The organism is Vagococcus sp. (genome assembly GCF_052102835.1).
Lineage (GTDB): Bacteria > Bacillota > Bacilli > Lactobacillales > Vagococcaceae > Vagococcus.
In genome coordinates, this window is record NZ_JBQEIL010000004.1 from 174,973 (window position 1) to 216,787 (window position 41,815).

Genomic DNA, 41,815 nt, shown 5'->3' on the forward strand with positions numbered 1-41,815 from the left:
GCAGAAGATAAAGTGAAAGAATTAAAGCAGAAGCGAAAGACAGCTCAACCTTTTTCAAGGTCCTTTGAAAAAATGAATTTAGAGAATTTAAAAGTTAAAGATTTTGCAGAAATGAAACAATTAGCCCATTTAATTGTAACGATGATGTTTTTAACAATTAATGAAGGGTATCGTTTAGAAAAAGAAACAGGGGAAATTGATATTGACCAAGTAAAAAAAAGTTTTGAAACAAAACTAACTTGGTTAAAATATGGTGTTATGAAAGGAAAGGAGTAAAAAGATGACAAAAATAATTAAAAGAATATCGCTATCTGCCATGCTTATGGCTGTTTTATTTATGTGTATTCAGGTAGGAGCAGATCTTTATTTACCAACGCTAACTTCTAATATTATCGATAAAGGAGTAAGTAATGGTAATATCTCTTATATTTGGGATGTAGGAAAAATAATGTTAGGCGTTTCTTTAGTTGGGATATCAGCTTCTTTGCTAAATACTTTTATAGCCACACGAGAAGCTCAGAGAGTTGGAAAAAATCTTCGTTCGGCTATTTATAAAAAAGTGGAATATGCTTCTAATTCTGAATTTGATTCGATTGGGACCGCTTCTTTAATTACAAGAACGACCAATGATGTCAATCAAGTTCAAATGTTAGTTCAGTTGATGATGAGAATGTTGATTAATGCGCCAATTATGTTAATTGGTGCAAGTATTTTAGCTTTTCAACGTGATCGTGAACTAACTAAAATTTTTATTGTCATTGTGCCGATTCTTTTGGTTGTTATTGGGGTAACGATGTTCTTTGCAATCCCATTATTTAAAAGCTTGCAAAAGAAAACAGATAATTTAAATTTAATTTTTAGAGAAGGATTGACAGGTGTTCGTGTGATTCGTGCGTTTAACAAAACTCAAGTTGAGGAAGTTCGTTTCGATGAAGCTAATCATGACTACACTAAAACGGCGATTAAGGTTAATACAATTTTAGCCATTCTGAGTCCGATTATCACTTTAATTATTAGTTTGACAAATGTAGGAATTATTTGGTTTGGTGGGCATGCCGTTGCTAATGGAACTTTACAAGTCGGAAATATGATGGCTTTTACAACTTATGCGATGCAAATTCTAATGAGTTTTATGATGTTAACAATGATTCTTATATTTGTCCCTCGAGCTCAGGTTTCTGCACGTCGAATTAATGATGTTTTAAATATGAAGAATGAGATTAAAGATCCTGAAATGTCAGAAGAAATGGGCAACCAAAGAAATTTATCTTTTTCTAATGTTAAATTTCGTTACCAAGGAGCAGAAAATTTAGCTTTATGCGGAGTTGATTTTGCCATGCAAGCTGGAGAAACAGTTGCTATCATCGGAGGAACAGGAGCAGGTAAAACAACCTTAATTAATTTGATTCCACGGTTTTTTGATATTGAATCTGGGGTAATTAAAGTCAATAATGTTGATGTTACAAAAACAGAACAAAAAATGCTACGTGAAACGATTGGCTTTATTCCTCAAAAGGCGGTTTTATTTACAGGGACAATTCGGTCGAATATGTTGTATGGTAAGCCAGATGCAACTGATATGGAAATTTGGCATGCATTGGAAATAGCACAGGCAAAAGAATTTGTTGAAACTTTACCAGAGGGATTGGAAAGTGAAGTGGAACAAGGTGGCGGTAACTTTTCTGGAGGGCAAAGACAAAGATTGTGTATTGCTCGCGCATTGATAAAACCAGCAAGTATCTACATCTTTGACGATTCTTTTTCCGCACTCGATTTCAAAACGGATGCCCTTCTCCGTCAAGCTATCAAAGAAAATATCACAGATGCTGTGATTGTGATTGTTGCACAACGTATTAGTACTGTTATTGAGGCTGATACTATTTTAGTACTGGATGAAGGAGTAATGGTTGGTAAAGGGACGCATCAAGAGTTGAAAGAAACCAATGAAACCTATCAAGAGATTCTTGCATCACAATTGAGAGAGGAGGAAATTGCATGAGAGGACGACCAGGACCTGGAGGAATGAAAGGTAAAGTAGATAAACCTAAAAACATGTCAAAAACGTTAAAAAGATTATTAAATTATATGTCAGATAAACTTTATCTTGTTGGAATAGTAGTAATCTTAGCAATTACTGCAACAATCTTTCAAATTAGGACACCTAAAATATTAGGTCAAGCAACGACTGAAATTTTTAACGGTTTAATGAAAGCTAAAGGGATGATGGAACAGGGAGAAGCCGTCACTAAAATTCCAATTAATTTTGAAAAAATAGCGCATATCTTGTTGCTCGTTTTAGCGTTATACGCAGCTTCCGCTCTTTTTGGTTTTTTTCAACAGTTTATTATGACACGAGTGACGCAACGGACGGTTTATCAGTTAAGAAAAGAATTTAATGAAAAGATGAATCGGTTACCCATTTCTTACTTTGATACACACTCAAATGGGGATATTATGTCACGAGCAATTAATGATATGGATAATATTGCCAGTACACTCCAACAAAGCTTGACGCAATTTTTAACGAGTATTGTAATGCTGGTTGGAATTTTAATCATGATGTTTTCCATTAGTTGGAAATTGACACTCGTTGCTCTTCTTACTGTGCCACTTAGTTTGATTGTGACACTAATTGTTGCACCAAAATCTCAAGTCTTTTTTGGTAAACAACAACGTAGTTTGGGATTATTGAACAATCAAATTGAAGAAACATATGGAGCACATACTGTTGCTAAAAGCTTTAATCATGAAGATCGTGATATTGAAAAATTTGAGGAAGAAAATGAAACACTCTACCAAGCCAGTTGGAAAGCTCAATTTATTTCAACTGTTATTATGCCATTGATGGATTTCATTAAAAATATTGGTTATATTTTTGTTGCTGTCTTAGGGGGGATTCAAGTTGCCCATGGACAATTACCATTAGGGGATGTACAAGCCTTTATGCAATATACTAATCAGTTTTCTCAACCAATCGGGCAGTTAGCAAGTATCGTTAATACAATTCAAGCAACACTTGCTTCAGCAGAGCGGATTTTTGAAGTTTTAGATGAATTGGAAATGGTAGACGATATTGTTGAGGCACCAATTGTCACAAGTGATTCTAAAATTATTTTTAAAGAAGTTGCTTTTGGTTATACTCCAGAAAAACGGTTGATGAAACAAGTTAATTTCGAGGTTAAATCAGGTGAGAAAATAGCGATTGTTGGTCCAACTGGTGCAGGTAAGACCACTATGATTAATCTGTTAGAACGATTTTATGATATTGATGGCGGTAATATTTATTATGAAGGGCAAGACATTCGTAACATGACTCGTGAAAAATTACGTTCGAATTTTTCAATGGTTCTTCAAGATACATGGTTATTTACTGGAACGATTTATGACAATATTCGTTATGGTAATTTAGAGGCATCGGAAGAAGATATCTATCGAGCAGCTAAGGCAGCTCACGTGGATGAATTTGTTCGTCGCCTTCCAGAAGGTTATCAAACAATTTTAAATGAAGAAGCCTCAAATATTTCGCAAGGGCAGCGTCAATTAATTACAATTGCGCGGGCTTTCTTAGTAAATCCAGATGTGTTAATTTTAGATGAAGCTACTTCAAGTGTTGATACTCGAACTGAAATTTTAATTCAAAAAGCGATGGAAAATTTACTTCAAAATCGAACGAGTTTTGTGGTTGCACATCGTCTATCCACCATACGTGATGCGGATCAAATCCTTGTGATGGATCAAGGTGATATTTTAGAAACTGGAAATCATGATGAATTAATGGAACAAAAAGGTTTCTATGCGGATCTTTATAATAGTCAGTTTTCAAATTCAGCTCCAATTTAATTATTTTTTTATAGAATTAGGTTAAAGTCCTTAATTTTCGTTAGTTTGTTCTCAGGAAAAATGGTACAATATGTCGAGATGTTGTAATCATGAATTTTATTAGGAGGAAGTAACTATATGGAGAACTTTTCGTTAGATCCTAAAATACAGTTGTCATCTATAGCAATTAAAGTTAAAGATATAGATAAAATGGTTGGATTTTACCATCGTGTGATTGGTCTTGATCTGATTAACGAAGAGAATGACATGGCTATTATGGGAGTTGGATGTCAAAAACGAAAATTATTAGGTTTAATTTATGTTTCAGATGGGCAAGAAGGTGGCAATGACCGTATTGGTCTAAATCATATTGCTTATGTATTTCCTGAAAGAAAACAGTTATCAAGCTTTATTCGCCATTTATTAGAAATTAATTATCCGATTGATGGTAAAAGTGATCACGGTTATTGTGAAGCGATTTATATTACTGATCCAGAAGGTAATCGCCTATCTTTCACGTGGGATCGTCCGAAAGAAGAGTGGCCATTATTGGATGGTCGAATTGATGGTGTGACAAAAGAATTAGATGTTTATCGCATGATGGATGAAGAATTTGAAGAATACCATCAGATACCTAAAGAAACTAAATTGGGTAGTATTCACTTGTCCGTTGCTAATTTGGATAGAAGTTATGATTTCTATACTAAGATGCTGGGCTTTAAATTAAAGGATGATGATTTTGCAAGTGCTCATTATTTAACTTTAAATGAGTACCATCATCAAATTGCGTTGAATGCTTGGTCTCCAACAGGAACGACCCATTTGATTGAAGATAATGATTTGGGAGTCGATCATATTACTTTTAAAGTTCCGACTTTCGAAAGTCTTTTGAAAATTAAAGAGCATTTGGAAGAATTATCAATGGAGATGTATTTCAATAAAGGAAAGAAAATTATTGGTCTAATGGATCCTAACGGTATTCAAATTTGGTTTATGGTTTTTAAAAATAATCCTTGCTAGATAGATGATAACATGTATTTTTTATTTAACGAGAAGATTGAGTTATTAAAAGAGTTATTTATAGAATTATTTATAGAATTATTTATAGAATAAAAGAGTAGTAAAAAAGCTTTTAAAAGCTTTTTTACTACTCTTTTTTTGTTTATTTAGCAAAAAAATGATTTAAAAAAGAGCACAAACGAAAAAAAACATCAATATTTCACTATTTTTTAAAAATTGTTCTGATGAACCGACAAAATTTAAAAAGTGAAAGATGTCTTTTTTTATATACTAAGAGTGTAGTTGAGATAACAAAGAAATAAAAGAAACTAAAAGATATCAAGCCGTTGTTTTTACTTTAATTTGTTGTGTTAAATGGCTGTAATTATGGAAAACGTGATAATTTTAGTTAGTTTCGGTTAGTTGTTAATGAAGACTACTTTAAAAATAGTCAGATTTAAAAGGTCATCGAAACAGGAACTTACTAAAAAATAAAAGTAAGAGATGGCTAAGAAAGGAAAGATTTTAGGATGGATAAGAAAAAAATGTCACGTTTCAGTTTCTTTGCAATGACGGCGTCACTTTTTATAACCGTTTATGAATACCCAACGTTTGCCGAGTCAGGGAAGACACTGATCTTCTTTTTACTACTCTGTGGGCTAGCTTGGTTTTTACCCGTCGCTCTTTGTTCTGCTGAAATGGCAACAGTTGAAAAATATAAAGAAGGAGGTATTTTTGGCTGGGTTGGTAAAAGTTTAGGTGAAAAATATGGTTTTGCTGCTTTATTTTTTCAATGGTTTCAAATTACGGTTGGCTTTGTCACGATGATTTATTTCATTATCGGTTCACTAGCTTACGCACTAGATATGAAAGCACTAAATGAAAATCCAATGTTTAAATTTATTGCGGTGGTTGTCATTTTTTGGTTAATTACCTTAATGCAACTTCGAGGGACAAATGTGACGGCCAAAATTGCAAAAGCCGGTTTTATATTAGGAATTGTCGTTCCTGTTTTTATTTTATTATTTCTAACATTAAAATTTAAATTCTCAGGTCATGAATTTGCTTCATCCTTTACAGATAAAACCTTTTTACCAACAGCGGCAGATTTTCCTGCTCTGGTGACGTTCATGTTAGCTTATATGGGGGTTGAAGCTTCAGCACCCCATATCACTGAGTTAGAAAACCCTAAAAAAAATTATCCGCTGATTATGATAGCTCTGGTTATAGTAGGCATTGTTCTTAGTACAATAGGTGGGGCAGCAGTTTCAATGGTTGTTCCTGGTAAAGAACTATCTTTAAATAGTGGTGTTGTTCAAGCATTTGAAACGTTACTTTTAGAAAACAATCATCATTTAGTATGGTTGGTTAAAATAATGGCTCTTCTTTTAGCATTTGGAGTAACGGCGCAAGTTAGTTCGTGGACAGTGAGTCCTACGGAAGGGTTAAGATTTGTTGCTGAAAAAGGTTTATTACCAGCAAGGTTTAAAAAAGTAAATCGGGCAGGGGTTCCAGTTCCATTACTTATTGTTCAAGGAATATTAGTAACGATTTGGGCAGCTATTCTTACTTTAGGTGGTGGTGGAAATAATGTTTCCTTCCTAACTGCAATTTCGTTGACCGTTATTATCTATCTGAGTGCTTATGTGCTTCTTTTTATTGGTTACTTTGCCTTGATTTTGAAAAAGAAAAACCAAACATTAGAGAGAGCGTATCAAGTTCCAGGAGGTAATAAAGTAAAAATAATATTGGCAGGTGCTGGATTATTATTGTCTCTCTTGGCGATTATCTCTTCATTCTGTGCACCTAAAGAGTTACAGACAAGTCAAGCCCATCATTATATTTTGACTCTTGGCGTTAGTTATGTCATTACATTACTTGTTCCTTTTGTTTTTTATCATTTCTATTGTGAGAAAAAAATACCAAAACTACAAGATAAAATAGTAAGGAGTGACTGCGATGAAAATGATTAAACAAGAATTTATTCATATTTTTAAAAATAAAATTCTTTTGATATCCGTCGTTGCGATCACGTTTATTCCAATTTTATATGCTGGTTTCTTTGATAAATCAGTATGGGATCCTTATGGTCGTGCAAAAGATTTACCAGTAGCGATTGTGAATGAAGATTTACCGACAGAGATGTTGGGACAAAAAATAGATGTAGGCGATCAAATTGTTTCACAATTAAAAACCAACAAACAGTTAAAATGGGAATTTGTTTCAAAAGAGAAAGCTGAAAAAGGGATGAAAGACCTTTATTATTACATGATTGTTGATATTCCTAAAGATTTCTCTAAAAATTCGGCGACGCTTTTGGATAAAGAACCTAAAAAGATGGAAATTATCTATACAACAAATGGCTCATTAAATTATATTGGCGAAGAAGTTGCGGGTATGGGAGCAACGCAGTTAGAATCTCAAGTCCGTGATAATGTCATAGAAGCCTATGTGACAGCTTTGAGTGAGGTTGGTAAAGAAGCTGTTAAAGGAATTAATGAAGCAGCAGATGGTTCAAATCAGCTAGCAACTGGAACAGAACAGTTGGGACAAGGATTAACCAAGTATACCTCGGGCGTCGGCAGTGCTTATTCAGGCTCGAATCAGTTGGCGCAAGGAACGTCACAGCTTGCAAATAATATTGGTCCATTGAACGATGGTGTGTCCCAATTAACAACAGGAGCGAATCAATTAAGTACAGGATTAGGTACAGTGAATCAAAAAATTCAACCCTTGAGTGTTCAAATAGCTCAATTAAAAATTGGTTTAGATGAGTTAAATCAGGGAAGTCAAGAGTTAGAAACAGTTTTAAAGGATGTCGATCAGGCAATGGATGTTAATTCCAAAGCAACGATTGAAGCAAATATAAAAAAAATGAATCAAGATTTAGAACAATTAGTGACGCATGCTAATGAATTAGAAAAAGTTTCGGTTGATGCTTCTCAAGTAGCCAATGACTTGCAACAAGTTAGTCAGCGATTAACGCAACTGGAAACAACGTTACAAGTTGATTCTTCAACGGTTCAGAATAATATTTCATCCTTGATTAATGCACAAGATTCAATGGATGCGACGTTAAAAAATGAATTAATTCATTCGATTAATCAAGAAGTAGTTCAATTTGAGCAAGAAGTGAATCAAAAAATTGCTACTGAAACAGGAAAAATGACGCAAGAAATAAATCAAGCTATGGCTTCTTCAAATCAGTTGGTTGAGCAATCGACAGCATTAAGTGAACTAACTGGAGCATTAGCAAGCCAAAGTAAACAGCTCTCTGAATCTGTAAGTGAGATAGAGAAAGGAACTAATCAAGTGCTTGATACCTTTGATTTAGTTCCCAATCCAGCGAATGCAACACAATTAGTTACAGGATTAAATGAAGCAACGAATCAAGCAGAGCAAATGCTTCAAGCAGCACCGATGGCCTTTAGTGGAGCAAATCAATTGGCAGGAGGAAGTGCGCAACTCAGTCAGGGATTAAATGAACTGTCTGGTCAACTGCCGACATTGTCAAATGGCGTGAATCAACTTAATTCCGGTGCTGGGCAATTAACAAGCGGTTTGAATGAGCTTACACAAAATTCACCCCAGCTTATGTCAGGACAAGGACAGTTACAGACAGGAGCAGAACAATTGGCAACCGCTCTTGATAGTGCGAGTGAAATGGGTTCTAAAATTAAAATTAATGAAAAAAATATAGAGATGTTTTCTGATGCGACGAAACTTAAAAATAAAAAGTATAGTAGTGTTGCCAATTATGGAGAAGCTTTAGCACCTTACATTATGTCTTTAGCCTTGTTTGTCGGTTGTTTAGTCTTTAACTTTGTCTTTCCTATCCGACGAGTGTCTATAAAGGGACAAAGTAGTCGAGATTGGTGGTTGAGTAAAGTGGTTCTTGGGTTTGTTGTTTCAACAGCCATGGCTATCATCGAAGCGACCATCATGCTAGGTATCGGTTTACACGTCGATCATCTCGGTCAATTTTATCTCATGACCCTTGTTAGTGCTTGGTGTTATATGTTTATTGTCATGTTCCTTGCAATGACGTTTGATAATCCGGGGCGTTTTATCGCGATGGTTTTACTTGTTTTACAACTTGGTGGGGCAGGTGGAACCTTCCCAATGCCTTTAACGAATAATTTCTTTAATTTTATTCATCCTTACCTTCCAATGTCGTACTCGATTTATGGATTGAGAGAAGCCATTTCTGGTGGGATTGGTCAACCAATGTTTAATAAAAGCTTAGTTGTTTTATGTGTTTCTTGGATAGTCTTTGTTGCTCTATTAAGACTATCAATGGGATTTCTTCAAAAACATCATGAGGAAGGTATTTCAGAATTAGATGATAATCAAATGCTACAGGAATTAGAAAAATAAAAGAAAGAAGTGAATAAAAATGTGTACAAGTATTTATTTAAAAACAAAGGATCATCATCACTTGCTGTCACGAACAATGGATTTTGCTTTTCCATTAGAGGCAAAACCAACTTATTTACCGAGAAACTATCAATGGAAATCATGTTTAGATGCTAGAAGTCATCAAAATAAATATGGTTTCATTGGAGCTGGTCGCCTATTAGGTGAAAGTTATTTTGTAGCTGATGGTGTCAATGAAAAAGGATTAGCTGTTGCTGAATTATATTTACCCGGTGAAGTAAATTACCGTAAAAATAAAAAAGAGGAAGCACTAAATTTAGCACCCCATGAATTTATTTTATGGTTGCTAGGTCATTGTGCTTCAATAGAGGAGGTGGAAGACCAACTTAAAAATATTCATTTAGTAAGTGCTAAAGCGCCAATACTAGATATTGTAACACCACTACATTGGATTATTACTGATACAACAGGTCGTTGCGTCATCATCGAACCAACCGAAATAAAATTAATGGTTAAAGAAAATCCTATCGGTGTTTTAACCAATACGCCTTATTTTGAGTGGCATCTTGATAATCTACGTAATTATTTACATGTTCAACCAGAGCAATACAAAGAAAAACGTTTTGGTAATTATATTGCGAGACCCTTCTCACAAGGAACAGGAACATTGGGACTACCGGGTGGCTACACACCGCCGGAACGTTTTGTCAGAGCTGCTTTTTTTAGAGAACACATTGAGGAAGCACCAACTGAAGAAGCCGGTGTGCGAAATGCTTATCATGTATTAGCGACGGTTCGTATCCCAAAAGGAATTGTTATTGATCAAGACGGGCATTCTGATTACTCACAGTATGTTGGGACGATGTGTAATGAAACACAAAGTTATTATTTTACAGATTATGATCATCCAACGATTGTCAAAGTATGCTTAGATAAAAAATTATTGGCTAAAAATAACCCCTGCCAGTTTGATATCGAACCAGGTGGAGCCATTAAAACGATTAATTAAGGAGAATGAATAAAAATGACGAAAAAAGTAGAAGAAAACGAACCCATTTTTGGAACACTAGCCTCAAGTGAGGATATTATTATGAAACGTTTACATAAAGATCCGGTAGAACCAGAGGTGGCCTATCGTCTCATTAAGGATGAGTTAATTGATGAGGGGAATGCTCGCCAAAATTTAGCAACTTTTTGTCAAACCTATATGGATCCAGAAGCTACAAAACTCATGTCAGAAACGATGGAAAAAAATGCAATTGATAAATCTGAATATCCAGAAACAGCTGAGTTAGAAACAAGTTGTGTCAATATAATAGCTGATTTATGGAATGCCCCAGATCAAGAAAAGGCCATTGGAACGTCAACAGTTGGTTCGAGTGAAGCTTGTATGTTAGGCGGGATGGCAATGAAGTTCCGTTGGCGTGAACATGCTAAGAAGAAAGGATTGGATACTAACGCTAAGCAACCAAACTTAGTTATTTCTTCAGGCTATCAAGTGTGTTGGGAAAAATTCTGTGTTTATTGGGATATCGAACTTCGTGAAGTTCCTGTGGATGAAAAACACTTAAGAATGAATACAGAAGTTGTGATGGATTATGTGGATGACTATACGATTGGAATTGTAGGGATTTTAGGAATAACCTATACAGGTAAATTTGATGATATTGAAAAGTTAGACGAGCTGGTTTCTCAATATAATCAAAAACATGATCAAGAAGTTGTTATTCACGTTGATGGTGCTAGTGGTGCGATGTTTGTTCCCTTTATTGATCCAGAATTACGCTGGGATTTCCGTTTGAAAAATGTCGTATCCATTAATACTTCAGGTCATAAATATGGCTTAGTTTATCCGGGAGTTGGTTGGATTTTATGGCGAGATAAAGAGTATTTACCTGAAGAGTTGATTTTTGAAGTGAGTTATTTAGGTGGAAATATGCCAACAATTGCGATTAATTTCTCTCGAAGTGCTAGTCAAATTATTGGTCAATATTATAATTTTTATCGTTACGGATTCAACGGTTACAAGGAAATTCATCAACGTACGAAAGAAGCAGCAATGACAATAGCTAAAGCAGTTGAAGCAACAGGTCTTTTCGAGATGTACAATGATGGTGAAAATTTACCTATAGTTTGTTACAAATTGAAAGATGAAACAGCGGTTGAATGGACATTATATGATTTGGCTGATCGTTTACAAATGAAGGGGTGGCAAGTGCCAGCGTATCCATTGCCTAAAAATCTTCAAGAAACGATTGTTCAACGATTTGTTTGTCGAGCAGATTTAGGTCAGAATTTAGCAGATGCTTTAATTCGAGATTTTAATCAGTCGATCGAAGAGTTAAATCAAGCACGTATTTTATATCATAATCAAGAAACACGTAAAACACATGGGTTTACTCATTAATAAAAACAATTAGAAAGGAAGAGATCAAATGACAACGATTGAAAAAACAGAAAAGAAAGAGGAGCGTGTGATTGCAAGAATCGTGAATACCATAAATCAGTTAGATGAAAGTTTACGCTCATTGGATAAAATTGAAGAGAGCAGTAAAACACAAGCGATAAAAAAATGGTACGAAGAGAAAAAAGCAATGCATGAAATCAAAAAGATCTTACATGAAGTTGGCCGTTATGAGCAATATGATGAAAAAGAATTAGAGCAGTGGAATACTGAATTAACTAAAATAATAGAAACAAAATAATAAACTAGAGAGTAGAGGGAAAAACAATGAAAAAAATCAAATTAGTAGGGACAACAGTAGGATTAGCCGTTTTAATTTTAGGATTAGGGGCTTGTTCTAAACAAGAAGTCAAAGGAAAAGTAGAAGAAGGTAAAATTAGTGAATCATCAACGATAGATGATGGTGATGAAATTGATACGGGAGAACTAACTTTAAAAGATGATGGCGATTTTAAAGAAATCGTCACTGGTAAAAATAATCCTAAAGTCAAATTTGAAGCGAGCTATAAAACAAATTGGTCAGATAACGAATGGGAAAATATTGATTTCAAAATTGATCGTGTGAAAGTCGTGGAAGTTGACAAATTTAAAGATGATGCTCAAGATGAAATTTTTCATGGTCTAATGTCAATGCACTATACAATAAAAAATGCAAGTGATGAAGAGGTAAGTATTCATCCAGATGAAGCAACGATTGTATTAAAGGATGGTAAAGAAATTAAAGGCGAACATTTTACTGATTATTGGGAAGATATTTTTGCTAAAGATAAAGAGAAAGACGGTCATGTTTATTTTAAATTTGATCAAATAGATCAAATGGATCAAATTAAAGAAATTAAATTAGATTTTAATGGGCATAAAAAAGGAAATGAAGAAGCCAAAGTAGAACATACCTACAATGTTGAATTACCTTTAGAATTACAAGAATAAAAAATCGCAAAACAAGATAATTAAAGGAAAAAAGAATTACCACTTCAGTTTGACGTCATTTATGATTTTGAACTGTGGTGGTTTTTTATATTTTTATACATAAAAAAGACATAAGTTGATAATACATTGTAAAAAAACGTAAAATAGTACATAATATAAACATATATATGTTTCTTGGAAAGGTGAGTCTGACATTTGGAAAAACAGCGATTAACATTACTCGAAAATACAAATCAAACCGCGATTAGAATCATTGAATTATTGGCCAATGAAGAACGTTGGTATTCAATTATCGAAATAAGCGAAACGCTAAATGTCGGTGAAAGAACGGTTCAACGTTATATTCATCAAATACTCGAAATGGTAGAAGAATTTAATCAAGAGACACAAATGCCAATGGAATTAGAATATGAAAAGTATCATGGCCTTTTTTTAAGATTTGAAAAAGGGGTTAACTTGACCGAATTTAAACGGTTTATTATCAATCAAGATGACACTATGCAAATTTTTCAAGCCATTATTTATGAAGAGTTTATCTCTGTCACTCATTATGCGATGGAATATTATTTAAGTGAAAGTTTGATTAGGAAGAGTTTGAAAAAAATAAAGGACTTTTTAGAAAGCTATAATTTGTCTTTATCTCGTAAAAACTTTCAAATTGTAGGAGAAGAAAAACAAATTCGACTTGTGATTTATGTATTAACTTGGATTACTTATAAGGGGACGATTTGGCCTTTTGAACCATTGGATGAAGAAAAAGTTTATCGGACTGTGGATGAGGTAACCGGAGCTTTAGAGGTTAATTTTTCAGAAGTTCAACGACGCCAAATGGCTTATTTATTAGCCGTTAATTTAATTCGTTTACGAAAGCATCACTTAGTCGAGATGGAAGACGCTTGGAAAGATTATATCTATGTTGAAAAATTAATTGAAACGGTTGATATTTTAAAAGAATTTATCCTTCAATATAATGTTCATGTGAAAGGAGAAATTTCATTTTATCTTTTATTGATTCAAGTGAAAATGAAAATGTATGAATCAACGCAACTCAAAGAAAGAATTTTAAGTTTTCATAAAAAGAAAAATTCTGATATTTATCAGGCAACGGTTCAATTAATGACAAAATTTAACGAGGAAATAGTAAGGATACCGTCGGAACTTTATGATCGTTTTTTTGTGGCAGCTTTTTGTGCCCATCTTTTTTGTAAACTTTTCAAAAATATATCAGTTGATATTGATGGACATAATATTTTAGAACATCTCGACTATCTTAATTTAGAGAGTAAATTACGTGATTTGCTAGAAAATCTTTATTTAGAAACAGGCAATCTCATTTTTTTAGAGACCGAATTTTTAGTTCAAAAATATTTTTTAAATTTTACAGCGATTAAAAAAATGTCACATTTTGAACCTGAAATAAAAATACTTTTAGAGAGTGACTTGCCTTTTTATTTAAAAAAAGTCATTAGTGATCGAATTTCAGACTATTATCGTCATACATTTAACTTATCTTTTATTAATGAAAATGAACGAGAAAAGGCTGATATCATTATGACGAATATCCCTTATCTTTTGAACAGTAAACTAGAACAATCCCCCTCTTTTTATTTCTTTGATACTCCATTAAAAACGAGAGATATTGTTTCTTTAAAAGATAAATTCTTTGAAATAGAAAATTTAAAATATGATAGGGCGAGTTAATTTTTTAGTTTAATGTGAGTAGTTAGGAGGAAAACAGGTGAAAAATAAACTTATTTTTTTAGTTGTCTTGCTTGTCTGTATCCCAATATCGATTGGAATCCAGACAGAAAGAGTCGAAGGGCAGCAAGAAACAAATACAAGTGGAACATTTAAAGCAGGAGAAAGGCCAATGCCGGATTTTCCTGAAGAAGGACCTGTTGGGGTAATCGAAACCTTAGATCAAGATGAAACAACAGCTTCTTTAAATCATCTTTATTTGACTCATGCACCGAGGATCTCTTTTGGCCAGCTGAGAATTGATCCTAAGAATAAAGAATATCCAGCTTTGCTAGAGAAAAGAACACAGCAAAATAAAACTTATTATTTACCACATACAGTGGGGGTCGCAGATTTATCAGGAAAAGATACCGGAGCATGGAAAGTGACGGTGAAGCAATTAGCACCATTTTATCAGGCTGAAAAGGCAACTTATTTAACAGATACGCGGTTACGGATTTATGGTAATACTGTAACTAATAATCGTTTATCATCTGTTGAATTAAAGAATAAAATCACAGGATTGAAGCAAGAAAATGGTCAATCCTTTGCAATGATCCCTGTTGAAAATCCAAGTGTTTCTTCGGTAAAAGAGAGTGAAGGTGAATTGGAAGTTCTTAAAAGTAATTCTTCCAGTCATAGTAGTAAAACGTACAGTAATTCTGTTTTTGAATCTCAGTATAAAAAAGAAAATTATACGAGTTCAGTTGGAGAAAGTAAGCAGACCTATGATGGTATAAAATTATTTATCCCAACGAGCGATAACCGTTTATTGGGAGCTTATGAAGCAGACTTAGTTTGGACGTTAACAGCGGAACCCTAATTTGTATTAAGGAGAATGATTATGAAAAAATGGAAACAAAGATTTTCTTACTTTCTTTTATTTCAACTTGTGGTTACTTCGTCGCTGGTCGTTTCGGCTGCGCCTTCTGCAGTCCCACCTAAGCAAGTAATAACAGAAGTTGAATTTAATCACTATTCCGGTGAGATCCCCGTTATTAAACCTGGAACAGTAGAAGAGAAAATCATTTTACCCGATGGAAAATCACCAGTGACTGTTGGTGGTGTTCAGTTAACTCATGTTCCTCATTTTAATTTTGGAATGGATAATACAATTGAAATAAAAGAAATGGCGTATCAAACGATGTTAGAACGATTTAAAAAAGTTGATGATGGAAGTGGAATGACAGGGTATATTCCACCGTTTGTTCAAGTTGGAGATACGAGCCAAAATACGAGTCACTGGAGTGTTCAAGTGGTACAAGATAACCTTTTTAATAATACTAAAAAAACACATGAATTAGCGAATACTCGATTAAAAATACACGAAGAAACGTTAACAAATAATGTGAAAAATAATCAAGTTAGCTCTATTTTATCGGGTGGCGATTATAGGACAGCAAAAGCAATTCCTGTAAGGACAGTTGATGGAAACGATAATAGTTTAACTGTCTTATCTTCACCAACTAGAAAAACTCAAAATAGCATTTCTTCGGTGGTTTTTAAACAAGACTATAAAGAAAATGACTATCAACCCAATTCAACTCAAAATGATAAAGTTAAAAATGGTGGGGTACGTCTTCATGTTCCGCAAAATGAGAAGATTTACTCACAAGAGTATCAAGCCAATTTAATCTGGACACTTACCGTTGGTCCATAAAATAAAAGTCACACTAAAGAGGAAAAAAATGAAACTAAAGATAAATCAATTTTTTTTAACCCTGATATTAATTTTTGGAATACTCGTTTTATTACCACTATCAGTTCAAGCGGGGGCAATTCCAGTTTCTGTTAGAGCAATACTACCTGAAAATCAATTAGGAGATGTCGATACTTTTTATCAATTAAAAGTTAAACCAGGACAGAAACAAGAATTAGAATTAGAAGTAACGAATACTAGCGATCAAAAAGTTAAGGTTGATTTGTCGATTAATTCTGCATCAACGGGGATGACAGGCAATTTAATTTATAATTTACCAAGTAAAAATCGTGATTCCTCTTTAAAAGTTGCACTGACAGATATTGCAAGTGTTGACGAAAGAGTTGAAATACCAGCAAAAGAAAAGAAAACAGTGAAAATTAAATTAAACGTTCCTGCTGAAGCTTTTGAAGGTGTTATATTGGGAGCTGTTAGAGTCGATGGTATTAATAGCTTAGCGGAAAATGAAAAGAATAAAGAGGAACAAACAGGTTTTACAATTAATAATAAATATGCCTATGCTATTGCTATTCAACTTCAAGAAACGGATGAACTAAACGTAACGCCCGAAATTAAATTAACAAAGGCTTTGTTTTCCCAAATTGCAGGACGAAATACGATTAAGGTTTATTTACAAAATCCAACCCCTATGATTATCAATGATTTAACTTATGAAGCGAAAGTTACAAGGAAAAATAAAGAAGAAATCCTTTATGAAAATAAAGTAAAAGATTATCGTTTTGCTCCGAACTCAACAATGGTATTTCCGATTGAAATGGGAGCAGAACGAGTAAAACCAGGCGATTATTCTTTAAAGTTACTAGCAAAATCAGGCGAAACCGATAAAGAGTGGCGTTTGGACTATTCTTTCACTCTTTCTAAAGAACAGGCAAAAAAACTAAATGAAACAGCAGTTGATATTGATCAAAGCTTACCAACGTGGTTAGTTATTTGTTTAACCTTAATAATCAGTTTATTGATTGTTTTAATCATTGGAATGTTTGTGTGGTTTATTAAAAAGAAAAAAAGAAGTCAAGAAAAAAAAATAAAAAAGAAAAAGAAGAAAAAAAATAAATAAAGAGGTTGACCAAAAAAAATTGCATCAAATCAATTTGCTAACTTATTGATTTGATGCGATTTCTATTTTGGGGGGATTAATAGTTTAAGATAAAAATTATTTACAGAACAACTTATTTTTAGTTAGTCAATGAGGTGATTTGTTTTTAATAGTTGATAGAGATTGGTGTCTTTTATTTTTTTTTGTTCTTTTTTTTCTAAATATTTGATGAAAAATGGAGAGTGAAGCTCTGAAATTTTTTTATCATCTAAAAGTAAGGAAGTTGCCTGAAGTAATATTCTTAGATCAAAAGCTGAATCAAAGACTTCTGGTACACTGCGATCGACCCCTAAAAGCGTATAAACGGCTTCCATTGCGGTTCTAACGGAGTACTCACTAGTTGAAGTAGCATCAATGGGTGTTTCAACGAAATTACCTAGGAAGGCTAAGTTTTGATAATCTTTTGGAACGACTTTTGGGCGGTCTTCTATTGCTCGAGGAAGAAATGCAGCTGTTGCAAATGGTAGCATAACCGGAATGGTGCGTGCTGAATTTTTAGCGATGTCTTTAATTTCATCTTCAGGGACACCAATATGATATAACCATTCTTGGGTAATTTCTTCACCGGTACATGCTCTCATTGGTTTCGGAATAAAATTACCAGGCTTGTCCGTTAAAAGTCCGTAAAGCCAAATCGTCGATTGCTGGTCGGCTTGTTGTTTAAAATGGGGTTGTCGACTAATGCTGTAACTCATTAACCAAGCGGAGTCTTTGATAGTTACCAAACCACCTGTAACAGCACTACCTGACAAAACTTTACGATGACTGATGTCTTCAAGATAAGGTGGAATCAAATCATCAAGGGTTGTTAGTGTCGCAGAAACAAAATGAGATTCATTAATATGGTTATAAAACTTTTCGGGATTGCCAAATGCTTGGTCTTGTTCAGCCATATTTTTCCATAGGCTGAAACTAGGTCCAATTGAATCATTCAAGATGGCAAATTCATGATGTGTTCCCATTGTTGAACTTTCGACGATACTACCGTTGGTGACAAAAACTAAGTCATTTTTAGAAAGTTGAATTTGTTTAGTTTTATCTTTTTCTAAAAGAATCATTTCTTTTGCTAGTTTTTCAGTTCCTGTTGATTCAACGATGATGTTTTTGACCGTTGTTTGATAAGAAAATTGTACCCCTTGATTTTTTAAGTAAGCAACAATCGGTAGGATAAGCGATTCGTATTGATTATATTTTGTAGATTTTAACTGAGTCATATCAGTTAGTTGACCAATATCCTGAATAAATCGACGCAAATACCGACGCATTTCAAGGGCACTGTGCCATTTTTCAAAAGTAAATTGAGATTTCCATAGTAACCAAAAATTAGAATGAAAGAAGTCTTTTGAAAAAACATCATAAATAGCTTTATCTTGTAGTGAGACTTCAGTTGCAATAAAGAGGTCATAAATTTCTTTTGAAGCTTGTTGTGTCAAAATTAACTGAGTTTCAGGATGTGCATTCAGTCCAGAATTTTCAATCACTCGTGTTAAAGAGACATTAGGCTCTTTTTTATTAAGCCAATAAATCTCATCTAAAACAGAGGCATCTTTGATTTCTAAAGATGGAATGGAACGATATAGATCCCAAAGACATTCAGAACGGGGATTGAGTTGTTGTTCAAAACGGATAATATATCCATGGTTATGAATATCGCGACCATCTAAACTTCCACCAGAAACATCTGTATTTTCAAAGATATGAATGTTTTTACCTTTCATCTTACCATCACGGATCAAAAAAGTTGCAGCCGCTAAAGAAGCTAAACTCGCTCCGACAAGATAGGCTTTTTTTTGCTTATTTTTTTCAGAAATAGTAGGTCGCGCAAAAGCTTCATAATTGCCATTTGAATATTCCATAGTTATTTCCTCCTAATAGGCTAAAAGTTAGTGGCAGTTCGTTTATACCACCTTTAACAAAAGGATACGCTAAAAAAAAATAAATGTAAAATAATAGCTAGTAGGAAAGCATTTCTAGAAAGAAAGTTTTATTAATAGTACGTCTCTTTCTTTTAAAATTAAGATTTTGTAAAAAAAAGTTTTCTAAACTGGTTCGGTGTGTAGGAAACTTTTTCTTTGAAAATATGAATAAATTGGCTAACAGAAACAAAACCAACACGCCAAGCAATCTCTTGAATCTCTAATTGCTGCTCGTTAACTAACAGTTCTTTGGCACGATTAATACGATAATCTATTAAATATTGATAGGGACTTTGATTTAAAAAACGCTTAAATAATCGGTTAAGATATTGAGTTGAAATAAATGCCTCTTGTGCTAATCTTTTAATCGTTAATTCTTCAGAATACCTTGTTTCTATTTCATTGATTATTGGAGCGATAAATTGGATAAATAAAGGGTGTTGTAGATTAGACTGTTGTTGATCTATTTTTCTAAATTGGAGTAAAAAATGATAACAACGTGTCGATAAATCATGATCTGCTAGTTCTTTATTTAAATAATCAGTAATCATTTTTTCAATCCAAAGAGAAAAATTAAAATCTTTAGTATTTTTCATTTGGTAGTAACTCTCTACTTGTGTCACTTCAGAAAAATGATGAGAAAATTCACCATTAAAAGTGGCGAAATTGGTTTGCCAATGCTCTAACGAAAAATAAGTATGAGGTGTAAAGGGAGCAATAAGGAGACCCTCTCCTTGATGTAAGATAATTTTTTGTTTTTCAATCCAGATTTCACCGCGTCCACTTTCAGTTTGGATCCAATGATAGAACGGATAACCTTCAGGACGGTTAATATAGACTTGTGGCCAATGATGACCGATACTCTCAAGATTAAAAGGTAAAGGTTGGTGTGTTAATTGAAAATAGATGGGCATATTCTTAGCTCCTCATTATTGTTTCTTATTCTTATATAATCTAGTTAGCTATATTATATCTCTTTTTGAGTTAAGTCGCTAGAATGAAGGTAGTAAAGTAAAACAAGGAGGTAATAGGAATGGTTAAAGAATTTAAATCTTTTTTGTATGGTGGCGACTATAACCCAAATCAATGGCCGGAAGAAGTCTGGCAAGAAGATATGACAGCTTTTAAACAAGCCCACCTTAACAGCGCCACGATTAATGTTTTTTCATGGGCACGACTACAACCGAATGAGGTTGATTACTCTTTTACAGAATTAGATGCTATTTTTAGGTTGTTAGAAAAAGAAAACAAGGAAATTGTCTTGGGGACAGCAACCGCTGCATTACCAGCCTGGCTTTTTAAAAAATATCCAGAGGTTGGTAGGACTGATTTTTATGGTCGACAACACGTATTTGGTCAACGCCATAATGCTTGTCCAAATAGCTTAATCTATCAAAAACAGGTAAAGCAATTGGTATCAAAATTGGCAGAACGCTATGGAAATCATCCGAATTTAAGTTGTTGGCACATCAATAATGAGTATGGTGGTGAGTGTTTTTGTGATAATTGCCAAAAAGAGTTTCGAGTATGGTTACAAAAGAAATATAAAACCCTAGAAAAATTAAATGAAGCTTGGAATTTAGCCTTTTGGGGTCACAATGTTTATGAGTGGGATGAAGTCGTTGTTCCAAACTATTTAAGTGAAGGATTGGATGAAGATAACACAGCATTTACAGGCATTTCATTAGATTATCGTCGCTTTATGTCAGATAGTCTTCTTGAAAATTTTAAACTTGAGCGTGATCTAATTCGTCAATATGATCAAGAAACGCCAATAACAACAAATTTAATGGGGACTTATAAAGGGTTAGATTATTTTAAGTGGGCTAAAGAAATGGATATTGTTTCTTGGGATAGTTATCCGGCGTATGATACACCTTGGAGTGAAGTTGCCTTAAGACATGATTTGATGCGTGGCTTGAAGCAAAAACCATTCATGTTAATGGAACAAACGCCTAGTCAGCAAAATTGGCAACCTTATAATTCGTTAAAAAAACCGGGTCAAATGCGCGCTCAAAGTTATCAATCAATTGCTCATGGTGCAGATACCATCCAGTTTTTCCAACTTCGGCGAAGTAAAGGCGCTTGCGAAAAATTTCATGGGGGTGTGATTGAACATGTGGGTTCGACAGAAACGCGTGTTTTTAGAGAAGTTCAAAGTTTAGGAAAAGAGTTAGCAACGGTTGGGGCTGAACTATTAAACACACACACCCAAAATAAAGTGGCACTACTTTTTGATTGGGATATCTATTGGTCACTTGAATATACAAGTGGTCCTAATCAAGATTTAAAATATGTAGATCAAATTCATCACTATTACGAATTTTTCTATCAACAAAATATTGGAATTGATTTAGTAAATCCTTCCTCTGATTTATCTGATTATACTTTAGTGGTTGCTCCTGTACTCTATATGATTAAAGAAGGGATTGCTGAAAATTTAAAATCATATGTTCGTTGTGGAGGCAATTTTATGACAAGTTTTATGAGTGGTATTGTCGATCAATCTGATAATGTTCATCTTGGCGGATATCCAGGTCCATTGAGAGATTTATTAGGAATATGGGTTGAGGAAACCGATGCTTTAGCACCTGAACAAAGGAATAAAATTTTATTTAATGATGGAACTTCTGGAACAGCTCGGTTGTTAAGTGATATTATCCATTTGGAAGATGCGACGAGTCTAGGACAATATACAAGTAATTTTTATCAAGGATATCCATTTGCAACGAGCCATTCTTTTGGAAAAGGAAAGACATGGTATGTTGGGACAGAATTAGATAAAAAATCTAAAAACAAATTACTTGGTGAGGTTGTTACTGAATTGAATTTAGCATCAACCATTAATGAAGTGACTGCTTTAGAGGTTACTGTTCGTGAGAGCGAAGACGCGAAATATTACTTTATCTTGAATTTCACAAGTGAGAATCAAGGGTTACCCGTTACTTTTTACGACGAGGTTGATGTCTTAACAAATCAACAGCTAAAAGCAACGACACAATTAAAACCCTATGATACGCTAATTATAAGGAGAAAAAAAAATGAAAACATTTAAAATTAAAGATGAGTTTTATTTGAATGAAAAACCAGTAAAAATAATTTCGGGTGCCATTCATTATTTTAGAGTAGTACCAGAATATTGGCAAGATCGTTTAGAAAAGTTAAAAGCGTTAGGCTGCAATACAGTTGAAACGTATGTTCCTTGGAATATGCATGAACCAAATGAAGGGGAGTTTAACTTTGAAAAAGGTCTTAACCTTAGAAAGTTTATTCAAAGAGCTGCCGAATTAAATTTAAATGTAATTTTACGTCCGGCACCTTATATTTGTGCGGAATGGGAATTTGGAGGATTGCCTTATTGGTTGCAAAAAAATCCAAATCTTAAGATTCGTTTTGATCATCCAATATTTTTGGAGAAAATTGAAGCATATTTTGAACAGCTTTTAGCACAAGTGGTGGATCTACAAGTGACTCATGGGGGACCAATTATCATGATGCAAGTTGAAAATGAGTACGGAAGTTATTCAAATGATCACGATTACCTGAATAAAATGGCTGATTTAATGGAAAAATATGGAGTTAATGTTCCTTTAGTGACTTCTGACGGTCCATGGGGAGATATGTTAGAGAATGGAACAATCCCAGAACGTGCGCTACCAACAATAAATTGTGGCTCAAAAATAACAGAACATTTTAAACGTTTAAAACAATTTCACGGTAAAAAACGCCCCCTAATGGTGATGGAATTTTGGATTGGTTGGTTTGATGCTTGGGGAGATGACGAACACCATACCATGGATGGTGAAGTTGCTGCAAAAGAACTTGATGATATCTTGAGCCAAGGTTCGGTTAATATTTATATGTTTCATGGAGGTACTAACTTTGGTTTTATGAATGGAGCTAATTATTATGATCGTTTGACTCCTGATGTTACTAGTTATGATTATGATGCTTTATTAACGGAATGGGGAGAAGTAACACCTAAATATTTAGAATTTCAAAAAATTATTGGAAAATATACTGATATTCCAAAAGTTGAATTAACAACAACTATAGAAAAATATGCCTATGGTGAAGTAACAGTAAAAAATAAAACAAGTTTATTTAATAATTTAGATAACTTAAGTGAAAAAGTAGTTAATAACTTTCCCTTAACCATGGAGCAAATGAACCAAGCGACTGGGTATATTTACTATCAAAGTGACATTGGTAAAGCAAGAGAAATTGAAGATTTTCGTTTAATTGGCACCAATGATCGTGCTCACATTTACATAAATAATCATTTAATATCAACTCAGTATGATTTAGAATTAGGAAACCCAACAGCTTTTGAGTTAACTGAAAATGAAAATAAATTGGGTTTACTTATTGAAAATATGGGTCGTGTGAATTATTCTGTGAAAATGAATCATCAGCAAAAAGGGGTTAAAGATGGTGTTATTGTGAACGGTGCTTTCCAGAGTGGTTGGGAAATGTATTCGTTACCGATGACTAACTTAGAAAAGCTTGATTTTTCAAAGGAGTGGGAAACAGGTCAACCGGCTTTTTATCAATTTGAATTAGAGATTGATACTATCGGGGATACGTTTATCGATTTATCAGGATGGGGGAAAGGCTTTGTTAGCATTAATGGCTTTAACATAGGGCGTTTCTGGGAAATTGGTCCACAACAACGTTTATATGTACCCGGACCACTTTTAAACCAAGGTAAAAATGAAGTGATTGTCTTTGAAACAGAAGGAAAAGTCACTGAGGTAATCACATTTACCAATCAACCAAAATTAGATAAATAGAGAAACAACCAAACACAAAATATAAAAGTGTTTGGTTGTTTTTTAAACTTTAGGTAAAGTGATACTAACAACCGTTCCATTGCCTAGAGAACTAGAAATTGAAAGGTTATGTTGATTAGGAAATAATAATTTCAAGCGTTCTTCGCAATTTTTTATACCAATACCAGAAAAATGTAACTCCTTATTATTTATTTTATCTTTGCGGGCACTTTTAGGATTGAACCCGATTCCGTTATCAATAATTTCTATTTTTAAATTTTCAGCTGTTTCGGTGATAAACACATCAATTCTACCAAGAGGGTGAGTATCGGGAAAGGCGTGAATAAAAGCATTTTCTAGAAAAGGCTGGATGAGTAGCTTGGGGATCCGGTAAGTTTCATTCGTAATTATTTGATGAAAGGCAATCGTTACTTTTTCACCATAGCGAGTTTTAAGAATGAGTAGGTAATTTTCTAGGTTTTCAAGTTCGGCACGAATAGGAATCAGTTCCTCATCAATACTAATAATATTTTGAAGTAATTTAATAAAGGCATCTTGAGCATTTATGGCACTTTGGTACTCTCCTTTCATAATTTGAAACTTAATCGCTGTTAATGTGTTGTAGATAAAGTGAGGCTGAATTTGCAATTGTAATGTTTTTAGTGAAAGTAAACTTTTTTCCTTTTCTTGTTCAAGGACTTCATTGACATAGGTATGTAAACCAGCAAGCATAAAATTATAAGCATTTAATAGCTCTCGAATTTCATGCGTCCCTCGAACAGTGATTGATTTTGAAAAATCTCCCTCAATTACCGCAGGGATTTTTTCTGTGAGCTCATAAATGGGTGCCGTTGTTTTTCTAATCACCCAATAAGTGATGATGGAAACTAAAATAATTGAAAAAAGAGCGACCCAGAAAACGATTGGAAGTAAAATCATTTTTTTTTGCAACTAATTCATCATTAATTAAATTATAGAGCGTATAGTTAAAGGAATAGACAGGTTGTTTTGTTAGAGATTGTTTGACTCGAAATGCTTTTTTTTCATCTTTAGATAAAAATGTTTCATTTTTTTTGCCAATATCTGTTTTATGATTGGATGAAATAATTGTTCCTTGAGTATCAGCAATCCAAACGCGATTAATATTAGGATCAACCAAACGAGTATAGAATTGAGAGAATTCTTCTTCCAAGATCATCATTATAGCGAAACCATAGACTCCTTCTTGATCATATAGAGCTTTTGTAATGGTCAGGTTAGCTTTATCTTTAGTAATATCAGAATAACCATGTTGTTTTGAAAAATAATGCGTTGATTGTGGAAAAGATTTGGCAAGTTTAATATATTTTTTGTCTAAAAATTCTTCTGGACGATAGAGTAATCCACCTTGTCCCTGATAGTGAATTTTACCATTTGTACCGACAACGATAAGATGGGAAGCAATTTCATTATATAAAAGGCGTGTGTTTTTTAACTCATCTTTCATTTGAAAAATCGCAACATTATGATCGATTTCTGAGGAAAGGTTATCTTTTAGAAAATGTTTCATTGCAGGATTAAAGTTTAAAGATTGGAAAACATTAATAATATTATCATTGAGTGCTTCGTAATCATGACTAACTTTATTTAATAACAATTGATTAGATTCTTTATATGAAGAGATATACGCTTTTTCAGCAGTTTTAATGGCAACAAAGCCAATAGTAAAAGCAACAAATAAAATTGCGCTAAAAGCAATGGCGAAAATTTTAATAAACAATTCATTTCGATGATAAAATATTTGATATTTTTTTAACATTAACGCCACTTCCTTCGATAGAGAGTAGGTGAAGTTCCTGTTTGTTTTTTGAAAACTTTAGAAAAATAACTGATTTCAGAAAAACCTGTTGCTAAAGCAATTTCTGATATGTTAAGCGTCTCATTCGCTAACAGTTCTTTTGCCTTATTGATACGAATTTGAGTTAAGAAATCAATGAAACTCATATCAAATAAGCGTGAAAAATAACTTGAAAAATAGCTGTAATTAAAATGAAAATGATTCGCGACTTCTTTCAAGGAAATTTTTTCACCTGCGTGCTCATTAACATAATCAATTAAGCGAGATTTAAAAAGGGTATCTTGATTATTTTCTTGATTATCAAGATACGTTTTGAAATCGTCTAATTTTGATTGTGTTTCGATAAGTAATGCTTCAAAAGTCAGAGGAGAGGTTAAGTCAGAGAGTAACTTACTTTTTTCGAGATTAACATCTGCGAACATAGGGTAATGGTCACCGAAATGTGTATAAATTTGATAAAAAATACCAATTAAGGAATTTTTAATTTTAGTCTCTTCTAATGTTAAAGAAGCGGATTTATCAAGATAAGATTGTGTCATATCAAGGGCAATTTTTTCATTGAAATGAGAGAGAGCAGTTTGAAAGTCATCCATAGGAAAGAGAGGTAACTTCTCAAAAATAAATGCATCATTAGTGAGAACTAACTGTTTGTTTTTAGAATTAAAGCGAAGATTTAATTTCAATGAAAGTTCTTCGATCTTTGTTTTTAAATCTTTAAAAGAAGTTAATTCCTCTGACAAGCATCCAAAAAAAGGAAAGTTAATTTTTTTTTGATTAAAAAAAGTTAGGATTTGTTGTTGCGTATAGTGCGTATTTAAGAGGTAAATTTGTTGAGTCTGAACTTGATTGCTAAAAATAAAAGTGTCTTTTAGGTTGTTTTTTACAAAGACTTTAAAATCTAATTGATTTTGAGTGGTAAGAGTGAATAAATCACTAACGATTAAATAGCATTTAGGATACCTTAACTGATTCGTTAAGTATCGCTGTTCTTTTTCACTTAATTCTTGATTTAGGACTTTACGGATTAAGTCTGAGAGGGTCAAATAAGATTCCTCGTGAGTTTTTTTAATTATAATCTTATCAAGACTATCTATTCTTGTTTTTTCAGAAATTGTTGCTTTTAGTAAATAATCTCGAGCACCTGCTATTAAAGTTTCTTTTACATAATCAAAATCACTATAATTACTTAAAACAAGAATGGCAATTTCAGGGTAAAACTTTGATAAATATTTAGTTAATTCAATTCCGTTAAGTTTTGGCATGACAATGTCGGTTAAGACAATATCAGGTTTGTTTTCTTTAATGAGTTGGATCGCTTCGTCCCCATTGCTGGCCTCACCCAGAATCTGATAGCCAAATTTATTCCAATTGATAGTGTCAATTAAACCTTTTCGAAGACTCACTTCATCATCAACTATAAGGAGTGTTTTCATTTTTATCACTAATCTTTCTTGAAATGTATTTGTTACTCTAATTATAGAGGGCATAAGAATGAAGGTCAATTCTGTTATGGTTGAATTCTTTGCAATATTTTTGTATTTTAGTAAATATTTTTGGAAGCACTTACATTCAATTGACCCTAGTCCAGAATAAGCTTATATTCGTAAGTGAAAAGAGTTATAAAATAAATTAATGGAGGAACGAAAATGAAGAAAATACTTTATTCATCACTTATTTTATTGAGTACAGTTGCTTTGGTTGGTTGTGGTTCAAATGGTGAAAAAAAGAAAGAAACATCAAAGAAAAATGATACTGAAACAGTCACAGCATGGGCATGGGACCCGACATTTAACGTGAAGGCCTTAGATGAAGCTAATAAAATATATTCAAGTGATAAAAAAATAGAGGTCGTTCCAAGTTCACAAGATGATATTGTCCAAAAATTGAATACGGCCCTAACAGCAGGTAATAAAGAGGGCTTACCAAGTATTGTTTTAATTGAAGATTATAAAGCACAAGGTTTTTTAGGCTCTTATCCTGAAGCATTTGAAGATTTATCAGACATCGTCGATAAAAAAGATTTTGCAGAGTATAAATTTGGTGCATCAACAGGAAAAGACGGGAAAATTTATGGCATGCCCTTTGATAGTGGTGTGAGTGGTTTGTTTTATCGAACAGATTTGTTAAAAGAAGCGGGTCTGAAGGACGAAGACATGACTGATATTAGTTGGAAAGAATATATTGAAGTCGGTAAAAAAGTCAAAACGAAAACAGGGAAAAATTTATTATCACTAGATCCAAGTGATTTAGGACCAATTCGTATCATGATGCAGTCAGCAGGGGAGTGGTATACAGATAAAGATGGTCAAGTAACAATTGAAAAAAATAAAGCGCTCAAAGAAGGGATCCAACTTTACGTTCAAATGCTAAAAGAAGATGTTGCATTGTCTGTTTCAGATTGGGATTCAGGAGTGGAAGCATTGAACACGGGTAAAGTAGTGTCTGCTCCAAGTGGCTCTTGGTATTCTAGTTCAATTATGCAAGCAAAAGATCAAGAAGGAAAGTGGAAAATTGCTCCAATACCAACATTGACGACGGTTGATTCCGTCCATGCTTCAAGTATTGGTGGAGGAAGTTGGTACGTGTTAAAAGGTGTGGGGGATACTAAAAAAGCAAAAGAATTCTTAAAAGAAACATTTGGTTCAAGTAAAGAGTTAACAAATGTTTTAGTTAAAGAGATTGGCTTAGTTAGTACGTTAAAAGCCGCTGAAGAAACTGAAAATTATCAAGCGCCGAATAAATTTTATTCAGAACAAAAAGTATATGAGGACTTTTCAGAATGGATGAATGAAATACCAACCGTAAACTATGGTAAACATACAAATGAGATTGAAGCCATTATGACAGAGTTTGTTCAACGCGCAATTGGTGGTGAAGATTTAGATGCTTTATTAAAAGAAGCACAAAGTCAGGTTGAATCAACGATTAACTAACCAAAAATACTTGTGGGACGACTAGTCTCTATTAAAGAGATTAGCGTCTTTCTTTTGAAGAGAAAGGAGTGAAAATCGGATGAAAAAAAAGAGTAGAGGGACAGCTTTTGTTGCGATACCAGTGATTATGATTACGACTTTAGTGTTTATTCCGATGCTTTCAGCGTTAATTACATCCTTTAAAACAGGAACCCCAACAAATATGCATTTTACTGGGATTAGTAATTATACAAGAATGTTGACAGATACAACATTTAAAAAAGCACTATTTAATACCACGCTATATTTAATAGTTCAGGTCCCTATTATGATTTTTTTAGGACTTATTTTTGCACAAATTTTAAACGATAAAAAATTAAAATTTCGAGGTTTCTTTAGAACAGCCTTATTTTTACCTTGTATCACGTCTCTTGTTTCGTATTCATTAATTATGAAAAGCTTATTTTCACCTACTGGCTTTGTAAATAACACTTTGATTAGTTTAAACGTTATTGAACAAGCTATACCTTGGTTAACTCATCCAGTTTGGGCAAAACTCCTAATTATTATTTCAATTACTTGGCGTTGGACGGGTTACAATATGATATTTTATATTTCAGGAATGCAAAATATTGATCCTGAAATTTATGAAGCTTCTGAAATTGACGGGGCAAGTAAGTTTAATCAATTTTTTAATATAACGATTCCTAATTTAAAACCAATCATTTTATTTACAACGATTACTTCAACAATTGGAACGTTACAACTATTTGATGAAGTTCAAAACATTACGAAAGGCGGACCTGCTAACGCTACAACAACGTTATCACAATATATTTATAACCTGAGTTACAAATTTACACCTAATTTTGGTTATGCAGCAGCGGTCTCATTTATTATCGTTTTTTTAATTGTTGTGTTATCAATTATTCAAAAAGCTTTAGTTAGGGAGGAAGCATAAAATGAAACATAAAGCAGGCTTGATTTTTAAATATTTATTTTTAATTATTATGTCAATAGTTTCACTATTTCCTTTTCTATGGATGATTTTAGGGATGACAAACAAAGCCATTGATATCAATGCAGGTAAATTTATGTTGGGCAGTCAGTTGGTGACCAACTTTCAAAGTTTAATTAATAGTGATGCAAATTTTTTCAACGCATTAAAAAATTCAGCTATTATTGCAATTATTACTACTCTATTTGCTTTGGTTATTTCTTCAGCTGCCGGGTATGGCTTTGAAATCTTTAAAAGTAAAGCGAAGGAACGGATATTTACTATTTTACTTTTGTCAATGATGGTTCCTTTTTCAGCAATGATGGTTCCTCTTTATCGGATGTTTAGCAAATTAAATGGAACACCTTTGCAAGGGTTAGGCTTAGATTCACGTTTTTCAGTTATTATCCCTTCCGTTTGTACTGCTTTTTTAATTTTTTTCTTTAGACAAAATAGTAAATCTTTTCCTAAAGACTTAGTTGAGGCTGCCCGAATTGATGGTTTAGGTGAATGGGCGATCTTTTTTAGAATTTATATGCCAGCTTCAAAAAATACTTATGCAGCGGGGGCAATTATCACATTTATGAACAGTTGGAATAATTATCTATGGCCATTAGTTGCTTTACAGTCACCTAAAAATAGGACTGTACCATTAGCTTTATCCATCATGGGAGCTTCTTACACTCCGGATTTTGGAATGATGATGGTTGGTATCGTGATTGCAACGTTACCGATGGCGGTTATTTTCTTTGTTCTTCAGAAACAATTTGTTCAAGGAATGTTGGGCTCAGTTAAATAAATAAATAAATAAATAAATAAAAGAAAGTGAAAGAATCTAGGTGCAATGCATCGTCTGATTTTTTCACTTTTTTTGTGGTAAACTAAAAGGAAATTAAGAGATAAAGAGGAGGATTAGTATGATTGAAAAAATGGATGAGATGATTCAAGAATTAATCAATCAAAACATTTTTCCTGGAGCGATTTATGCTTTTATTGATCAAAAAAATGTCGTGAAGAGAAAACAAGGTTTAAAGCAAAGAATACCAAATCGACAGCCCTTAACTTTTGAAACGCTCTTTGACATGGCTTCCTTGACAAAAGTTATTGCTACAAACACAATTCTTTTGAAATTAATCGAACAAAATGAACTTGAGATTGATTTGCCTGTTGCTTATTATTTGCCTGAATTTAAAGATCGTTTAGTAACCATCCGTCATTTGTTGACACATACTTCGGCAATAAACCCATATATTGAAAATCGCGATCGATTAAATCAGCTCGAACTAAAAGCAAGCTTATTAAAATTAAAATCATCAGAAGAAAGAGGACAGACTTTTAAGTATACAGATACCGGAACTATTCTTTTAGGTTTTATGATTGAAAGACTTTATGGTGATGATTTTGCGAATGTCGTAACTAAAGAAGTTTTGGTCCCATTAAAGATGAAGAATAGTTTTTTTGTCAAGGCACCGCCAACAAGGACAGCACCAACTGAGCTTCATCCAAAACGTGGCTTGATTTGCGGTGAAGTTCATGATCCAAAAGCTTATGTTTTAAAAGAACATTGTGGTAGTGCGGGTCTGTTTAGTACATTGGATGATACTTTGAAATTTACTGAGATGATGTTGAATCGAGGTAAGCTTCCTAATGGTCAACCTTTTTTGAAAGAAACAACTCTCCTTAATTTATTACAAGACCAAACGCCGATGAAAAATCTAAAAAGATCGTTAGGATGGGATTTGATAAAAAAGGATAAGGATTATTTATTATTCCATACTGGTTATACCGGGACATTTATGATTTTAAATCTCCTTAATCAAACAGCCTTTCTTTTTTTGTCTAATCGAGTTCACCCTGAAGATCATCGTGAATTATATTTAAAACAAAGAAGTCGACTTATTCAGTTATATTTGAAAATAAGTTAAAAAATTTCAGTTAAAGATGCTATACTGTAAAGGAATAATAAACAGGAGTGATGGATAAAAATGAAAGAACCATTATTTTTAAAACCCGTCTTTCAAGAAAAAATTTGGGGCGGAAATCAATTGCAAACGAGTTTTAATTATGAATTACCCAGCGATAAAACAGGTGAATGTTGGGCGATTAGTGCGCATCCACATGGTGTTTCAACTGTTATCAATGGTAAATTTAAAGGGACAAAATTAGATGAGTTGTGGAAAAAAGAAAGCCATTTATTTGGTAATCCTAAGGAACCCGTATTTCCTTTACTCATTAAAATATTAGATGCGGAAGATGATTTATCCGTTCAAGTCCATCCTGATGACGAATATGGTAAAAAACATGCTGGTGAATTAGGAAAAACAGAATGTTGGTATATTATCGATGCTAAGCCAGGAGCCGAAATTATTTATGGTCATCATGCTCAAACACGAGAAGAATTGATTGAGATGATTGATAAGGGACAATGGGATCAATTATTAACAAGAGTACCAGTAAAACGTGGGGATTTCTTTTTTGTACCGAGTGGAACAATCCATGCCATTGGCAAAGGGATTATGATCTTAGAAACGCAACAAAGTAGTGATACTACTTATCGGGTTTATGATTATGACCGCAAAGATGATGAAGGTAATTTACGTGAGTTACATATTCAAGAATCAATCGATGTGACTCAAGTTCCACATCATATTCCAGTCAATGAGATAAAACAAGTAAATGTTGGAAGTTCTTCGCTGACCACTTTTCTTCAATCGGATTATTTTTGTGTTTATGACTGGGAGATTGAAGGTTCTACTAAATTTGAAAAACAAGCACCTTACACTTTAGCCAGTGTATTAAATGGTTTTGGTTACTTGTTTATTGAAGAACAAGAAGAACCATTTGAACTTAAAAAAGGTGATCATTTTATTCTACCAAATGAAATCAATAACTGGAAAATTGAAGGAGATATTCAACTAATCGCTTCAACTCCAGGAAGTAAAAATAGTAAATAAATATTAAAAGAGACAGTTCAAATCTATTTTTTAGTTTAAGGGATTTAGATAAATAAAATAAAAATCGCATGAAATCAATGTTTTAACAACCTGATTTCATGCGATTTTTTTATGATTAGAGTGTCTTAGAAAGTTTTTTTAATGTCTTAATTTATACGAATAAATCTTCTAGTTTAGTCCAATCTTGTTCTTGATCTGTGGCGACTTGTTCATAAGTTAAGACACCATCATGTGTATTGACACCACGATATAGCGCCTGATTATCTAGAATCGCTTGTTTAAAGCCTTTATCTGCTAACTCAAGAACATAAGGTAAAGTATTATTAGTTAAGGCTAATGTTGAGGTTCTTGGAACCGCCCCTGGCATGTTAGAAACAGCATAATGGACGATATTGTGTTTAATATAAATAGGGTTATCTAAATCTGTAACGTGATCACTAGACTCAAAAATACCTCCTTGGTCAATCGCAATATCAATTAGTACAGAACCAGGCCTCATTTGCTTAATCATGTCATTGGTAACTAAAGTAGGTGTTCTTCGTCCGGGAATGAGGACAGCACCAATCACTAAATCAGCCATTTTTACAGATTGTTCAATGTTGTAAGGGTTTGACATGATGGTTTCAATTTCGTTTCCATAGATATCCTCTAATTGGGCTAGGCGCTTAGAATTGACATCTAAAATACGAACTTTGGCACCTAAACCAATTGCTACTTTTGCTGCATTAGCGCCTGCATTACCACCACCGATGATAACAACCGTTCCTTTTTCGACACCCGGAACACTCGTTAAGAGTATACCTGAACCACCATTTGTTTTTTGTAGGAAGAATGCTCCTGTTTGTGGAGCCATTCGTCCAGCAATTTCTGACATCGGTGTCAGCAAGGGAAGACTGCCATCATCTAATTGAACCGCCTCATATCCAATGGCTGTAACTTTATGCTCAAGTAAAGCCTGTGTTAATTTTGGTTGAGGTGCGAGATGGAGGTAAGTAAATAGGATGAGTCCTTCTTTAAAATAAGTATATTCACTAGGAAGTGGTTCTTTAACTTTTAAAACAAGTTGAGCATCCCAAGCTTCTTTTGCTGTTGCTACAATGGTTGCTCCCATTTCTTGATACATTTCATCTTCAAAACCGGAACCTGTTCCTGCTTGGGTTTCCACTAAAACGGAGTGTCCATGATTGACTAAATTTTGGACAAACTGTGGTGTTAAAGCAACTCTATTTTCATTGTTTTTAATTTCTTTTGGTATTCCAACTATCATTTGGTATCCTTCTTTCTTTTTAAGAATTCACATTTATAGTGATAAGTATATCACGTTTTATATAATATTAAAAAAGTATGAGATAAGAATAAGCGTTTATCTCATACTTTTAGCTAGTTATTTTTTTTTTCAATAATCATTTTAAGAATTCGCTGGGCTAGATTTTCATTACGTGCAAGTAAAGGGCCGTGGAAGTAAGAGCCAATCACATTTTTATAAAGAACGCCTTCGGTTAGATCTTTTCCGTTATTGCCATATCCTTTTTTGACAATACCTAATGGAAGCACGTTTTCGCCTAAGAAAGTCATTCCATTATGATTTTCAAAACCATAATAAGTTTCGTCAAACTCCTCGTTATAAATTTCAACTTCACCGATAAAACGTTGGTTGTCTTGACTTAAGGTGTAATGAGGAAGTGCGTGGATACCTTGAATTTTTTCGCCTTTGGCACCGATATAATAATCGCCTAGCAGTTGGAAACCACCACAAATTGCTAACATGACACCATAATTTTCAATATAATCTGTTAAGGCTTGTTTTTTTGTTTGAATATCACGTGAAACAATGACTTGTTCGTAGTCTTGACCGCCTCCAAAAAAAACAAAATCATATTTAGTGGGATCAAAAGGTTCATAAATACTAACAATTTCTACTGAAAAATCAAGATTCATTTTTTTAGCATAATAATTTAAAATTAATAGATTTCCATTATCACCATAAGTATTGAGTAGATTTCCGTACAGGTGACAAACTTTGATTTCTTGTTTAGTCATTGTTAGAAGCCCCCTTAATAAATCCCTGTTGGATCAGTTCTTTTCTTAGTCCTAAGACGGCTGTATAAGTTGCTAAAATATAGACATGATCACTTTCAACGGTTTGAATTTTTGAAATGACTTCTTTTAAAGAGTTTGTTTCTTCAATTTTATTTTCATCAAATCCAGCGACTTTTAAACGTAAAGTCATGTCCCGATGACGATCACCACCAGAAATAACAGTTGGGATAGGGAGTTCAGCTAAGTTTTCTAATTGACTATCCCAAATCCAACTAATATCAATTCCATCTGCATAGTTATCATTCAATAACGCTACAAGTGAAAAATCATAGGGAGCAAGAGTCATAGTATCAATGACTTGGTTTAAGCCCACTGGATTTTTAACGAGAACTAAAGTGCACCGTTTATCGCCAATTGAAATGACTTCTTGACGACCAAAAACTTTATCATCGTATGCTAAGCCTTTTCTAATTTTATCGGAGGAGATATTATAATGTTTAGCAACAGCAGTAGCGGCTAATGCGTTGTAAACATTATAAAGTCCACCCACTTCAATTTGATAATTTTCTTGCTCAATCGTAAAAGAAGATGCTGTATTGGTCATAGTTGTAATTTCTGTTAGTTCTACTTCGAGGTCAGGGCGTTTGAAATCACAGTTAGGACAATAGTATTTACCTAAATTACTATAAGTAATCATTTTATAATGTAAAATGTGTTGACAGTTAGGACAAAGAATGCCATCTGTATTATAATGTGCCATCTGTTCGTGTTCTTTTTGATGATTAAATCCATAATATTTTCTAGGGTTTACTGTCTTGATGGAATTGAAAATCGGGAGGTCACCATTCATTAAAATTGTTGCATTCGGTGCATTTTTAGCGCCATCCACAATGAGCTGGTAAGTGGTATAAATTTCACCGTAACGGTCCATTTGATCTCGGAAAATATTTGTAAATAAAAATAGTTCTGGTTTGATGTATTTGGTCACTTTGCTTAAACTCGCTTCATCAATTTCTAAAACAGCAAACTTTTTTTTGCCTTTTTCTTTTTTAGCAGAGAGAAAAGTAGAAACAATTCCTTGAATCATATTTGCTCCTGTTGTATTGGTTAAAACAGAATCCACTTCTTGTTTTAAAATATTGACAGTCAATGCCGTAGTTAGAGTTTTTCCGTTGGTCCCCGTAACGACAATAACATGATAGTCCTTTGAAAGAGAATCAAGGATTGAAGGGTCTATTTTTAAGGCTAGTTTACCTGGTAAACTACTCCCTCCATTTAAAAATGTTTGTAAAAACCAACGTGACGATTTTCCTGCAAAGGTAGCCAATGCACTTTGAATACTCATGTTATTTCCTCCTGATTCATAATTAGCTAATCTATCATACCATATTAACGCAAAAATATTTTGAATTAAAGAAGAAATTAAAGGAATCGTTATTATCCAATAATTATTTTTTCAGTAGGGTAAAGATAGCCATGATCTTGTCGTTCTTTTGGAACAAAAATCATTAAGGTATAAAGCATTCCAATTCGTCCGATAAACATTAATAAGGCAATGATTATTTTTCCAATGGTTGACAATGAAGGGGTGATACCTAGAGAGAGACCAGTTGTTCCGAAAGCTGAAGAAACTTCCATGATAATTGAGATAAGAGATTGCTCTTCAGTAATGGATAAAATTAAAACAGCGACGAAACACATACTTAAAGAAAGGATGGTAACAACTACGGCTTTACGAATATCTTCTGCATCAATTCGACGACTAAAAATCGAAACGTTTTTCTCGCCTTTAATTAAAGAAACCACGTAGAGAACGACGATAGCGACAGTTGTCGTCCGGATACCACCGCCTACAGAACTTGGACTACAGCCAATGAACATGAGTAATGCCAATAAAAGTAAGGTTGATTCTTGGAAAAGGTGGATATCATGAAGCTGCAGGCCAGCATTACGTGCACTAGAAGAGTAGAACATTGCATTTAACCATTGTTTGGCGGAAGACATATTTTGAAAGAGATGGTGCTCTTCAATAAAAAAAATCATAAGCGCACCAAAAATAAAAAGAATAATGTAAGTGCTCATGGCAAGCTTACTAAAAAGTGAGAAACGGAAATGATGATTTTCTTTTGTCCGTTTAAAGGTTATCCATTCTCTAATTTCCATTAGAACTGGAAAACCGATGCCACCAATTGTGATGAGTAAAATTAAAGATAAAATAGAAAAAGAGTCATTTGCATAAGGCGCTGCAGAATAGCCAGTAACATCAAAACCAGAATTAGTAATAGCTGAAATAGATTGATAAAAACCATTAAAAATAGCTTCATTGACAGTGGCATGCGCTTCAATATAATAAAAGCGAAAAGAAAAAATAATACCAAAACTCATTTGGAGCATAAATAAAGTATAAATTGTGCTTTTGATAAGACGGATGCTACCACTTAATTTTGGTTGGTTCATATCTGTCATGATTAACTGACGTGTTCTGAGACTAATTTTCTTTTTAGCTAAAATAAAAAGAAAAGTTGAAATCATCATGATTCCTAAACTTCCGATTTGAAACATAATTTCAAGTAGGACGATGCCTCGTTCGTTATAAACTTCATTAATGTTAAAAGTACTTAAGCCAGTGACACTGACAGTGCTAACAGCCATAAAGAGCGTATCATACCAACTAGGACTGGCTTGTTCTTTGTGAAAAAAAGGGAGACTCAACAAAAGAAAAGCGAGTAGTGTTATAAGAATATAGTAAGTAAAAATAATTTGAACACTAGAAAAATGGGTATTAATATAGAGATGCCCTCTTCTTTTTAATTGATAATAAAAACGTCCGAAACTGAACAATTCATCACCTCTTTTATTATTAATTATAGTATAACATTACTGACATTAAATACGGTAAGTAAAAAAATAAAAAGAAGTAGTTCCGAGGAACTACTTCAGAATAAAAGGTAGGACTTTATAAAAAAGCAAAGCTGTATTTTAATTACATTACGAAGGATAATAATCGTGCTACTCGCTGTTTAAATTTAATCCAGAGCGATAATGAAGTAAAGTATTCTTTTGATAGTTTTTCTGATTGTGTTAAGTCATTTTCAAAAGCTGAGGTTAATTTTTGATTGAGTGTGTCATCATAAATTAAAGCACTTGCTTCAAAATTTAAACGATAGCTACGAATATCTTGATTGGCCGAACCTACGATTGAATAACTATCATCAATAATCATAACTTTTGAATGGAGAAAACCAGCATTGTAACTGAAAATTGAGATGTCTAAATTGACCAATTGATGAGCATAATATTGCGTTGCTCGGTATATGAAGGGATGATCAGGGTTATTTGGAATCATAATTTTAACATCAATTCCGGAAAGTTGTGCTATTCTTAAAGCATCAATAATTGAATCGTCAGGAATTAAATAAGGTGTTTGAATCCAAATACGTTTTTCAGCACTTTGGATGAGTCGTAAGAAAGTTAACTTAATTTCTTGTCCCACATTATCGGGACCGCTTGTAATTAGCTGCATATCACTAGCTCCCTTTTCTTGAAAGCGATAGGGATCATAAGCCAAGTCACGATTGAATGGGACACGTTTCTTAGTAGAAGTAGAAAGATTCCAATTGCGTAAAAATGTTTTTTGAACAAGTGTAGAGAAGGGACCAGTAACACGTAAATGAGTATCACGCCAATAACCAAACTTAATGGTTCGATGTGCATATTGATGACTGATATTAAAACCACCAATATAACTGCGAGCTCCATCAATGATCACTAACTTATGATGATCGTGATAGTTTGCTTTAAAATTCTTTAGTGAACGCTTTGAAGTTAGGAAGGTTTCAACTTCACCGCCAGCAGCAACTAATGGATCAAAAAGTTTGAAATCAACGCCTGAAGAACCAAGACGATCAAAAAGCAGACGAACAGTGACACCATTTTGAGCTTTTTGCGTTAAAGAATTAATTAAAATCATGCCGACATCATCTGTAACAAAAGCATAATATTCAAGATGGATTGAATGAGTCGCTTCTAAAATATCCTGATTAAGTTGTTCTATTTTTTTCATACCATCCGTAAATAATTGAAGCTCATTTTGATAAGTTAATGGACGTTGGGTAAGATTAGTCGTAAATAAATCTAACTCAGTCGAGATAGTAGTGTAGGGCTGATAAAATTCTGTTTCTTCAAAAATATTGGCTTGTTTGATTTCTTTTGTAAGCTGGTTATTTTCTTTCTTGTAAGGGGCATCATCAATTCCGTAACCGAAAAAGAGATAAAGAATAAAACCAAAAATTGGTATCGTGACAAAAATAAGTAACCAAAGTAGGGTGACAGACGTATTTTTTTCTCTAAAAAAGACAAGATAAACAGCGAAAACTAAGTTGAGCAAGTAGATTAACAAAATAATATTTCCAATAATGAATCACTCCTTTGTTTAAATATTGGACTTATTATAACAAAATGCTAAAATAAGTGCTAAGAAGTCGATGCCATCATAAAAAAATAAAAAATCAAAGGTGAATTAAAGCTTGTCTAGCCAACTGATCTGCTCCTTTATTTTCTTTTTCTGGAATCCATTTAAAAAAAATTAAGGGAAAAAAATTAGCTTTTTCTAAGATAGATTGAAGAATAGGTTGAAATAATGGATTTCCTGAGTAAGCTTTATCAATGGAGTGGATGACTATCTTACTATCAGAATAAATCATAATTGTTTCACTTGTCCATTGGGCATCAAGACAGTAATTAAGCGCATAGAGCATTATTTCAAACTCTGCAGAATGGTTATCTAAAGCTTCTAGCGGTATCTTTAATTGTAAATAAGTACTATTAGATTGAAGCACCATTCCCCCAGCACTTTTCTGTTGTTTTGGATTGGTTGCAGCATCAACAAAAATTTTTATCATTCTATCACCTTTTTTATTTTATATTTAAAATATCTATGGTAAGATAATACCATTGTGTAGTGATAAGTAAAGCGAGGGTTTGTATGAATTCAAGTAAAATTCATGTCTTTAGATATCAGCCAGACCTAACGGGTAGCGTCATTTATTGGTCGTGGACCTGTATTTTATTTTTTTTAGGAATTATAGGGTTATTAGAAGAACGGGGAACGATCACACCGTTTATTGTTATCACCTTTTTACTTTTTGTTTTTTTTAGTTACTTAGGAACTAAAAGACGAATGATTTTAACAAATGAGCAATTGAAAGTATCGGCTATATTAAAAAAAAATCGCTATTTAATTGAGTTATCTACTATTAATAAGATTTTAATAGGTACTCATGGTGTAACCATCTATACAAACAAAAAAGATTATTCGTATATTATGTTTCCGCCATCAAAACGTGCATTTGTGGAAAGTTTAAAGCAAGAATCTAACTTTAAAGGAAAATTACTAGGTAAAGAGTAAAAGAGCCCTCACAGAACCAATCTGTTAGGACTCTTTTTAATTTATTATTCAGATTCAATAACTAGAACATTTGATGCCTGAAGACCTCTAGCTCCTTCTCGAATATCAAATTGAACCATTTGTCCTTCGAAAAGAGTTTTAAATCCTTCTTTTTGGATCCCTGTAAAATGAACAAAAATCTCTTCATCCAAATCGTAAATAATGAAACCATACCCTTTTTTTATATCAAACCATTTAACAGTTCCAGTTTTCATTTTACATTCCTCCATTTACACCATTAGACTCTCTTTTATTATACGTTTTAAATAGAACAAGGTCAAATAACAGAGTGAAAAAACTTGGAAATTAGTTGATTAATCTTTTTACTTCTTTAAATATGCTATATACTTGGATAAACTTAATTAAAAAAAACAAAGGCAGGAGAATTCAAATGATAATATATGGACTGATAGTGTTAGTAACAGTAATTTTAGATCAACTCTTAAAAATTTGGACCGTAACCAATATTCCTCTTGGTGAAACATTAGGGCATAATCCTTTTATGACTTTAACATTTATAAAAAATGAAGGCGCAGCGTGGAGTATATTGGAAGGTCAATTATGGTTTTTTGTCATGATTACATTTGTTGCTTTGACTGTTTTTCCTTATCTTCTTTATAAAAATAGAGATAAGTCAAAATGGTTAACGATAGGTTTAAGTTTTATTATTGGAGGCACAATAGGTAATTTTATTGATCGTGTCCGTTTAAATTATGTAATAGACATGTTTCAAGTTGAATTTATAAGTTTTCCAATTTTTAATATTGCTGATATTGGACTATGTATAGGTGTCGGCTGTCTTTTTATCTATCTATTGTTTATTGAAGGTAAAGAAAACAGACTAAAATGATTATAAAATAAATATTGTGATAAATATAACAATTACCACCTTGAATTTCTTATTAATAGATAGTAAAATGGAAGTGTATGAAATATTAATTGTATAGAACAATGTGAAAAGAAAAATAAAAAGCAAGGAAGATGAATAATGGCTAATCAAGTTGTTCAAGACGCAGTTAAAAAAATGAAAGAATCAGATATTCGAATTACTCCACAAAGATATGCTATTTTGGAATACTTAATAGAAAGTAAAAGTCATCCTACTGCAGATGAAATTTATAAACATTTAGAAGAAAGATTTCCAAACATGAGCGTGGCCACTGTTTATAATAATTTAAGATTATTTACGGATATTGGTTTTGTGATTGAGATGGCATATGGAGATTCGTCGAGTCGCTTTGACTTTACATCAACGAAACATTATCACGCTATTTGCGAAGTGTGTGAAAAAGTTGAAGATATTTTTTATCCAGGGCTTGAAGATGTAGAATCAGCAACAGAGCAGTTAACAGGTTTCATAATCAATGACCATCGTCTGGAACTTTATGGAATTTGTCCTGAGTGTCAAAACAAAATGAAAACAGAAGAAGAGTAATTAGAGATTAAAAAGAGAATTCTATTGCTTTCTTCATATTAATGAAAGTAATAGAATTCTTTATTGTTTTTTTAAAAAACGTAGGAACTTATTAAAAACGCTGATTTTAGTTGACGAGATAATGAAAAATTGGTATAGTAATTCTTGTCGTTAAGACGTAACTCGTTATCTTATATTGGTGGTTGACTTAGAGAAACAAATGTGTTAATCTAATAAAGTCGTTTAAGACGTCTCAACATTTTAAAAAAACAAATGCTTGACAAGTCATAAACGGTTTGATATGATATAAAAGTTGCTAACGCGACAAAGAAATAGACCTTTGAAAACTGAACAAAGTAAGACGAACCAAATGTGTAGGTGTTTT

Annotated in this window: 36 protein-coding genes (1 of these 36 cut by a window edge); 24 read left to right on the forward strand and 12 right to left on the reverse strand. The window is 33.2% G+C overall.

Going from position 1 to position 41,815, the window contains the following annotated elements:
• The 14 genes from ACTJFD_RS05730 to ACTJFD_RS05795 all read left to right on the forward strand — a co-directional run.
• Positions 1 to 276: the final stretch of a TetR/AcrR family transcriptional regulator gene (locus ACTJFD_RS05730; protein WP_442260255.1), read on the forward strand. Its footprint begins 378 nt before the window's first position; the window shows 276 of its 654 coding nt (coding positions 379-654); its start codon lies beyond the left edge, outside the window; its stop codon occupies positions 274 to 276.
• A gap of 4 nt (positions 277 to 280) precedes the next feature.
• The gene (locus ACTJFD_RS05735; RefSeq protein ID WP_442260257.1) at positions 281 to 1,999 is read left to right on the forward strand and encodes an ABC transporter ATP-binding protein; all 1,719 of its coding nucleotides are present in this window, start codon (positions 281 to 283) and stop codon (positions 1,997 to 1,999) included.
• Positions 1,996 to 3,840 (forward strand): ABC transporter ATP-binding protein, encoded by a 1,845-nt coding sequence (locus tag ACTJFD_RS05740; RefSeq protein ID WP_442260259.1) that lies wholly within the window; start codon positions 1,996 to 1,998, stop codon positions 3,838 to 3,840. The genes ACTJFD_RS05735 and ACTJFD_RS05740 overlap by 4 nt, the downstream gene beginning before the upstream one ends.
• A gap of 117 nt (positions 3,841 to 3,957) precedes the next feature.
• Complete coding sequence (locus tag ACTJFD_RS05745) at positions 3,958 to 4,839, forward strand: VOC family protein (RefSeq protein WP_442260261.1); 882 nt, start codon at positions 3,958 to 3,960, stop codon at positions 4,837 to 4,839.
• Between the two features lie 509 nt (positions 4,840 to 5,348).
• A complete protein-coding gene (locus tag ACTJFD_RS05750; RefSeq protein ID WP_442260263.1) occupies positions 5,349 to 6,791 on the forward strand; it encodes an amino acid permease in 1,443 nt (480 codons plus the stop codon).
• A complete protein-coding gene (locus ACTJFD_RS05755) occupies positions 6,778 to 9,195 on the forward strand; it encodes a YhgE/Pip family protein (protein ID WP_442260264.1) in 2,418 nt (805 codons plus the stop codon). Before ACTJFD_RS05750 ends, ACTJFD_RS05755 begins: the two co-directional genes overlap by 14 nt.
• Before the next feature lie 19 nt (positions 9,196 to 9,214).
• Positions 9,215 to 10,204, forward strand: coding sequence for a choloylglycine hydrolase family protein (locus ACTJFD_RS05760; RefSeq protein ID WP_442260266.1), 990 nt, complete (start codon positions 9,215 to 9,217; stop codon positions 10,202 to 10,204).
• Positions 10,205 to 10,219: 15 nt separating this feature from the next.
• Positions 10,220 to 11,602 carry a glutamate decarboxylase gene (locus tag ACTJFD_RS05765; protein ID WP_442260268.1) on the forward strand — a complete coding sequence of 461 codons (1,383 nt, stop codon included), beginning with the start codon at positions 10,220 to 10,222 and terminating at the stop codon, positions 11,600 to 11,602.
• 28 nt (positions 11,603 to 11,630) lie between these two features.
• Positions 11,631 to 11,900 carry a hypothetical protein gene (locus ACTJFD_RS05770; RefSeq protein WP_442260270.1) on the forward strand — a complete coding sequence of 90 codons (270 nt, stop codon included), beginning with the start codon at positions 11,631 to 11,633 and terminating at the stop codon, positions 11,898 to 11,900.
• Between the two features lie 26 nt (positions 11,901 to 11,926).
• Positions 11,927 to 12,589 (forward strand): hypothetical protein, encoded by a 663-nt coding sequence (locus ACTJFD_RS05775; RefSeq protein ID WP_442260272.1) that lies wholly within the window; start codon positions 11,927 to 11,929, stop codon positions 12,587 to 12,589.
• 195 nt (positions 12,590 to 12,784) lie between these two features.
• Positions 12,785 to 14,290: a helix-turn-helix domain-containing protein gene (locus tag ACTJFD_RS05780; protein WP_442260274.1), complete on the forward strand. Its 1,506-nt coding sequence runs from the start codon at positions 12,785 to 12,787 to the stop codon at positions 14,288 to 14,290.
• A gap of 37 nt (positions 14,291 to 14,327) precedes the next feature.
• The gene (locus tag ACTJFD_RS05785) at positions 14,328 to 15,149 is read left to right on the forward strand and encodes a WxL domain-containing protein (RefSeq protein WP_442260276.1); all 822 of its coding nucleotides are present in this window, start codon (positions 14,328 to 14,330) and stop codon (positions 15,147 to 15,149) included.
• A 21-nt stretch (positions 15,150 to 15,170) separates the two neighbouring features.
• A complete protein-coding gene (locus ACTJFD_RS05790; RefSeq protein WP_442260278.1) occupies positions 15,171 to 15,986 on the forward strand; it encodes a WxL domain-containing protein in 816 nt (271 codons plus the stop codon).
• Positions 15,987 to 16,014: 28 nt separating this feature from the next.
• The gene (locus ACTJFD_RS05795) at positions 16,015 to 17,103 is read left to right on the forward strand and encodes a DUF916 and DUF3324 domain-containing protein (protein WP_442260280.1); all 1,089 of its coding nucleotides are present in this window, start codon (positions 16,015 to 16,017) and stop codon (positions 17,101 to 17,103) included.
• Positions 17,104 to 17,225: 122 nt separating this feature from the next.
• Here the strand turns inward: ACTJFD_RS05795 and ACTJFD_RS05800 are convergent, their stop codons facing one another.
• Together ACTJFD_RS05800 and ACTJFD_RS05805 are read right to left on the reverse strand one after the other, a co-directional pair.
• Positions 17,226 to 18,998, reverse strand: a complete 1,773-nt coding sequence (locus tag ACTJFD_RS05800; RefSeq protein ID WP_442260281.1) for an oleate hydratase — start codon at positions 18,996 to 18,998, stop codon at positions 17,226 to 17,228.
• Positions 18,999 to 19,156: 158 nt separating this feature from the next.
• Positions 19,157 to 19,972, reverse strand: coding sequence for a helix-turn-helix domain-containing protein (locus ACTJFD_RS05805; protein ID WP_442260283.1), 816 nt, complete (start codon positions 19,970 to 19,972; stop codon positions 19,157 to 19,159).
• A 119-nt stretch (positions 19,973 to 20,091) separates the two neighbouring features.
• Between ACTJFD_RS05805 and ACTJFD_RS05810 the strand changes: the two genes are divergently transcribed.
• The gene (locus ACTJFD_RS05810; protein WP_442260285.1) at positions 20,092 to 22,113 is read left to right on the forward strand and encodes a beta-galactosidase; all 2,022 of its coding nucleotides are present in this window, start codon (positions 20,092 to 20,094) and stop codon (positions 22,111 to 22,113) included.
• Complete coding sequence (locus ACTJFD_RS05815; protein ID WP_442260287.1) at positions 22,100 to 23,851, forward strand: glycoside hydrolase family 35 protein; 1,752 nt, start codon at positions 22,100 to 22,102, stop codon at positions 23,849 to 23,851. The genes ACTJFD_RS05810 and ACTJFD_RS05815 overlap by 14 nt, the downstream gene beginning before the upstream one ends.
• 42 nt (positions 23,852 to 23,893) lie before the next feature.
• On the opposite strand, the gene ACTJFD_RS05820 is transcribed toward ACTJFD_RS05815, so the two are convergent.
• From ACTJFD_RS05820 to ACTJFD_RS05830, 3 genes are read right to left on the reverse strand one after another with little or no spacing between them, the layout of a single operon-like run.
• A complete protein-coding gene (locus ACTJFD_RS05820) occupies positions 23,894 to 24,781 on the reverse strand; it encodes a sensor histidine kinase (protein WP_442260289.1) in 888 nt (295 codons plus the stop codon).
• Positions 24,690 to 25,628, reverse strand: coding sequence for a cache domain-containing protein (locus ACTJFD_RS05825; protein WP_442260291.1), 939 nt, complete (start codon positions 25,626 to 25,628; stop codon positions 24,690 to 24,692). The genes ACTJFD_RS05820 and ACTJFD_RS05825 overlap by 92 nt, the downstream gene beginning before the upstream one ends.
• Complete coding sequence (locus tag ACTJFD_RS05830; RefSeq protein WP_442260327.1) at positions 25,628 to 27,100, reverse strand: response regulator transcription factor; 1,473 nt, start codon at positions 27,098 to 27,100, stop codon at positions 25,628 to 25,630. Before ACTJFD_RS05830 ends, ACTJFD_RS05825 begins: the two co-directional genes overlap by 1 nt.
• 213 nt (positions 27,101 to 27,313) lie before the next feature.
• Between ACTJFD_RS05830 and ACTJFD_RS05835 the strand changes: the two genes are divergently transcribed.
• The 5 genes from ACTJFD_RS05835 to manA all read left to right on the forward strand — a co-directional run bounded on the left by ACTJFD_RS05835 (position 27,314) and on the right by manA (position 32,530).
• Entirely contained in the window at positions 27,314 to 28,600 is a 1,287-nt protein-coding gene (locus ACTJFD_RS05835; RefSeq protein WP_442260293.1) for an ABC transporter substrate-binding protein, read from the forward strand.
• A 79-nt stretch (positions 28,601 to 28,679) separates the two neighbouring features.
• A complete protein-coding gene (locus ACTJFD_RS05840) occupies positions 28,680 to 29,540 on the forward strand; it encodes a carbohydrate ABC transporter permease (RefSeq protein ID WP_442260295.1) in 861 nt (286 codons plus the stop codon).
• 1 nt (position 29,541) lies between these two features.
• The gene (locus tag ACTJFD_RS05845; protein WP_442260297.1) at positions 29,542 to 30,375 is read left to right on the forward strand and encodes a carbohydrate ABC transporter permease; all 834 of its coding nucleotides are present in this window, start codon (positions 29,542 to 29,544) and stop codon (positions 30,373 to 30,375) included.
• A gap of 118 nt (positions 30,376 to 30,493) precedes the next feature.
• Entirely contained in the window at positions 30,494 to 31,501 is a 1,008-nt protein-coding gene (locus ACTJFD_RS05850; protein WP_442260299.1) for a serine hydrolase domain-containing protein, read from the forward strand.
• A gap of 60 nt (positions 31,502 to 31,561) precedes the next feature.
• Positions 31,562 to 32,530 (forward strand): mannose-6-phosphate isomerase, class I, encoded by a 969-nt coding sequence (gene manA, locus ACTJFD_RS05855; protein WP_442260301.1) that lies wholly within the window; start codon positions 31,562 to 31,564, stop codon positions 32,528 to 32,530.
• 151 nt (positions 32,531 to 32,681) lie between these two features.
• On the opposite strand, the gene ald is transcribed toward manA, so the two are convergent.
• The 6 genes from ald to ACTJFD_RS05885 form a co-directional block, all read right to left on the reverse strand.
• Positions 32,682 to 33,797: an alanine dehydrogenase gene (gene ald / locus ACTJFD_RS05860; protein WP_442260303.1), complete on the reverse strand. Its 1,116-nt coding sequence runs from the start codon at positions 33,795 to 33,797 to the stop codon at positions 32,682 to 32,684.
• A 113-nt stretch (positions 33,798 to 33,910) separates the two neighbouring features.
• Positions 33,911 to 34,570, reverse strand: a complete 660-nt coding sequence (locus ACTJFD_RS05865) for a type 1 glutamine amidotransferase (RefSeq protein ID WP_442260305.1) — start codon at positions 34,568 to 34,570, stop codon at positions 33,911 to 33,913.
• Entirely contained in the window at positions 34,563 to 35,915 is a 1,353-nt protein-coding gene (locus ACTJFD_RS05870; RefSeq protein WP_442260306.1) for a MurT ligase domain-containing protein, read from the reverse strand. Before ACTJFD_RS05870 ends, ACTJFD_RS05865 begins: the two co-directional genes overlap by 8 nt.
• 92 nt (positions 35,916 to 36,007) lie before the next feature.
• The gene (locus ACTJFD_RS05875) at positions 36,008 to 37,411 is read right to left on the reverse strand and encodes a TrkH family potassium uptake protein (protein WP_442260308.1); all 1,404 of its coding nucleotides are present in this window, start codon (positions 37,409 to 37,411) and stop codon (positions 36,008 to 36,010) included.
• 142 nt (positions 37,412 to 37,553) lie between these two features.
• Positions 37,554 to 38,969 carry a cardiolipin synthase gene (gene cls, locus ACTJFD_RS05880; RefSeq protein WP_442260309.1) on the reverse strand — a complete coding sequence of 472 codons (1,416 nt, stop codon included), beginning with the start codon at positions 38,967 to 38,969 and terminating at the stop codon, positions 37,554 to 37,556.
• Between the two features lie 109 nt (positions 38,970 to 39,078).
• On the reverse strand, positions 39,079 to 39,471 hold the full coding sequence (locus ACTJFD_RS05885) for a ribonuclease HI family protein (RefSeq protein ID WP_442260311.1): 393 nt from the start codon (positions 39,469 to 39,471) through the stop codon (positions 39,079 to 39,081).
• A gap of 83 nt (positions 39,472 to 39,554) precedes the next feature.
• Between ACTJFD_RS05885 and ACTJFD_RS05890 the strand changes: the two genes are divergently transcribed.
• Complete coding sequence (locus ACTJFD_RS05890; RefSeq protein ID WP_442260312.1) at positions 39,555 to 39,977, forward strand: EbsA family protein; 423 nt, start codon at positions 39,555 to 39,557, stop codon at positions 39,975 to 39,977.
• Positions 39,978 to 40,021: 44 nt separating this feature from the next.
• Here the strand turns inward: ACTJFD_RS05890 and ACTJFD_RS05895 are convergent, their stop codons facing one another.
• Positions 40,022 to 40,231 (reverse strand): cold-shock protein, encoded by a 210-nt coding sequence (locus ACTJFD_RS05895; RefSeq protein ID WP_442260314.1) that lies wholly within the window; start codon positions 40,229 to 40,231, stop codon positions 40,022 to 40,024.
• A 176-nt stretch (positions 40,232 to 40,407) separates the two neighbouring features.
• Between ACTJFD_RS05895 and lspA the strand changes: the two genes are divergently transcribed.
• Positions 40,408 to 40,866, forward strand: coding sequence for a signal peptidase II (gene lspA / locus ACTJFD_RS05900; RefSeq protein ID WP_442260316.1), 459 nt, complete (start codon positions 40,408 to 40,410; stop codon positions 40,864 to 40,866).
• A gap of 138 nt (positions 40,867 to 41,004) precedes the next feature.
• Positions 41,005 to 41,451, forward strand: a complete 447-nt coding sequence (locus tag ACTJFD_RS05905) for a Fur family transcriptional regulator (RefSeq protein ID WP_442260318.1) — start codon at positions 41,005 to 41,007, stop codon at positions 41,449 to 41,451.
• Positions 41,452 to 41,815: the final 364 nt, after the last annotated feature.

What these genes read in the sequence shown, in the direction of transcription:
- ACTJFD_RS05735 (WP_442260257.1), top strand. Translation starts at nt 281, where the DNA reads ATGACAAAAATAATTAAAAGAATATCGCTATCTGCCATGCTTATGGCT.
- ACTJFD_RS05740 (WP_442260259.1), top strand. Translation starts at nt 1,996, where the DNA reads ATGAGAGGACGACCAGGACCTGGAGGAATGAAAGGTAAAGTAGATAAA.
- ACTJFD_RS05745 (WP_442260261.1), top strand. Translation starts at nt 3,958, where the DNA reads ATGGAGAACTTTTCGTTAGATCCTAAAATACAGTTGTCATCTATAGCA.
- ACTJFD_RS05750 (WP_442260263.1), top strand. Translation starts at nt 5,349, where the DNA reads ATGGATAAGAAAAAAATGTCACGTTTCAGTTTCTTTGCAATGACGGCG.
- ACTJFD_RS05755 (WP_442260264.1), top strand. Translation starts at nt 6,778, where the DNA reads ATGAAAATGATTAAACAAGAATTTATTCATATTTTTAAAAATAAAATT.
- ACTJFD_RS05760 (WP_442260266.1), top strand. Translation starts at nt 9,215, where the DNA reads ATGTGTACAAGTATTTATTTAAAAACAAAGGATCATCATCACTTGCTG.
- ACTJFD_RS05765 (WP_442260268.1), top strand. Translation starts at nt 10,220, where the DNA reads ATGACGAAAAAAGTAGAAGAAAACGAACCCATTTTTGGAACACTAGCC.
- ACTJFD_RS05770 (WP_442260270.1), top strand. Translation starts at nt 11,631, where the DNA reads ATGACAACGATTGAAAAAACAGAAAAGAAAGAGGAGCGTGTGATTGCA.
- ACTJFD_RS05775 (WP_442260272.1), top strand. Translation starts at nt 11,927, where the DNA reads ATGAAAAAAATCAAATTAGTAGGGACAACAGTAGGATTAGCCGTTTTA.
- ACTJFD_RS05790 (WP_442260278.1), top strand. Translation starts at nt 15,171, where the DNA reads ATGAAAAAATGGAAACAAAGATTTTCTTACTTTCTTTTATTTCAACTT.
- ACTJFD_RS05795 (WP_442260280.1), top strand. Translation starts at nt 16,015, where the DNA reads ATGAAACTAAAGATAAATCAATTTTTTTTAACCCTGATATTAATTTTT.
- ACTJFD_RS05800 (WP_442260281.1), bottom strand. Translation starts at nt 18,998, where the DNA reads ATGGAATATTCAAATGGCAATTATGAAGCTTTTGCGCGACCTACTATT.
- ACTJFD_RS05805 (WP_442260283.1), bottom strand. Translation starts at nt 19,972, where the DNA reads ATGCCCATCTATTTTCAATTAACACACCAACCTTTACCTTTTAATCTT.
- ACTJFD_RS05810 (WP_442260285.1), top strand. Translation starts at nt 20,092, where the DNA reads ATGGTTAAAGAATTTAAATCTTTTTTGTATGGTGGCGACTATAACCCA.
- ACTJFD_RS05815 (WP_442260287.1), top strand. Translation starts at nt 22,100, where the DNA reads ATGAAAACATTTAAAATTAAAGATGAGTTTTATTTGAATGAAAAACCA.
- ACTJFD_RS05825 (WP_442260291.1), bottom strand. Translation starts at nt 25,628, where the DNA reads ATGTTAAAAAAATATCAAATATTTTATCATCGAAATGAATTGTTTATT.
- ACTJFD_RS05830 (WP_442260327.1), bottom strand. Translation starts at nt 27,100, where the DNA reads ATGAAAACACTCCTTATAGTTGATGATGAAGTGAGTCTTCGAAAAGGT.
- ACTJFD_RS05835 (WP_442260293.1), top strand. Translation starts at nt 27,314, where the DNA reads ATGAAGAAAATACTTTATTCATCACTTATTTTATTGAGTACAGTTGCT.
- ACTJFD_RS05840 (WP_442260295.1), top strand. Translation starts at nt 28,680, where the DNA reads ATGAAAAAAAAGAGTAGAGGGACAGCTTTTGTTGCGATACCAGTGATT.
- ACTJFD_RS05845 (WP_442260297.1), top strand. Translation starts at nt 29,542, where the DNA reads ATGAAACATAAAGCAGGCTTGATTTTTAAATATTTATTTTTAATTATT.
- ACTJFD_RS05850 (WP_442260299.1), top strand. Translation starts at nt 30,494, where the DNA reads ATGATTGAAAAAATGGATGAGATGATTCAAGAATTAATCAATCAAAAC.
- manA (WP_442260301.1), top strand. Translation starts at nt 31,562, where the DNA reads ATGAAAGAACCATTATTTTTAAAACCCGTCTTTCAAGAAAAAATTTGG.
- ald (WP_442260303.1), bottom strand. Translation starts at nt 33,797, where the DNA reads ATGATAGTTGGAATACCAAAAGAAATTAAAAACAATGAAAATAGAGTT.
- ACTJFD_RS05865 (WP_442260305.1), bottom strand. Translation starts at nt 34,570, where the DNA reads ATGACTAAACAAGAAATCAAAGTTTGTCACCTGTACGGAAATCTACTC.
- ACTJFD_RS05870 (WP_442260306.1), bottom strand. Translation starts at nt 35,915, where the DNA reads ATGAGTATTCAAAGTGCATTGGCTACCTTTGCAGGAAAATCGTCACGT.
- ACTJFD_RS05885 (WP_442260311.1), bottom strand. Translation starts at nt 39,471, where the DNA reads ATGATAAAAATTTTTGTTGATGCTGCAACCAATCCAAAACAACAGAAA.
- ACTJFD_RS05890 (WP_442260312.1), top strand. Translation starts at nt 39,555, where the DNA reads ATGAATTCAAGTAAAATTCATGTCTTTAGATATCAGCCAGACCTAACG.
- ACTJFD_RS05895 (WP_442260314.1), bottom strand. Translation starts at nt 40,231, where the DNA reads ATGAAAACTGGAACTGTTAAATGGTTTGATATAAAAAAAGGGTATGGT.
- lspA (WP_442260316.1), top strand. Translation starts at nt 40,408, where the DNA reads ATGATAATATATGGACTGATAGTGTTAGTAACAGTAATTTTAGATCAA.
- ACTJFD_RS05905 (WP_442260318.1), top strand. Translation starts at nt 41,005, where the DNA reads ATGGCTAATCAAGTTGTTCAAGACGCAGTTAAAAAAATGAAAGAATCA.